Source organism: Vibrio sp. Vb1980, from assembly GCF_033338615.1.
Taxonomy (GTDB): domain Bacteria; phylum Pseudomonadota; class Gammaproteobacteria; order Enterobacterales; family Vibrionaceae; genus Vibrio; species Vibrio alginolyticus.
The window spans coordinates 173015-230685 of record NZ_JAWOSZ010000002.1 but is presented as its reverse complement, the minus strand read 5'-3'; the positions used below and the strand labels follow the sequence as shown (position 1 = coordinate 230685).

Annotated in this window: 59 protein-coding genes, 1 riboswitch and 1 other annotated feature (2 of these 61 running past the window's edge); of the genes, 21 read left to right on the top strand and 38 right to left on the bottom strand. The window is 44.4% G+C overall.

What is annotated here, in order from left to right:
* Both R7F64_RS04290 and R7F64_RS04285 read left to right on the top strand, forming a co-directional pair.
* A protein-coding gene (locus R7F64_RS04290; RefSeq protein ID WP_213970486.1) for an ABC transporter permease crosses the window boundary here: on the top strand, window positions 1-487 show its 3' portion. It extends 326 nt beyond the left edge of the window; the window shows 487 of its 813 coding nt (coding positions 327-813); the start codon falls outside the window, past its left edge; it ends in the stop codon at window positions 485-487.
* Window positions 488-841: 354 nt separating this feature from the next.
* Complete coding sequence (locus R7F64_RS04285; protein ID WP_005378145.1) at window positions 842-979, top strand: hypothetical protein; 138 nt, start codon at window positions 842-844, stop codon at window positions 977-979.
* A gap of 85 nt (window positions 980-1064) precedes the next feature.
* Here R7F64_RS04285 and focA read toward each other — a convergent pair whose 3' ends face one another.
* Window positions 1065-1925 carry a formate transporter FocA gene (gene focA, locus R7F64_RS04280; RefSeq protein WP_054577945.1) on the bottom strand — a complete coding sequence of 287 codons (861 nt, stop codon included), beginning with the start codon at window positions 1923-1925 and terminating at the stop codon, window positions 1065-1067.
* Between the two features lie 299 nt (window positions 1926-2224).
* Between focA and R7F64_RS04275 the strand changes: the two genes are divergently transcribed.
* Complete coding sequence (locus tag R7F64_RS04275) at window positions 2225-2458, top strand: TIGR02647 family protein (RefSeq protein ID WP_005378148.1); 234 nt, start codon at window positions 2225-2227, stop codon at window positions 2456-2458.
* Between the two features lie 43 nt (window positions 2459-2501).
* On the opposite strand, the gene R7F64_RS04270 is transcribed toward R7F64_RS04275, so the two are convergent.
* Complete coding sequence (locus tag R7F64_RS04270) at window positions 2502-2948, bottom strand: PACE efflux transporter (RefSeq protein ID WP_005378150.1); 447 nt, start codon at window positions 2946-2948, stop codon at window positions 2502-2504.
* 89 nt (window positions 2949-3037) lie between these two features.
* On the opposite strand from R7F64_RS04270, the gene R7F64_RS04265 reads away from it, so the two are divergent.
* From R7F64_RS04265 to R7F64_RS04255, 3 genes are read left to right on the top strand one after another with little or no spacing between them, the layout of a single operon-like run.
* Window positions 3038-3916, top strand: coding sequence for a LysR family transcriptional regulator (locus R7F64_RS04265; RefSeq protein ID WP_005378151.1), 879 nt, complete (start codon window positions 3038-3040; stop codon window positions 3914-3916).
* 18 nt (window positions 3917-3934) lie between these two features.
* Complete coding sequence (locus R7F64_RS04260) at window positions 3935-4762, top strand: NAD-dependent epimerase/dehydratase family protein (RefSeq protein ID WP_318071483.1); 828 nt, start codon at window positions 3935-3937, stop codon at window positions 4760-4762.
* Window positions 4759-5397: a YdcF family protein gene (locus R7F64_RS04255; protein WP_318071482.1), complete on the top strand. Its 639-nt coding sequence runs from the start codon at window positions 4759-4761 to the stop codon at window positions 5395-5397. Before R7F64_RS04260 ends, R7F64_RS04255 begins: the two co-directional genes overlap by 4 nt.
* A gap of 60 nt (window positions 5398-5457) precedes the next feature.
* Here R7F64_RS04255 and R7F64_RS04250 read toward each other — a convergent pair whose 3' ends face one another.
* Both R7F64_RS04250 and cysS read right to left on the bottom strand, forming a co-directional pair.
* The gene (locus R7F64_RS04250; RefSeq protein ID WP_005378154.1) at window positions 5458-6036 is read right to left on the bottom strand and encodes a thymidine kinase; all 579 of its coding nucleotides are present in this window, start codon (window positions 6034-6036) and stop codon (window positions 5458-5460) included.
* Window positions 6037-6123: 87 nt separating this feature from the next.
* Window positions 6124-7506, bottom strand: coding sequence for a cysteine--tRNA ligase (gene cysS / locus R7F64_RS04245; RefSeq protein WP_005378155.1), 1383 nt, complete (start codon window positions 7504-7506; stop codon window positions 6124-6126).
* 202 nt (window positions 7507-7708) lie between these two features.
* Between cysS and R7F64_RS04240 the strand changes: the two genes are divergently transcribed.
* The 4 genes from R7F64_RS04240 (at window position 7709) to R7F64_RS04225 (ending at window position 10910) form a co-directional block, all read left to right on the top strand.
* On the top strand, window positions 7709-8203 hold the full coding sequence (locus tag R7F64_RS04240) for a peptidylprolyl isomerase (protein ID WP_005378156.1): 495 nt from the start codon (window positions 7709-7711) through the stop codon (window positions 8201-8203).
* A gap of 60 nt (window positions 8204-8263) precedes the next feature.
* A complete protein-coding gene (gene lpxH / locus R7F64_RS04235; protein WP_005389817.1) occupies window positions 8264-9001 on the top strand; it encodes a UDP-2,3-diacylglucosamine diphosphatase in 738 nt (245 codons plus the stop codon).
* A gap of 98 nt (window positions 9002-9099) precedes the next feature.
* Window positions 9100-10314: an EAL and HDOD domain-containing protein gene (locus R7F64_RS04230; RefSeq protein WP_005378158.1), complete on the top strand. Its 1215-nt coding sequence runs from the start codon at window positions 9100-9102 to the stop codon at window positions 10312-10314.
* An 80-nt stretch (window positions 10315-10394) separates the two neighbouring features.
* On the top strand, window positions 10395-10910 hold the full coding sequence (locus tag R7F64_RS04225; protein WP_031812834.1) for a YchJ family protein: 516 nt from the start codon (window positions 10395-10397) through the stop codon (window positions 10908-10910).
* A 280-nt stretch (window positions 10911-11190) separates the two neighbouring features.
* On the opposite strand, the gene hisIE is transcribed toward R7F64_RS04225, so the two are convergent.
* The 9 genes from hisIE to tet(35) form a co-directional block, all read right to left on the bottom strand.
* Window positions 11191-11826 (bottom strand): bifunctional phosphoribosyl-AMP cyclohydrolase/phosphoribosyl-ATP diphosphatase HisIE, encoded by a 636-nt coding sequence (gene hisIE, locus R7F64_RS04220; protein ID WP_318071481.1) that lies wholly within the window; start codon window positions 11824-11826, stop codon window positions 11191-11193.
* Window positions 11823-12596, bottom strand: coding sequence for an imidazole glycerol phosphate synthase subunit HisF (gene hisF / locus R7F64_RS04215; protein WP_262606124.1), 774 nt, complete (start codon window positions 12594-12596; stop codon window positions 11823-11825). The genes hisIE and hisF overlap by 4 nt, the downstream gene beginning before the upstream one ends.
* Entirely contained in the window at window positions 12578-13315 is a 738-nt protein-coding gene (gene hisA / locus R7F64_RS04210) for a 1-(5-phosphoribosyl)-5-[(5-phosphoribosylamino)methylideneamino]imidazole-4-carboxamide isomerase (protein ID WP_053307442.1), read from the bottom strand. The genes hisF and hisA overlap by 19 nt, the downstream gene beginning before the upstream one ends.
* 12 nt (window positions 13316-13327) lie before the next feature.
* Window positions 13328-13942, bottom strand: coding sequence for an imidazole glycerol phosphate synthase subunit HisH (gene hisH / locus R7F64_RS04205; protein WP_017821716.1), 615 nt, complete (start codon window positions 13940-13942; stop codon window positions 13328-13330).
* Between the two features lie 26 nt (window positions 13943-13968).
* Entirely contained in the window at window positions 13969-15042 is a 1074-nt protein-coding gene (hisB, locus tag R7F64_RS04200; RefSeq protein ID WP_005389832.1) for a bifunctional histidinol-phosphatase/imidazoleglycerol-phosphate dehydratase HisB, read from the bottom strand.
* A 69-nt stretch (window positions 15043-15111) separates the two neighbouring features.
* Window positions 15112-16152, bottom strand: coding sequence for a histidinol-phosphate transaminase (gene hisC, locus R7F64_RS04195; protein WP_086046628.1), 1041 nt, complete (start codon window positions 16150-16152; stop codon window positions 15112-15114).
* An 18-nt stretch (window positions 16153-16170) separates the two neighbouring features.
* Entirely contained in the window at window positions 16171-17463 is a 1293-nt protein-coding gene (gene hisD / locus R7F64_RS04190; protein WP_054577956.1) for a histidinol dehydrogenase, read from the bottom strand.
* A 5-nt stretch (window positions 17464-17468) separates the two neighbouring features.
* Entirely contained in the window at window positions 17469-18365 is an 897-nt protein-coding gene (gene hisG, locus R7F64_RS04185) for an ATP phosphoribosyltransferase (RefSeq protein WP_005378180.1), read from the bottom strand.
* Between the two features lie 53 nt (window positions 18366-18418).
* Window positions 18419-18556, bottom strand: a sequence feature (His leader region).
* Window positions 18557-18736: 180 nt separating this feature from the next.
* Window positions 18737-20338 carry a tetracycline efflux Na+/H+ antiporter family transporter Tet(35) gene (tet(35), locus tag R7F64_RS04180; RefSeq protein ID WP_053307447.1) on the bottom strand — a complete coding sequence of 534 codons (1602 nt, stop codon included), beginning with the start codon at window positions 20336-20338 and terminating at the stop codon, window positions 18737-18739.
* Between the two features lie 109 nt (window positions 20339-20447).
* A riboswitch (Lysine riboswitch) is annotated at window positions 20448-20630 on the bottom strand.
* Between the two features lie 582 nt (window positions 20631-21212).
* Here tet(35) and R7F64_RS04175 point away from each other — a divergent pair.
* On the top strand, window positions 21213-21620 hold the full coding sequence (locus R7F64_RS04175) for an H-NS family nucleoid-associated regulatory protein (RefSeq protein ID WP_318071480.1): 408 nt from the start codon (window positions 21213-21215) through the stop codon (window positions 21618-21620).
* Between the two features lie 127 nt (window positions 21621-21747).
* Here R7F64_RS04175 and R7F64_RS04170 read toward each other — a convergent pair whose 3' ends face one another.
* Together R7F64_RS04170 and R7F64_RS04165 are read right to left on the bottom strand one after the other, a co-directional pair.
* Window positions 21748-23052 carry an inosine/guanosine kinase gene (locus R7F64_RS04170; protein ID WP_005378187.1) on the bottom strand — a complete coding sequence of 435 codons (1305 nt, stop codon included), beginning with the start codon at window positions 23050-23052 and terminating at the stop codon, window positions 21748-21750.
* 117 nt (window positions 23053-23169) lie between these two features.
* Complete coding sequence (locus R7F64_RS04165; RefSeq protein ID WP_005378190.1) at window positions 23170-23439, bottom strand: hypothetical protein; 270 nt, start codon at window positions 23437-23439, stop codon at window positions 23170-23172.
* Window positions 23440-23627: 188 nt separating this feature from the next.
* On the opposite strand from R7F64_RS04165, the gene mnmA reads away from it, so the two are divergent.
* The 3 genes from mnmA to purB all read left to right on the top strand — a co-directional run bounded on the left by mnmA (window position 23628) and on the right by purB (window position 26903).
* Window positions 23628-24752, top strand: coding sequence for a tRNA 2-thiouridine(34) synthase MnmA (gene mnmA, locus R7F64_RS04160; RefSeq protein ID WP_005378192.1), 1125 nt, complete (start codon window positions 23628-23630; stop codon window positions 24750-24752).
* A gap of 10 nt (window positions 24753-24762) precedes the next feature.
* On the top strand, window positions 24763-25380 hold the full coding sequence (hflD, locus tag R7F64_RS04155; protein WP_005378194.1) for a high frequency lysogenization protein HflD: 618 nt from the start codon (window positions 24763-24765) through the stop codon (window positions 25378-25380).
* Window positions 25381-25532: 152 nt separating this feature from the next.
* Window positions 25533-26903, top strand: coding sequence for an adenylosuccinate lyase (purB, locus tag R7F64_RS04150; RefSeq protein WP_005378198.1), 1371 nt, complete (start codon window positions 25533-25535; stop codon window positions 26901-26903).
* A gap of 133 nt (window positions 26904-27036) precedes the next feature.
* Here the strand turns inward: purB and R7F64_RS04145 are convergent, their stop codons facing one another.
* The 9 genes from R7F64_RS04145 to htpX form a co-directional block, all read right to left on the bottom strand.
* Window positions 27037-27570, bottom strand: coding sequence for a DUF3833 domain-containing protein (locus tag R7F64_RS04145; protein ID WP_137281853.1), 534 nt, complete (start codon window positions 27568-27570; stop codon window positions 27037-27039).
* Window positions 27570-28163, bottom strand: coding sequence for a chalcone isomerase family protein (locus tag R7F64_RS04140; protein WP_158173783.1), 594 nt, complete (start codon window positions 28161-28163; stop codon window positions 27570-27572). Before R7F64_RS04140 ends, R7F64_RS04145 begins: the two co-directional genes overlap by 1 nt.
* Window positions 28123-28635 (bottom strand): DUF2878 domain-containing protein, encoded by a 513-nt coding sequence (locus tag R7F64_RS04135; protein WP_158173782.1) that lies wholly within the window; start codon window positions 28633-28635, stop codon window positions 28123-28125. Before R7F64_RS04135 ends, R7F64_RS04140 begins: the two co-directional genes overlap by 41 nt.
* A gap of 6 nt (window positions 28636-28641) precedes the next feature.
* Entirely contained in the window at window positions 28642-29898 is a 1257-nt protein-coding gene (locus tag R7F64_RS04130; protein ID WP_017821710.1) for an SAM-dependent methyltransferase, read from the bottom strand.
* A complete protein-coding gene (locus tag R7F64_RS04125; RefSeq protein WP_213891610.1) occupies window positions 29892-30707 on the bottom strand; it encodes a DUF1365 domain-containing protein in 816 nt (271 codons plus the stop codon). The genes R7F64_RS04130 and R7F64_RS04125 overlap by 7 nt, the downstream gene beginning before the upstream one ends.
* A 1-nt stretch (window position 30708) precedes the next feature.
* Window positions 30709-32019 (bottom strand): NAD(P)/FAD-dependent oxidoreductase, encoded by a 1311-nt coding sequence (locus tag R7F64_RS04120; RefSeq protein WP_318071479.1) that lies wholly within the window; start codon window positions 32017-32019, stop codon window positions 30709-30711.
* Window positions 32020-32031: 12 nt separating this feature from the next.
* Window positions 32032-32757 carry an SDR family oxidoreductase gene (locus R7F64_RS04115; RefSeq protein WP_167415121.1) on the bottom strand — a complete coding sequence of 242 codons (726 nt, stop codon included), beginning with the start codon at window positions 32755-32757 and terminating at the stop codon, window positions 32032-32034.
* Window positions 32754-33173, bottom strand: coding sequence for a nuclear transport factor 2 family protein (locus tag R7F64_RS04110; protein ID WP_005378211.1), 420 nt, complete (start codon window positions 33171-33173; stop codon window positions 32754-32756). The genes R7F64_RS04115 and R7F64_RS04110 overlap by 4 nt, the downstream gene beginning before the upstream one ends.
* Before the next feature lie 209 nt (window positions 33174-33382).
* The gene (gene htpX / locus R7F64_RS04105; RefSeq protein WP_005388085.1) at window positions 33383-34252 is read right to left on the bottom strand and encodes a protease HtpX; all 870 of its coding nucleotides are present in this window, start codon (window positions 34250-34252) and stop codon (window positions 33383-33385) included.
* Window positions 34253-34761: 509 nt separating this feature from the next.
* On the opposite strand from htpX, the gene R7F64_RS04100 reads away from it, so the two are divergent.
* A complete protein-coding gene (locus tag R7F64_RS04100) occupies window positions 34762-34929 on the top strand; it encodes a hypothetical protein (RefSeq protein ID WP_005378215.1) in 168 nt (55 codons plus the stop codon).
* An 82-nt stretch (window positions 34930-35011) separates the two neighbouring features.
* On the opposite strand, the gene bioD is transcribed toward R7F64_RS04100, so the two are convergent.
* The 4 genes from bioD to bioB are packed head-to-tail and all read right to left on the bottom strand — an operon-like array spanning window position 35012 to window position 38706.
* On the bottom strand, window positions 35012-35698 hold the full coding sequence (gene bioD, locus R7F64_RS04095; protein ID WP_171344577.1) for a dethiobiotin synthase: 687 nt from the start codon (window positions 35696-35698) through the stop codon (window positions 35012-35014).
* Complete coding sequence (gene bioC, locus R7F64_RS04090) at window positions 35695-36516, bottom strand: malonyl-ACP O-methyltransferase BioC (RefSeq protein WP_258457648.1); 822 nt, start codon at window positions 36514-36516, stop codon at window positions 35695-35697. The genes bioD and bioC overlap by 4 nt, the downstream gene beginning before the upstream one ends.
* Window positions 36516-37667, bottom strand: a complete 1152-nt coding sequence (gene bioF / locus R7F64_RS04085) for an 8-amino-7-oxononanoate synthase (protein ID WP_318071478.1) — start codon at window positions 37665-37667, stop codon at window positions 36516-36518. Before bioF ends, bioC begins: the two co-directional genes overlap by 1 nt.
* Entirely contained in the window at window positions 37654-38706 is a 1053-nt protein-coding gene (gene bioB / locus R7F64_RS04080) for a biotin synthase BioB (RefSeq protein ID WP_005378222.1), read from the bottom strand. The genes bioF and bioB overlap by 14 nt, the downstream gene beginning before the upstream one ends.
* Before the next feature lie 130 nt (window positions 38707-38836).
* On the opposite strand from bioB, the gene bioA reads away from it, so the two are divergent.
* The gene (bioA, locus tag R7F64_RS04075) at window positions 38837-40117 is read left to right on the top strand and encodes an adenosylmethionine--8-amino-7-oxononanoate transaminase (protein WP_258457650.1); all 1281 of its coding nucleotides are present in this window, start codon (window positions 38837-38839) and stop codon (window positions 40115-40117) included.
* A gap of 69 nt (window positions 40118-40186) precedes the next feature.
* Here the strand turns inward: bioA and R7F64_RS04070 are convergent, their stop codons facing one another.
* The 6 genes from R7F64_RS04070 to lrp form a co-directional block, all read right to left on the bottom strand.
* Window positions 40187-40453 carry a DksA/TraR family C4-type zinc finger protein gene (locus R7F64_RS04070; RefSeq protein ID WP_005437185.1) on the bottom strand — a complete coding sequence of 89 codons (267 nt, stop codon included), beginning with the start codon at window positions 40451-40453 and terminating at the stop codon, window positions 40187-40189.
* Window positions 40454-40649: 196 nt separating this feature from the next.
* Window positions 40650-41957 (bottom strand): serine--tRNA ligase, encoded by a 1308-nt coding sequence (gene serS / locus R7F64_RS04065; RefSeq protein ID WP_005437179.1) that lies wholly within the window; start codon window positions 41955-41957, stop codon window positions 40650-40652.
* Window positions 41958-42048: 91 nt separating this feature from the next.
* Window positions 42049-43404 carry a replication-associated recombination protein A gene (locus R7F64_RS04060; RefSeq protein ID WP_038889531.1) on the bottom strand — a complete coding sequence of 452 codons (1356 nt, stop codon included), beginning with the start codon at window positions 43402-43404 and terminating at the stop codon, window positions 42049-42051.
* On the bottom strand, window positions 43405-44031 hold the full coding sequence (gene lolA, locus R7F64_RS04055; protein ID WP_258623611.1) for an outer membrane lipoprotein chaperone LolA: 627 nt from the start codon (window positions 44029-44031) through the stop codon (window positions 43405-43407). It lies immediately after the preceding gene.
* A gap of 61 nt (window positions 44032-44092) precedes the next feature.
* Complete coding sequence (locus tag R7F64_RS04050) at window positions 44093-47140, bottom strand: DNA translocase FtsK 4TM domain-containing protein (RefSeq protein ID WP_213961811.1); 3048 nt, start codon at window positions 47138-47140, stop codon at window positions 44093-44095.
* Between the two features lie 152 nt (window positions 47141-47292).
* The gene (gene lrp, locus R7F64_RS04045) at window positions 47293-47787 is read right to left on the bottom strand and encodes a leucine-responsive transcriptional regulator Lrp (RefSeq protein ID WP_005378234.1); all 495 of its coding nucleotides are present in this window, start codon (window positions 47785-47787) and stop codon (window positions 47293-47295) included.
* A gap of 156 nt (window positions 47788-47943) precedes the next feature.
* On the opposite strand from lrp, the gene ald reads away from it, so the two are divergent.
* Window positions 47944-49068, top strand: coding sequence for an alanine dehydrogenase (gene ald, locus R7F64_RS04040; RefSeq protein ID WP_005378241.1), 1125 nt, complete (start codon window positions 47944-47946; stop codon window positions 49066-49068).
* 93 nt (window positions 49069-49161) lie between these two features.
* Here the strand turns inward: ald and R7F64_RS04035 are convergent, their stop codons facing one another.
* A complete protein-coding gene (locus R7F64_RS04035) occupies window positions 49162-50358 on the bottom strand; it encodes a methyltransferase (RefSeq protein WP_258623615.1) in 1197 nt (398 codons plus the stop codon).
* A 53-nt stretch (window positions 50359-50411) separates the two neighbouring features.
* Complete coding sequence (gene cysB, locus R7F64_RS04030; protein ID WP_005378244.1) at window positions 50412-51386, bottom strand: HTH-type transcriptional regulator CysB; 975 nt, start codon at window positions 51384-51386, stop codon at window positions 50412-50414.
* A gap of 313 nt (window positions 51387-51699) precedes the next feature.
* Between cysB and R7F64_RS04025 the strand changes: the two genes are divergently transcribed.
* Complete coding sequence (locus R7F64_RS04025; protein WP_005378247.1) at window positions 51700-52464, top strand: hypothetical protein; 765 nt, start codon at window positions 51700-51702, stop codon at window positions 52462-52464.
* A 97-nt stretch (window positions 52465-52561) separates the two neighbouring features.
* Window positions 52562-53332 (top strand): tRNA isopentenyl-2-thiomethyl-A-37 hydroxylase MiaE, encoded by a 771-nt coding sequence (gene miaE / locus R7F64_RS04020; protein WP_047100806.1) that lies wholly within the window; start codon window positions 52562-52564, stop codon window positions 53330-53332.
* A 125-nt stretch (window positions 53333-53457) separates the two neighbouring features.
* Here the strand turns inward: miaE and R7F64_RS04015 are convergent, their stop codons facing one another.
* Both R7F64_RS04015 and R7F64_RS04010 read right to left on the bottom strand, forming a co-directional pair.
* Window positions 53458-55086: a methyl-accepting chemotaxis protein gene (locus R7F64_RS04015; RefSeq protein WP_213901066.1), complete on the bottom strand. Its 1629-nt coding sequence runs from the start codon at window positions 55084-55086 to the stop codon at window positions 53458-53460.
* Window positions 55087-55240: 154 nt separating this feature from the next.
* Window positions 55241-55507 carry a hypothetical protein gene (locus R7F64_RS04010; protein ID WP_005388970.1) on the bottom strand — a complete coding sequence of 89 codons (267 nt, stop codon included), beginning with the start codon at window positions 55505-55507 and terminating at the stop codon, window positions 55241-55243.
* A gap of 291 nt (window positions 55508-55798) precedes the next feature.
* On the opposite strand from R7F64_RS04010, the gene R7F64_RS04005 reads away from it, so the two are divergent.
* Both R7F64_RS04005 and R7F64_RS04000 read left to right on the top strand, forming a co-directional pair.
* Window positions 55799-57127: a sphingomyelin phosphodiesterase gene (locus R7F64_RS04005; RefSeq protein ID WP_258623627.1), complete on the top strand. Its 1329-nt coding sequence runs from the start codon at window positions 55799-55801 to the stop codon at window positions 57125-57127.
* A protein-coding gene (locus R7F64_RS04000; RefSeq protein WP_136976037.1) for an ATP-dependent dsDNA exonuclease crosses the window boundary here: on the top strand, window positions 57124-57671 show its 5' portion. Its footprint extends 409 nt past the window's final position; 548 of the gene's 957 nt are visible here — the first part of the coding sequence; the start codon lies at window positions 57124-57126; its stop codon lies off the right edge, out of view. Before R7F64_RS04005 ends, R7F64_RS04000 begins: the two co-directional genes overlap by 4 nt.

Below are 57671 nucleotides of genomic sequence, written 5' to 3'. Positions count from 1 at the left end.
GATAGCAATTACAGCAGGCTTAGTGCAACCATCCCCTATTTACAATGCGCAGTACATGATCCCACTTGCTGGTATGTTATTGGGTAACAGCTTGAGTAGTAATATCATCGCTCTTCAGAATTTGTTTACGGCTTTTGAGCAGAGACAAGCAGAATATGAGGCTGCAATCTCACTTGGAGCCTCTCCTCGCTACGCATCCTTCCCCTTCATTCAGGAGGCTCTTAGAAAGTCCCTTGCCCCGACTTTAGCTTCTATGGCCACTACAGGACTGGTTACCTTACCGGGTATGATGACCGGTCAAATTCTAGGTGGCGCGAGCCCGATGGTTGCGATTAAATACCAGTTAGTAATTATGCTGGCTATTTTCGTTATGTTGAGTGCCTCCGTAACCATAACGTTAGAAATGACATTGCGCTGGGTACAAACCAAAGAAGGCCGAATCAAGATAAAAATCGAGCAACCCGAATCGACCAAAACTCACGGTTAGTTGGCGCTTGTGGGTAAAGCCCGTTAAACAACTTATGTTGCCAAGTCGAACGTACTTATAACTGAATAACTCAACTATTCTTCGAGCACTCATCAAGACGCTTTCAGATGAAAAGTCAGGCAGAATTCTTTTTGATATAAGCCTCTAATTTTATGAAATTTTCTTTGCAAGTTTAGATACGCACGATCTTTGATACAGGTTATCCACAGAAAATGTGGATAAGCCCCCAAAACCCATACGCAACCAGAAACATAGCAACATAAGTGATCAATCGAATCTTCATGCATTGATCACGTGACTGACATGTTCTAATTTTAAAGTAAAGGCAGTGACCACAAACTTGGAGAGACGTACATGGATGTCTTAATGATCAAAGAAAATTACGATGAACTCCTGTCCGATGCACCTCTGGATTGGCTCGTTCAAGAACCAAAGGAAGTAACTTCTCATTGGCTCCCAACCGATTTTGGCATCAACGAAGAGTTGATTTAGCATGACTCGACTTATTTGACATTTGCAGAGACAAATAAAAAGAAAGGCGAACCATCTGGTTCGCCTTTCTTGTGATCTTCTAAACTTATCGCAAATGGTTATCTTCATCGCGTAGATAAATCATCCAATACCACATGCCAACAAATACGCCACCACCAATAATGTTTCCTATCGTAACAGGAATTAGGTTGTTTACGATGAACCCCATCATGTTTAAGTCCGCGTAGTTTGCAATATCTACCCCTGTCATTTGCCAAAACGCTTCTGGCGCAAAGTACTTAATACCAATCGCCATAGGTACTTGGAACATGTTCGCAATACAGTGCTCAAAACCTGCCGACACGAACATAGCCACAGGCAAAATCATGACCGCTATTTTATCTGTCAATGTTCGCCCACTAAACGTCATCCAAACTGCAATACAAACTAATACGTTACACATGATGCCAAGCGCAACAGCAGCAAAGAAACCATGATGTAATTTGTGTTGGGAGATCGCCATCGCGTTAAGACCAACTTGGCCATGATCAAACATATATTGCTTGGTAACTAGCATACAGGCCACGAGCAAAATGGCCCCAACCATATTGCCAAAGTAAACCACCAACCAGTTTTTGATAAGTGCTTGCCAAGAGATTTTTCCACTCGCACGCGCAACTAGTGTCAGTACAGAGCTAGTGAAAAGCTCGCCGCCAGTAACCACCACCAAAATCAAACCAAGGCTAAATGCCAGACCACCAATGAGTCGTGTAATGCCCCAAGGCAGCTCGCCTGCGCCTGTCGTTACTGTGGTATAGAAGATGAAAGCAATACCAATATGAAGCCCCGCAGAAATGGCGAGCAGAAAAGATTTGATTGGAGCTTTCGTTGCTTTGCCTACCCCCACTTCAGCTGCGCGTTCCGCAGCTTGTGGCGGTAATAGTGAGTCAAACTGATTAAAGTTCATTCTGGTGTAACATTTAGAAACATTTAAAGAGGCGCGGATAATCGCTCTATTTCCCTATTTTTTCAAGTGCTATTTGGCGTGTTTACTAAAATCGTTGTTATTGGGAGATCAAGCAATAAATAGCGCCTATCATTCGCTACCGTAAGTATCATTGATACTTAACAAGTATTCGGCCTTTCGAACAAAGATCCTGCGTTATATCAGCCTGATAGCGCCATACTTAACACTTCTTGTCGTTGAATGTTGCCCAACGCTACTTTTCAGACTAGCTTGGTAAAAAAAGCGCAAAGGAATCATTTATGAAATATTCAGCTGAACATATCGCCGAATTGAATCTACTTCTTCAGTTCGACCTAAGTAGTGCTGCAACTGGTATTAAAGTTCATACAGACGCGTCAGAAGAAATGCAGGCAGCCGTTGCTCGTCTATATGAGAAGCAACTTTGTACACAGCCTGACGGTGGCTATCTAACAGACGAAGGCATTGAAGTTGCAGAACATGCAGATAAGATTTTAAGAGTTTTGTCTGTGTAATTTGAACAAAAAACGCCACCGAACTCGGTGGCGTTTTTTAGTCCTATATTTTTCCTGTCGATGCCTGCGGCAATAATCGCTTTTTCATTTTGCTAAATGGTTGAACCTTGTCATACAACCAGTTAAAACCAGTAGCATAAAATAGGAAGAAAACGAGGAAGCCGGCTTCCAGCATCAGAGCTTGAAGAAGCGTAATTTCTAAGAACCAGGCAATCACAGGTAGAGAGATAAAGATCAATCCTCCCTCGAAACCAACAGTGTGTCCAAGCCGCATCGCTAAACTTCGCTCAGCTCGATTGCCACCAAACCACTTATCAAAGTACAAGTTGTAGATGTAGTTCCATATCACGGTATACATGCTCAACCCGACCCCAACCAACGCAAGATCACTAGAGCCCTTTCCAGTGATCAATGAAGCCGCTGGTACAATAATCGCGAGTGCGATTAACTCAAAAAGTACTGCATGAAAAATTCGTTCGTTACGAGTCATATTTCTCTGTCCAAATAGTTCTACTCAATGCTTAGAATTTTATCTATTATTTAGATAACCAAAAGTTAGATACCATCGGTTTAAGCGATATGTTTACCATCGAACAACTGCAAGCTTTTATTGCTACATCAGAAGCAGGATCATTTTCAGGAGCAGCTAGAAAACTGGGGCGAGCTCAATCTGTAGTGAGCCAGCACATCATGAATATGGAGATCGACTGTGGCGTTGAGCTTTTTGATCGATCAGGCAGGTACCCTAAATTAACTGAGAATGGCCTCGCGCTCGTACCTTATGCACAAGCAACAATCAGCCAACTCGACCGCCTAAACAATAGGGCATCGCAGCTCTTTTCCACGCCAACGAACAAATTAGTCTTAGCTATTGATGAAGGGATTCCTCTGACTCGCTTGCCGGATGTGCTAAAGAAGTTAGAGCAACGCTTTCCACACTTACAAGTTGAATGCTTAACGGCATCAAGCCCTGATATCATTGAATTGGTTAAGTCGGAACGCGCCACGACTGGGATTATTTTGAGTGATTTACAAATGCCAAGGCACATCGATTTCACCAATCTTGGCAATATTGCATTTGATGTCTATGTCTCTTCAACACATCCTTTAGCAAAGCAGCAAATCACTCACATTGATCAACTAAAACAACATCGTCAATTGGTCATACGATCCAAAAGTGCAGAGCCATGTGGTCTCAATCAAGCATTTAGCCCAGATATCTGGTACGCTGATAACTACTATATTTTGTTGGAATTGGCGAATAAAGGGTTTGGTTGGTGCTTTCTACCACAGCATTTAGTCGCGTATTCACCTAATACATTAAAAAAAGTTGGGGATGATTTCACAAAACTGGCTTGGCAAGTCAATGTTGACCTTATTCAGCACCAGAAATGGCATTCAGATCCCCTCCATCAACAAGCCAAAGCAGAACTGCTCAACCTATTCGGGCAGACATAAGTAAGTAGGAAGACCCAAATGGCAAATACATTGATCGTAGGTGCAGGCTGGCTCGGAACTCCGCTAGCAGAAACATTGATGAAAGATGGACACTATGTTGTTGTCACTCGTCGTAGCCAAACTCGATTAAAAGAGTTACCCACCTCATTAACTCACTCCGCATTGTTCGATTTCAATCAATTGAACGCCACAGCACGGCTAGATGAGCTGCTCAAACAGCATCAAATTACGCACGTTATCGGTGCTTTTCCTCCAGGATTTCGTAAAGGACGCTGTCAAGAATATGCACAGCAATGGCAAATACTTGCCAACGCAGCTAAGCAAAACAACGTTGAAAAACTTCTCATGATCAGCTCTACAACGGTTTACCCTAACCTTGCTTCCGATATGGAAGAAGCTGACGCGTCAATCTCTTTAGCAGCCGAAAGCCCTTATTTCTCTGACAATGCACGTATTATGCTTCAAGCAGAGCAGCATGTTATCGACTCGAATATTAGCTTTGTTATTCTACGTTGTAGCGGATTAATCGGGCCAGATAGACACCCATCTCGCTTTGCAGCAAGGCTTCAACAAGTTAGTCGTAAAGCACCAGCTAATATGCTTCATCAAGATGATGCTGTCTCGGCTGCGAAATTTGCCTTAGGCAATTTAAGCAACCAAGTCATTAATGTTACGACACCTCATACTGTCAGCAAGGCTGAGTTCTACCAAGCTGCCATAAACAAAATCGGAAGTGAGATACCTCTTCCACCCGTCACAGAGCAAGCTGACAAGCGTATTCTTGCTGACAAACTACTCTCACTTGGTTATCGATTTCACTTCAATTCAACTTTGGATGCGCTATGAGACTCTATAGACATATAGAAACGCTTTGGGATTACATGCAACTTAAACATGAACTGAAGCCTGCGGACTGTTTGTTTGTGATGTGCAGTAATGATGTGCGTGTAGCGGAGCACGCTGCCAAGCTCTACCACCAAAAGTTGGCACCTTTGATTGTATTTTCAGGGGGTGAAGGTCGCTTCACAGATGGACTGTTTGAAAAAAGCGAAGCAGAAACCTTTGCCGAGATTGCAAAGTTGTCGGGCGTTCCAAGCAAAGCAATTTTGCTCGAGACTAAATCCACAAACAGCGGAGAAAACGTCCGCTTTACTGAGCAACGATTAAAAGAGGAAGGAAAACAATGTTCCTCGTTTATTCTGGTACAAAAACCGTTTATGGAGCGTAGAGCAATCGCGACATTTGAAAAACAGTGGCAGTCACCCTACACTCAGCTCCAAGTAAGCTCTGCGACTCTTCCATTTTTTGAATACATTAATGAAGACATGCCATTAATGATGGTGCTAGAAGCACTAATGGAAGATTTCTCTCGCGTAAAAAGCTATCCAGAGAAAGGATTTCAAACCGAGCAGAACATCCCTCAGCAAGTCGAATCTTCTTACCAGGTTTTACTCGAGCGGTTTGGTTTTGACTTAGTCTAACTTTTTCTAACCGACAACAAAAAGCCACCAAGTTCGGTGGCTTTTCTGTATCAATACGGCTTATTTACCGAGCGCTTCTTTGTAATGTTGGCGGCATACGGAGACATACTTATCGTTACCGCCGATCGCAACTTGATCGCCTTCTTTAATTGCCACGCCGTGTTCATCGGTACGAATAACCATATTCGCTTTGCGGCCGCAATGGCAGATTGTTTTGAGCTCAACCAGCTTGTCTGCCCAAGATAATAGATACTTACTGCCTTCAAAAAGTTCGCCTAGAAAATCGGTGCGAAGGCCGTAACACAATACTGGAATATGCAACTTATCAACGACTTCAGTAAGTTGATAAACTTGTTCTTTCGACAAGAACTGACACTCATCAACAAGAATACAGTGACGTTTTTCAACCTCATTCAGAGCTGCGATCTCCTGATACAAATTGGTATCCTGACGAAATAAATGTGCGTCAGATTGAAGACCAATACGAGAGCTCACTTTACCGACACCAAAACGATCATCTAGCGCAGCCGTAAAAATAACTGGCGTCATGCCGCGTTCTTGATAGTTGAAAGAGGATTGAAGAAGTGTTGTTGATTTACCCGCATTCATTGCTGAGTAATAGAAATACATCTGAGCCACAGAGCATTACCTAAAGTTAAAGTTTTAATTTATGGAAATGGAAAATAAAAGGGCTGAATTATCAGCCCTTTAAAAATGAAAATTCAATTACTTACGACGCCACGTTGTACCTTCTGGACCATCTTCCAGAACAATGCCCATTTCGGTCAGCTTGTCACGAGCCATATCTGCATTCGCCCAATCTTTCGCAGCACGAGAGTCGTTACGCAGCTTGATCAGAGCTTCGATTTCAGCCACTTCATCATCGTTACCTGCATCACCTTTTAGGAAGGCTTCTGGATCTTGGTGAAGAATACCGATCACATCTGCTAGTTCACGCATTAGCGCACCTAGCTCGCTCGCTTTCTCTAGGTTTTCTGTCTTCAGACGGTTAACTTCGCGCGCCATGTCGAACAGAACTGAGTACGCTTCTGGTGTATTGAAGTCATCGTTCATCGCTGCTGTAAAGCGAGATACGTACTCTTCACCACCAGCAGGCGCAGCGTTTAGGTCTAAACCACGTAGAGATGTGTACAGGCGCTCAAGCGAAGCACGTGCTTGGTTTAGGTTATCTTCGCTGTAGTTTAACTGGCTACGGTAGTGACCAGACATTAGGAAGTAACGCACTGTTTCAGCATCGTAGTGACCAAGAACGTCACGGATAGTAAAGAAGTTACCTAGAGATTTAGACATCTTCTCACGGTCTACCATTACCATGCCGCTGTGCATCCATGTGTTCACGTATTGTGTATCGTGTGCACAGCATGATTGCGCGATTTCATTTTCATGGTGTGGGAACTGAAGGTCAGAACCGCCGCCGTGAATGTCGAAGTGGTTACCTAGGATTGAAGAGTTCATTGCTGAACACTCAATGTGCCAACCTGGACGACCAGGACCCCATGGTGACTCCCACGTTGGTTCACCCGGCTTAGACATCTTCCAAAGTACAAAGTCTAGAGGGCTGCGTTTTGCTGTTTCGATATCAACGCGCGCGCCAGCTTGAAGCTGATCAAGGTCTTGCTTAGACAGCTTACCGTATTCGTTGAACTTGCCCACTTCAAACATTACGTCACCGTTATCTGCAACGTATGCAAAACCGCGCTCGATTAGCTTCTCAACCAATTCGATGATTTCAGCAATAAACTGTGTCGCACGAGGTTCAACGTCCGGACGTTTCATGTTCAGCGCATCAAAATCAGCGTGCATTTCACCAATCAAACGCTCAGTCAATGAATCGCAAGACTCACCATTTTCTGCGGCACGTTTGATGATCTTATCGTCGATATCTGTGATGTTACGTACAAACGTCAGATCGTAGCCCAAGTAGCGAAGGTAACGTGATACAACGTCAAAAGAGACGAAAGTACGACCGTGACCAATGTGACAGAGATCGTAGATGGTAACTCCACAGACATACATACCGACTTTGCCAGCTGTAATTGGTTTGAATTCCTCTTTCTGTCTTGTGAGTGTGTTATATATCTTTAACATGATCTCTATCTATGATTGTGAATGAATAAAAGAAGATGAGTATATCAACTCCAACCTAGTTAGGTAATAGCAATTAACCGATAAAACGATAATCGGCTAAACTTCAAGCACAAAACGAAGAATTTCCTCTTCCTGAGTTTTTAAAGCACTAGAACTTAGGCTAGAATCTCGGGCTCAACACAACACAGTAAAGGAAAGTAGCATGATCACCCTTCACACTAATTTTGGTGACATCAAGATTCAACTAAACGAAGAGAAAGCGCCAGAGACAAGCGCAAACTTCCTTCAGTACTGCCGCGACGGTTTCTACGACAACACGCTTTTCCACCGTGTTATTGACGGCTTCATGATCCAAGGTGGTGGTATGGAGTCTGGTCTACGTGAAAAAGCGACTCGTGCACCTATCAAGAACGAAGCAAACAACGGCCTTAGCAACAAAGTGGGTACACTTGCTATGGCACGTACTATGGAGCCGCATTCAGCAAGCTCTCAGTTCTTCATCAACGTAAACAACAACACGTTCCTAGACTTCCGTAGCGAAAGCTTAGACGGTTGGGGTTACTGTGTGTTCGGTGAAGTAATTGAAGGCATGGACATCGTAAATAAGATCAAAGGCGTTAGCACTGGTTCTTACGGCATGCACCAAGACGTACCTCTAGAAGACGTAGTAATCACTGGTACAACAATTGAAGAGTAATTCTTAGGAATTATTTTTAAAAGATAAGTTAATGGGGAGGCATAGCTTCCCCTTATTTCTATGACGACATTATTTATTTCCGATCTTCACCTTACCCCATCACGTCCTGATATCACGGAATGTTTTGTGACGTTCATGCGAACAGAAGCAACAAAAGCTGATGCACTTTATGTACTCGGCGATCTGTTTGAGTTCTGGATTGGTGACGATGACAACACCCCTTTTGCAGACCAAATCCGTGCAGAATTTAAAGCACTGACGGATGCGGGTGTGCCAACTTTTTTCATCCAAGGCAATCGAGATTTTTTACTCGGCAAACGCTTTTGCAAAGAAACCGGTATGACATTACTCGACGATGTCTGCACGATTGATCTTTATGGTCAAAAAGCCGTAATCCTACATGGCGATACGCTCTGCATTGACGATGTGAAATACCAAGAGTTTAGAAAAACCGTTCACAAGCCATGGCTACAATGGTTGTTTAACCGTATTCCTTGGTTCATTAAGAAGAAAATTGTCTCAAAAGTTCAATCCGATATTCGTGATGATAAAATGAGCAAGTCATTAGATATCATGGACGTCAACCAAAATGAGGTCGAGAAAGTGATGTCTCAGAACTGCGTCAACTTAATGATTCATGGTCACACACATCGCCCGAACACACATTTTTTTGACGTCGATGGAGTTAAAAAGACCCGAATTGTTTTAGGGGATTGGTATACGCAAGGCTCAGTTTTAAAAGTAAATTCTGATAGTTTTGACCTACAAACGAGACCGTTCATACAGAATTTGCGTTAAGCATGTAGAGCGTGTAGAAGATTCACGCTCAAGTCGTAGATATTTTGTAGAAAATCGCTATTATCATAATACTAAGTTAAACAGAACGAAGTACCTAATTGAAGTATTCTTACGTAGCTCGCCAACCGATTCTGGATAGAGAAAAACGAACCATAGGTTACGAACTCCTCTTTCGAGACGGCCCTAAAAATACCTTCCCTGAAGTAGAACCAGAGCTGGCTACTAGTCGACTGCTATCCGATCATTTTTTGTCGACGCATTACAACACATTAGGAAACAAACTTGGCTTTGTTAACTTTCCGCATCAAAGCTTGGTGAACTTGGTCCCAACTTTGTTTCCTAAAGAATCTCTCGTCATTGAAGTCCTTGAAGACTGCGAACCGACAGAAGAACTGTTAGAAGCCATCAAGCACCTTCATGAGTGCGGATACAAAATTGCTCTGGATGATTTTGTTCCGACGAAAGCTTGGAAGCGTTTTCTTCCATACGTTTCCATGATCAAGTTTGATATTAGACTTGTGCCGATCAAGAAAGCTGCCATTTTTATTCAGGCGTTGAGCCCATTTAAAATCGACTTTCTTGCGGAAAAGGTAGAGACCTATGAAGAGTTCGAGCAAGCTCTAGAAGCCGGTTTTAACTATTTTCAAGGGTATTTTTTTAGCAAACCTGAGATGATCCAGAAAAAACGGTTGAACCCCGCGTTTCTTACCGTCATCCAGCTTTGTAAAGAGATTGCAGATAAGCCCATCGACTTCAATGAGGTTGAACGTCTGTTTTCGATTGATGTGACGCTGTCATACAAGCTGCTTACTTACGTAAATTCAGGCTATACATTAACGACTAAGATCAAATCGTTCAGACAGGCGCTTATTTATCTGGGTGAAGAGCGACTACGACGCTTTATTTCCTTAGTTGCAATTGCCTCCGTTCAAGAAGATAAACCTGACTCTCTTTACTCTTTAGCGATTCAGCGTGCACGAATGTGTGAACTGCTACTTAGTCAAATGAACACTAGGTATGACCCTGGGCAGGCTTTTTTGACAGGCATGTTTTCTTTACTCGGATCTTTGCTCGATCAACCGCTCTCGGATGTCATTGAAGATATCCCCGTTGACGAAGATATAAAACTCGCATTAACCAGTCGAAAAGGCGTACTTGGTCACTTACTTTCGATGACGATCGCCTATGAACAAGCGGACTGGGAGTTAGCCGAGCGATATTGCACCGTTCTTAAATTAACCGAACCTCAATTAGCGGACGCTTTTAATCAATCGACGGAATGGGCTCAAGAACTGCTGTCTCAAACGCCCTAAATCGCTATAATGCCTCACCTCCAGCCTCGCAATTGTGAGGTTGTTTGTTTTTACCGCTTAATTAATCGAGATTTCATTTTATGGCTTCTTCTTGCCCTTGCGGATCTAACCGCACCTACCAACAGTGTTGTGAAATTGCCCACAACAACCATGCTGACGTCACCACTCCAGAGCAGTTAATGCGCTCTCGTTACAGTGCGCATGTGTTAGGTCTAGTCGATTACGTGGTGAACACGTACCACCCAAGCTGTAATGCAGAAGAGCAACGTGAAGGCATTGCCCAATCTATCGACAGCGATTGGTGCAAACTTGAAGTTGTAAAAACAGAAGCTGGCAGTAATGACAATGAAGGCTTTGTCGAATTTAGCGCTTATTTTGATGAAGACGGCAAGCGCTACTGTATGACAGAGCGTTCTCGCTTTGTAAAAGAAAATGGGCTTTGGTACTACATTGACGGCACGTTTCCAGAAGAAGAGCTAGAAGAAGAACCAGAACAAGATCCTCGCCTAAACCAACCAGTGAGTAGCCTAAAAGTAGGTCGTAACGACCCGTGTATCTGTGGAAGCGGTAAGAAATTTAAGAAGTGTTGTGGGTAAGATCATCCACTCCTAGCTTATTGAGCTCTCTTTAATGAAATTCCTGATCTCGCCTAGGCTCGTTGGAGTGACGTGAATATATGTACCTGTTTGAAGTAAATAACTCTACTGCAAGCACCATTAGAAAATATACCGTCATTCTGAACAGCGAGGAACGAGTGTGATTCAGAATCTAATCGCTACTAGCACTGTTGCCGGTTTTTACCCCGAATCAAGAACACTAAATTAAAAAAGCCCCTAGGCTCGAGAGCATAGGGGCTTTCACTTATCTATAGCAAGCTTACTTATGACGCTCTTTCAGTTTGTTCACTACGTCATTCATCGATAAGCCTTGGTCTTGAAGCAATACCATTAAGTGGTAAATCAAATCCGCAGATTCACACACTAACTCCGCCTTATCGCCCGACGTCGCCGCAAGCGCGACTTCAACGCCTTCTTCGCCCACTTTTTGCGAAATACGCTTGGTGCCACGGGTATAAAGACTGGCAGTATAAGAGGAATCTGGGTCGGCACTCTTGCGGGCAGCCAATAGCTGCTCAAGTTGATGAAGCCACACCATTTGTGACTCCTCTTGAGGGTCCACATCCCAGCAAGTTGTGTTACCCAAGTGACACGTAGGACCAATGGGATTCACTTTCACCAGTAGCGTATCGTTGTCGCAATCGAGCTGCATGTTCACTAGTTGCAATACGTTGCCAGAAGTCTCACCTTTCGTCCAAAGACGTTGCTTGGTACGAGAGAAAAACGTCACTTGACCCGTTTCTCCCGTTTTTGCCAACGCATCTTGGTTCATGTAACCCATCATCAGCACTTGGCTTGATTGGAAATCTTGTACGATAGCAGGTACCAGACCATCCACCTTTTCCCAGTTGATTCGCTCAACTAGCGAACTTACTTCGGCGGCTTTCACACTCATAGTCGTACCTCAATGCCTTGTTGTTTCAAATACTGCTTTAGTTCACCAATATTGATGACTTGTTTGTGGAATACCGATGCGGCAAGCGCGCCATCCACATTTGCTTTTTGGTAGGCTTCTGCGAAATGCTCCATAGCACCTGCCCCACCCGATGCAATCAATGGCACGTTACACACTTCACGCACCATGTTAAGTTGTTCAATATCGTAACCGTTACGTACGCCGTCTTGGTTCATCATGTTCAGTACGATTTCACCAGCGCCACGCTTTTGTACTTCTTGCACCCAATCACGCGTTTCCCATTGGGTCGCTTTGGTGCGTTCTTCATCACCAGTAAACTGGTAAACCTGATACTTGCCCGTCTCTTTGTCGTAGTATGAATCGATACCAACGACGATACATTGCACACCAAACTTATCAGCAAGGTTGGTAATCAGTTGCGGGTTCGCCAATGCAGGTGAGTTGATAGACACTTTGTCTGCACCAAACTCAAGAATGCGCGCTGCGTCTTCCGCTGATTTAATGCCACCAGCCACACAGAAAGGAATATCAATCACTTCAGCAACGCGAGCGACCCAACTTTTATCGACGACACGACCGTCACTTGAAGCGGTAATATCGTAGAACACAAGCTCGTCAGCACCTTCTTCAGCATAACGCTGCGCCAGAGGAACGATGTCGCCAATGATCTCGTGGTTACGGAACTGAACACCCTTGACCACTTGTCCATCACGAACATCAAGACATGGAATTATTCGCTTTGCCAGCATGCAAATGCCTCCTCTGCTGTGAACTTACCATCTAACAATGCACGACCAACAATCACACCAGCCACACCGCTGCCTTTTAGCGCTTCGATATCTGCTAATGAGCCAATGCCACCTGAAGATTGAAACTGCACTTGTGGGTACTGTTTACATAGGTCGACATAAAGCTCTACGTTTGAGCCTTCTAGCGTACCGTCACGAGAAATGTCCGTACAAAGCACGTGCTGCAAACCTACCGTCAGGTAATCGTTGATCAGAGCTTCGATAGTCACGCCTGAATCTTCTTGCCAACCAGAAATCGCTACTTTACGTGTGCCGTCTTGATCGATGTTGATGTCTAGCGCGAGAACGATTTTCTCTGCACCGTATTTTTCCATCCAACCTTTCACAAGCTCTGGCTGTTTTACTGCTGTTGAGCCAACGACAACACGCTGAGCCCCCGCTTCTAGCAGCTCAATCACGTCTTGCTCTGTGCGCACTCCGCCACCGATTTGGATGTTCGCTGGCGTGCTTGCTAGTAGCTTTGCAATTAAATCAAGTTGACGTGCTGTCGTGTCTTTCGCGCCAGTTAAATCCACCAAGTGCAGCCAGTTAGCACCAGCTTGGTGGTACAAGTTGAACTGCTCTGCTGGGTCGACTTTGTACTCAGTTACTTGGCCGTAATCACCTTGATAAAGGCGAACCACCTGTCCTTCAATTAAATCAAGAGCTGGAATAATCACACTAAATCCCTTTTATAATTCTAAGAAGTTTTGAATAAGCTTCGCGCCCGCTTTTGAAGAACGCTCAGGGTGGAATTGCACGCCGTAATAGTTACCGCTTTGTACTGCTGCTGTGAACGGGTTGCCGTATTCACATTCCGCAATCGTGTAATCCCCAACAGGCATCGCAAAGCTGTGCACGAAGTAGAAATACTCTCCTTCTTCAATATCTTTGAAAAGTGGATTACCTGCTTTTGCAGAGACCGTGTTCCACCCCATATGCGGCAACGGCAAATCGCCAGTTTGTAGTAGCTTCACTTCGCCATCACAAAGTCCAAGACACTCAACTAACTCGTCGGCTTTCTGCCCTTTCTCTTGAGACACTTTGCCCAACAGTTGCATGCCTAAACAGATACCTAGTAATGGCTTTTCTACCTGTTTTACCAAGCTGATCAGATCGCGCTCTTCTAGGTTCTTCATCGCTTCGCTGGCGGTTCCCACACCCGGTAGGAATAGCTTATCTGCGGATAATACGACTTGCGGATCTTTTGAAATCGTTACGTCATAGCCTAGGCGTTCAATGGCAAACTTCACCGAAGAAACGTTGGCACAGCCAGTATCGATAATGACAACTTTCTGTTCTGTCACTGTTTTTCTCCTTGCTAACGTTAGCCTTAAAGCACGCCTTTACTACTTGGTAGCTCAGTGCCTTCTACTTTGATTGCTTGGCGTAACGTACGACCAAACGCTTTAAATAGACTTTCAATGATGTGGTGATCATTGTTGCCCGCAGAAGAAAGGTGCAACGTACACGCTAATGTGTCAGTCAGAGAGCGGAAGAAGTGAACCACCATCTCTGTTGAAAGATCACCCACTTGCTCACGACTAAACTGCGCGTCGAACTTAAGGTAAGGACGACCTGATAGGTCTAGTGCGCATTGCGCCAAACACTCATCCATTGGCAAGCTAAAGCCAAAGCGACCAATACCACGCTTGTCACCCAGTGCTTCTTTCAACGCTTGACCCAACGCAAGAGCGGTATCTTCTACTGTGTGGTGATCATCAATGTGCAGGTCACCTTCCACTTTGCACACCATTTGGAATCCACCGTGCGTCGCAATTTGATCCAGCATGTGGTCAAAAAAGCCAAGACCTGTAGAAATATCGTTACCGCCTTGCTCGTCAAGATTAACGAATACTTTAATGTCTGTTTCTTTTGTGGTGCGAACCACTTCAGCAACGCGAGCCTTCACCGTGAGATCTTTTAGGATCTGTTTCCAACCCATGGTTTCTGGGTTGTATTGAATGCCACGAATTGCCATGTTTTCTGCAAGTTGAAGATCGGTTTGACGATCGCCAATCACAACAGAGTTTTGAAAATCCACTTTGCCACCTTGAAGGTACTCTTTTACCAAGCCCAATTTAGGCTTACGGCAAGAGCAGTTATCTTCATCGAAGTGAGGACAAATCAGCACATCATCAAACTTCACACCTTGAGATTCAAAGATCTCCATCATCATGTTGTGTGGTGCATCAAAATCAGCTTGTGGGTAGCTGTCGGTACCCAAACCATCTTGGTTCGTGACCATCACTAGACGGTATCCTGCATCCTGCAACGACAGCAGGCTTGGGATAACAAATGGTTCTAGTTTTAGCTTATCTAAACGGTCTACTTGAAAATCAATCGGCGGCTCAACAATTAAGGTGCCATCACGGTCGATAAAAAGGATTTTTTGTTGTTTGCTCACTCGAACTTCCTTATTGCTATTCTTTTGGCGCTCCCGCTATTTAGCGAGAGCGATAAATTCTGTCTCTATTTATGCGTAGTAGTTTCTGATAAATCCAAGCGTTTTTTCGCACTCGTCACGGTTACCCACACTGATACGCACACAGTTTTCAATTGGCGAGTTACGCAAAATAATGCCCGTATCCCAAGCCGCTTTGAAAAGGTCATCGCCATCTGGGAATTTCACCAATAGGTAGTTCCCCCACCCTTCAAACACTTCCAAGCCCGGAATCATTGAAAGGCCAACTTGCAAGTAAGCACGGTTTGCATTCAAATCGAGAACTTGAAACTTCGCTCGCGCTAAACCAGCTTCCGAAAGCGCCTGAGTCGCAATTTCTGCCACTGGAACTGGGACTGGGTAAGGTGCGATAACTTTAAGAAGTACATTAATCAGCTCTTCGTTCGCAAGCGTAAATCCACAACGTAGACCTGCAAGCGCAAAAGCTTTCGACAGAGTACGCAGAATTGCAAGGTTCGGGTATTGCGCCAGTAGGTCTACCGTTGACGCTTCTGGACAAAAATCGATGTACGCTTCATCCATCACCACGATTGCACGGTCTTTTGTCATCTCAAGCAGAGACACAATGTCCTCACGCTTAACCAAGTTACCTGTTGGGTTGTTTGGCGAACATACAAAAACCAGTTTCACGTTATCCAGATTAGCTTCGATGCCTGCAAGGTCTAGTTGCCAATCTGACGTTAGCGGCACGGTTTTGCACTCTACACCGATGGTTTCTGCACTGATGGCGTACATACCGTAAGTCGGTGGGCAGTAAAGAATCGCATCTTCACCCGGCTCACAGAATGCACGAATCAGTAGTTCAATACCTTCATCCGCACCACGAGATGTTAATGTTTGCTCTGGTTTCACACCCGCATAGGCTGCGTAAGCAGAAATCAGTTCTTTAGGCTGACATTCGCTGTAACGATTAAGACGAGCAAAGTCTGTTTTGTATTCATTGTTAAATGGTGATTCGTTGGCATTTAGCCATACGTCACCCGTACCACCGATTCGGCGAGCCGACATATAAGGGGTAAGCTGTTGGACTTGTTTACGCGCTAGCTTTTCCATCTCATTACTCTCTTATTCTTACTTACTTGCTAATTTTTCTACGCGGATAGTAACAGCACGTTTGTGAGCGTCCAGACCTTCTGCTTCAGCCATCGTGACTACCGTTGGTGCAAGGTTCTTTAAACCATCAGCAGAAAGCTCCTGAACCGTCATTCGTTTAGAGAAATCCGCCAAACCTAAGCTTGAATAAGTACGTGTGTAACCGTAAGTAGGAAGGACGTGGTTAGTCCCCGATGCGTAATCTCCCGCAGATTCAGGAGACCAATCCCCAAGGAAGATAGAACCTGCGTTATCTAATAGAGGTAGAAGCTCACGAGGGTTCTTAGTCTGAACAATCAAGTGCTCAGGACCGTAGTAATTGGAAATAGAAACTGACTGCGTCATCGACTCGGAAATAATGATCAAGCTTGATGCCAGAGCCTTTTCTGCGATGTCTGCACGAGATAGCTCCTTAAGCTGACGTTGAACCGCATCCGTCACTTGATCAGCAATCACAGGAGAAGGAGTCACCAATACCACTTGAGAATCAGGACCGTGTTCCGCTTGGCTCAAAAGATCCGCAGCGATAAAGTCTGCATCTGCGGTTTCATCTGCAATCACTAGCACTTCTGATGGCCCTGCTGGCATATCAATCGCAGCACCGCGGAAATCATTGCTAACCTGTCGTTTTGCTTCGGTCACGTAAGCGTTGCCCGGACCAAAGATCTTATCTACTTTCGATACAGTCTCGGTGCCATAAGCCATTGCAGCAACTGCTTGGCCACCACCGACGTTGTACACTTCATCAATGCCACACAGCTTCGCGACATAAAGGATCTCATCAGCGATTGGCGGTGGAGAACAAAGAACGACTTTACGACAACCTGCAATTTTTGCAGGAACGCCGAGCATCAAAACAGTCGATGGCAAAGGCGCACTGCCACCAGGAATGTACAAACCCACTTTTTGAATTGGACGTGTTACTTGTTCACAAAGAACACCTGGCTGCGTTTCCACCTTGAGCGGTTGCGGCTTTTGCGCTTTGTGGAACTTAGAAATATTGGCGTAAGCTTGCTCTAGTGCGCTCTTCATTGACTCTGACAAACGCTCTGACGCTGCCTTAATTTCCTGAGAAGAAACACGAATGGATTCAGGCTTAACACGGTCAAACTTTTCTGTCAGCTCAATAAGAGCAGAGTCACCTTCTTCTCGAACTTTAGCAATAACTTCGGCCACAGCAGTGGTGATATTGGCACCTTCTGCAATAGCAGGGCGCTCCAAAATAGAGTCTTGCTGATTCTCACTTAATGATTGCCAAACGACTGTTCTCATGATGCTTACTCCATCATTTTTTCAATTGGTAGAACGAGAATTGAACTTGCGCCCAACTCTTTCAGCTGTTCCATTGTTTCCCAGAATAGGTTTTCAGAACTCACTAAGTGAACAGCCATTTTCTGCTTATCTGCAGAAAGAGGAAGAACAGTTGGGTCTTCAGCACCTGGCAGTAGTGCTTTAATTTGATCTAACTTCTCTGCTGGGGCGTGAAGCATAATGTACTTAGATTCTTTCGCTTGCTGCACGCCTTGCATGCGAGTTAACAGCTTTTCGATTAGCGCCACTTTGTCTGCGTCGAACTCACCTGTGCGTTGAATCAATGTCGCTTTTGATTTAAAGATAATTTCAGCTTCTTTAAGGCCGTTCGCTTCCAGTGTTGCACCTGTAGAAACCAAATCAGCGATAGCATCAGCGAGACCCGCGCGAGGGGCAACTTCTACAGAGCCTGTCAGCATACATGTAGAGAATGGAACGCCGGCTTCATCCATGTACGCTTTTAGAAGTTGAGGATACGTTGTAGCAATACGCTTGCCAGCTAAGTCTTGTGGACCGTTGTACTCTTCGTCCTTGTCGATTGCGATAGATAAACGACAGCCACCAAAATCAAGTCGACGAAGCTGAACAAACTCGCAGGGTTCACCTAATGCTTTGCGGTCAAGGCGAACTTCTTCTAGTTCATTTTCGCCAATAAAGCCAAGGTCAACCACGCCATCCATAATTAAACCTGGGATGTCGTCGTCACGAACCAAGAGTAAATCAATTGGCATATTTTCAGAATGGACAACTAAACGCTCGCCCATTACGTTGAACTTTACGCCGCACTGTTTTAGTAGAGCTTGACTCTCTTTGCTAAGACGACCTTTTTTCTGAATTGCGATTCTTAAACGTTGTGTTTGCATTGCTTTGTCCCTATGCAAGATTTTGATATCTAAGTATTTTTCAAACTAATAAAACTAAAAAACCCTCGGGAGATTGAAGTCTCCCGAGGGTTTAAAATCTGCTTTTACTTTGATTTTACCTCCGGGAGTTTCCTGCCTCCCGGGTATGCGTACATCGCCCGAAAGACTAGATTGGGTGATGATGGTGATGAATGTTCATTACAAAATTACGCATACTTATTTCAAGGCTCTTCTCATTTGCTTTGTTACCAACCACACTAACCAAGCTGATTACTTTTTTCAACCCTTAATTTTAAAAAAATTCGAATTGTATAATACAAATAAAAAAGGAGGCCGAAGCCTCCTACAATTTCACCTTTTAAATCAGTGAATTACGCACTCTGGCAAGATGCCATTTTTGACTTTGAAAGCCATGACAAAATCGCGCAAACGATAACGAATGTAATCGACGCTGCGATGAAAGAGAACGCAATTGAAGCTGTCATACCAAGAGCAATAAAGCCCACGCATGAAACAAGCGCGACTGATAATGCATAAGGTAACTGTGTTGATACGTGATCGATATGGTTACAACGTGCACCCGTCGATGACAAGATCGTCGTATCTGAGATTGGCGAACAGTGGTCACCGAATACAGCACCAGCAAGAACCGCACTTAGCATCGGTAGCATTAGCGCTACATCTGTTGCGCCAGCCATATCACCCGCGATTGGTAGCATGATGCCGAACGTACCCCATGAAGTACCTGTTGAGAACGCCATCAGGCCAGACAACAAGAATAGGATAACTGGTAGCCAGTGCGGGTTAATGTTGCCCTGCGCCATTGTCGAAAGGTAAGTACCAGTCTTCATATCACCGATAACAGAACCAATGGTCCAGGCAAATACTAAGATTAGAATCGCACCAAACATAGACTTAGCACCAATCCAAAGTGTACGTGCGATCTCAGCCATTGGTAGACCTTGCTTCACAACAGTAAACAGTGCAACTGCTAAGCCAAGCAAGCTACCGTAGATTAGTGATGTACCTACATCTGTATTTTCAAAAGCACCAAGAAGCGCAAACTCCTTACCATCAGCAGCCAATGCTTGGCCACCCGTGTAAAGCATTGAAGCGATAGTCGCGATAATCAGCGTCACGATAGGAAGTATCAAATCTGACACTTTACCCTTTTCACTTTCACGGATATCTAGCTCTTCGTTTAGGTCATGCGCTTCTTGCGAGTCATTTTCTTTGTCTTTATCAAAGCCACGACCTTGCGATGCAGAGATCTCATGCTCACGCATTTTACCAATATCAAGACCAAACCACGCAACAGCGAACACCATTAGCAGCGCAAAAACGGCGTAGAAGTTCATTGGAATAAGACGAACATATGCGCCAAGAGCCGAATACTCTGTGATCCCATGTGAGACTAAGATCCCGCCAATAATAGTAATAATGTAAGCACCCCAGCTAGAAGCAGGCATAATTACACACATTGGAGCAGCGGTTGAGTCTAGAATGTACGCAAGCTTAGCGCGAGACACATAAAAGCGATCGGTTACTGGGCGAGAGATCGCACCAACAGCAAGGCTATTAAAGTAATCATCGACAAAAATGAATACGCCTAAAAAGGCGGCAAGAAGTTTGGAGCCGCGTTTACTCTTCACTCGAGATTGTGCCCATTCAGCAAAAGCACGAGTACCGCCAGATAGCGTTAATAAAGCTGTTGTCATACCTAATAAGATTAGGAAACCAACAATGCTCATGTTCCAAGTGTTAATTCCGCCATCTTCAATAAAGACAGAAGAAACTTGAGAACTGACGTAACCTGCGGTGTCGCTGATAGACCAGCTATTAAGTAGCACCGCACCTAGCACGATACCTACACCCAAGGAAACTAATACACGTCGAGTCAAAATCGCCAAAGTCAAAGCGACAATAGGTGGCAATAATGAAACAGGAGAACTAGAAAAATCTATTAAATTCATGATCTTCAAAAACCAAAGTTTGGCTAGAGATCTACTGCAGACAAGTCACGTAGCATACGATACGTGCTCATGTTGAACTTAGCGACAGGGAAGCGAACACTCCACCCAACCCTACAGTAGCGCTCCATAGTTTAATGTGAATATATACTATGGCAGTGTTGTTCCTTTCAGATACAACCCCAGCAAGTAACTTTGATGAGTTACTTACTTCGGCAATCTTCGCCTTCCACTATTATTCATTGGCATCACCCCAATAATAGCTACTCTTCGAGACCGCGCCTCTACGGCAACAACAAACAATTAACCACTAACTGTACAAATTAACAACAAATTGTCTGCAATATTGCATCAGGTGGCAGCCATTGTACTTATGATGAGAGTCAATGCAACACATCAAACTAAATTAAACAAATAAATAATGACTGAGATAATTTATAAACCTTGCCTACTTCCATAAGTTTTGTGCAACTGAAATCACATCAATCATGTTATTTATGAAACATTATTACTACCTTAGAAATATCATGGTTTATCTTATATCAATAAATTAAGGATATATGACACACCATTAAAGATGGATGCTTCATATTTTTAAGTAATAACTCAAATTTTTTTATAAAAAACCAAGCTGTCACTCTCTCTATACAATAATGATTGTTGATTTTAGTTCTCATCTAATAATGATTTATTTCGAGTGTAATAATATTAATGGCTTTAAAAAATAGTCAAATTTAAACAAAATCTTGATTTAGCATTTGCACATAAGGAAAAGATAAAGTTAAATATAAGGACTCTTTGTTTATTTATAGATTGGCATTATTTAATCGTAACGATAAAAAGTGCCCAACACATTAACCTTTTAATAGGAATCGTTATGTCAGAGCTGACTAAAACCCTTCTAAATATCCGTAGCCTTCGTGCATTTTCTCGTGAGCTGACTCTAGAACAATTGGAAGAAGCTCTAGATAAACTCACTACTGTCGTAGATGAGCGTCGTGAAGCAGAAGAAGCAGAACGCGCAGCACAAGCAGAGCAAGAAGCTAAGCTTGCAGAGATTGCTGAGAAAATCGCTCAAGACGGTATTGACATAGAAGCACTTATTACTGCGCTATCTGGCGAAACTAAGACGAAAGGCAAAGCGAAGCGCGCACCTCGCCCTGCTAAATACAAATACACAGATTCAAACGGTAATGAGAAAACTTGGACTGGCCAAGGTCGTACACCTTCGGCGATTCAAGAGCAACTTGATGCAGGTAAATCTCTGGATGAGTTCCTAATCTAGATCCGTGCTATTTTTAAAAGGCTCCCATAGGGAGCCTTTTTTATTTAAACCATTACAAATAAAAAAGGCACATTTCTTAATGTGCCTTTTACTTTAGTTACAGAATAGTTAATTAAACCGCTTCGTATTAACGTTCCCAGTATGCTTCTTCTAGGCTATCTTCTCGCTCAGGAAGTCCGCGCGACAATCGTGGTGAATGTTGCACGAGAACTTCGTAGCTAGCACGGTTTGCGTATTTGCAGACTTGAGAAAAAGAAGAGTAAGTTAAATACTCGTTACTGTGCTTGCTTGAATTAGGCACATTTTCTTTATGGTATTTATTTGCTGCCATATCATGAAGAACAGCAGATAACGCAGCATCACCTGCGCCATTTGTATTCTTAATTTTTTCTGGGCCACCCATATATGGCGAGATATGCGAGTACACTTTTATTGGCGTCTCGCATGAGTCTTTTTTCGCCGGACGACTGAATTCATAACGATTAAATTCAGCAATTGACCCTGGAAGTAATGGCAAAGAAGTTTCGCGCTTCGCGCTATCCTCCGTATACCCAGCCATAAATAGACCTACAGGACCCGCCGTGCACAATACTAGATCAGCCCACTCCAATGTTTTATCAGACGCAGCAAGTGGATCAGATTCCCCCGTCAGTGCTTCTGCTTCATCTTCATTCATCGCAACGACTGAAACGTTATCTCGAATGAATTCTTGCCAATATTTAGGGTCATCTTGAATAACAAACTTTGTGCCTAAAGTCAGAACAACAGGCACATCATTCTTTTTCGCGTACTCAATTGCTTTCATTGTTGCTTCCGGCATTGGGTCGCCGTCTTTGCAACGTACTAGATATGACGTCAGTACAAGTGCTGATGCATTTTTAAAGATTTTCTCTGGAATGCTATCAGGATGGAGTTGGTTCATTTGCCCTTCGCTGATAGCAAAAGTACGTTCACCGTCTTCTGTGATAAGAGCAAAACAACGGCCAATTGCACCATCTACACCTTGTAGGTAGTTCAAGTCCATGCGGCTTGATGTATTACAAAGATAACGGTAACCGTAGCTGCCAATCTTAATATCCTGGCTCATCACTCCAAGTAGTGTGGAGCGGTCATCCGCTAGCACGGAGTAGTTATGTAGCGTGTTACCAATTGTACCGCCCGCATACTCATTGGTAATCAAGTTCTCTTCTTTCAGTTGCTGGTATAACTCTTCTGCTCTTTCGTCATCGATAACCAGAGAGTGACCTTTACTCAGACCGTACTTTTCAATCACATCCGTTGTAACTTTTGCTTCAATATCAACCAAGGTTTGGTCAATACCAATGATGTGAGTGCGCGTCATCTTCTTGCTTTCTTGTGCTTGGCTCACCAGCGGGTCACGAGCATGAACAGGAAAATAGTGCTTCGATTTGCGTTGTCCAGGAAATTTCATATTGTCAGTCTGAGTAAGGGGATGAAAAGGAGAGCGGATTCTATACCGCTAATAATAAAGCAGCAATAAAAGCGATTATAGCAAACGTTTGCTGACAGCTTTTTTCTTTTAGGTGGCTTATTCACCTTCCATAAAGCTGAGATCTGGTAGTTGCTCAAGGTGCTCGCTATAACGCTTTAGGTTGAACTCACCTTCATTCTTCATTACATCAAAAATCTCAATTGACATCGCACATGCCATCATCGCAACCGCATCTTCACGTGGTGTGCCAGTCATCATTAAACGCATAAGGGTTTCTTTTACTTTAAGCGGGTTGCCATCTTCGAGCTGATTTTCAACAATTTCAATCAACTCACTTTCTTGCATAAATTGGTTTTCTTCTGTCATTTGGTGTTTCCTCTTGGATTTTGGCCAACTATGCCATATATACCTCTTCTATACTTGCGAAATTACTCGTTCGAATCTTTGTTGAAGAAAAATCCAGCGAAACGAATTGTGATTTCGATCTCGGATCTGTCACCGGTCTGTGGATTCTGATAGAATCTGCATCCCGTTTATTTAAGTGGTGTTTAGTAATGTCTGATAACAGCCAAAAGAAAGTCATCGTCGGTATGTCCGGCGGCGTTGATTCATCTGTTTCCGCGTATCTTCTAAAGCAGCAAGGCTACCAAGTAGAAGGCCTTTTCATGAAGAACTGGGAAGAAGATGACAACGAAGAATATTGTACAGCGGCAGAAGATCTTGCTGACGCTCAGGCAGTATGTGACAAGCTAGGCATCCACCTACACACTATCAACTTTGCTGCCGAATACTGGGATAACGTATTTGAGTACTTCCTTGCTGAATACAAAGCTGGCCGTACTCCGAACCCTGACATTCTTTGTAACAAAGAAATCAAGTTCAAAGCATTCCTAGAATTCGCTGATGAAGTACTTGATGCTGATTACATTGCAATGGGCCACTATGTGCGTCGCTCTTTCCCAGAAAACGGTGAAAAACCACAAATGTTACGTGGTCTAGATGGCAACAAAGATCAAAGCTACTTCCTGTACACATTAAGCAACGAGCAAATCGCACGTAGCCTATTCCCTGTTGGTGACCTAGAGAAACCAGAAGTACGCCGCATTGCGGAAGAGCAAGACCTAATTACTGCTAAGAAGAAAGATTCAACTGGTATTTGTTTCATCGGTGAACGCAAGTTTACGGAATTCCTAGGTCGCTACCTTCCAGCTCAGCCTGGTAATATCGAGACTCCAGAAGGCGAAGTGATTGGTCAACACCAAGGCCTGATGTACCACACACTTGGTCAGCGTAAAGGTCTACACATCGGTGGCCGTAAAGGCGGCGGTGGTAACGAGGACCCATGGTTCGTTGGTGAGAAAGATCTAGAACGTAACGTTTTGATTGCTGTTCAAGGTAAAGACCATCCAATGTTGAAATCAGAAGGTCTACTTGCATCACAACTTCACTGGGTAGATCGTGAGCCAATTCGCGATGTTATGAAGTGCACAGTGAAAACTCGTTACCGTCAGGAAGATATTCCTTGTACAATCATCCCTATCGATGATGAAAACATTAAAGTTATCTTTGACGAGCCACAAATTGCTGTAACTCCAGGTCAATCAGCAGTGTTCTACAAAGGTGACGTGTGCCTAGGTGGCGGCATCATCGAGCAACGCATTAAATATTCTCAAGCTTAGGAGTCGTTACGTGGCGAATACACTTTATGACCGTACTATCGCTTTCGCTGGGATTTGCCAAGCTGTTGCTTTAGTTCAACAGGTAGCGAGAAACGGACATTGTGATCAAGATGCTTTTGAAACATCAATCAACGCTATTTTGAGCACGAACCCTGCTAACACAGTTGGCGTATTCGGTCGCGAAGCCGATCTAAAGCTCGGCCTAGAATGCTTGGTTAAAGGGATTGATAGCACACCATCAGGCAGTGAAATTACTCGTTACATTATTAGTTTAATGGCGTTAGAGCGTAAGTTAAGCTCTCGTAACGATGCTATGTCTCAGCTTGGTGATCGTATTCAAATGGCCAAGCGTCAGTCAGAGCACTTTGAGCTACTAGACGATCAAATGATCAGCAATTTAGCGAGCATCTATCTGGATGTCGTTAGCCCTATTGGCCCACGCATTCAAGTAACGGGCACGCCATCTGTACTGCAGCAGACGGCAAGCCAACACAAAGTTCGTGCGCTGTTGTTATCTGGCATTCGTAGTGCAGTTCTTTGGCGTCAAGTTGGTGGTAAGCGTCGCCACCTAATCTTCGGGCGCAAGAAGATGGTAGAGCAAGCACAAATCCTTCTTGCTCGTCTGTAGTAAAATATCAAATAAGCAGCTCGCGTTTATCGCGAGCTCATTTTTTCGACTAAAACAAATATCGCGCAAACGTTTGCGCGATATTCGTGACAATTGCCACAGTTATTGGTATAAAGCTCACGAAATTTAGAAACCCAATTCAGGAGAACATCATGGAACTGTCAGCATTGACTGCTGTTTCACCAGTAGACGGCCGTTACGGAAGCAAGACAATTGCGTTACGCGAAATTTTCAGTGAATACGGTCTACTAAAGTACCGTACTATCGTTGAAATCCGCTGGCTACAAAAGCTTGCTGCTACTGCTGAAATTGCAGAAGTGCCAGCGTTTAGCGCAGAAGCAAACCAATTCCTAGACGACCTTGCTGCAAACTTCTCTGAAGAAGATGCACGCCGTATCAAAGAGATCGAGCGTACAACTAACCACGACGTAAAAGCGGTTGAGTACTTCCTAAAAGAGAAAGTAGCAGACGTTCCTGAACTGCACGCAGTAAACGAGTTCTTCCACTTCGCATGTACTTCTGAAGACATCAACAACACATCACACGCTCTAATGCTTAAAGAAGCTCGTGAGAACGTGATTCTTCCAGAAATCCGTAACCTAATCGACGCTATCAAAGCACTAGCAGTGGAATACCGCGACATTCCTCTTCTATCTCGTACACACGGTCAGCCTGCTTCTCCATCTACTATGGGTAAAGAAATGGCAAACGTGGCGTACCGTATGGAGCGTCAATTCAAGCAAATCGAAAACGTTGAGATCCTAGCGAAAATCAACGGTGCAGTAGGTAACTACAATGCACACCTTTCTGCTTACCCAGAGCTAGATTGGCACAAGTTCTCTGAAGAGTTCATCACAGAGTCTCTAGGCGTAACTTGGAACCCTTACACAACTCAAATCGAACCGCACGATTACATCGCTGAGCTGTTCGACGCTATCGCTCGTTTCAACACTATCCTGATTGACTTCGACCGTGACGTTTGGGGTTACATTGCACTAGGCCACTTCAAGCAAAAAACTATTGCTGGTGAGATCGGTTCTTCAACAATGCCTCACAAAGTTAACCCAATCGACTTTGAAAACTCAGAAGGTAACCTAGGTCTTGCGAACGCTGTATTCGGCCACCTAGCACAGAAACTGCCTATCTCTCGTTGGCAACGTGACCTAACTGACTCAACGGTTCTACGTAACCTTGGTGTTGGTGTTGGCTACGCTATCATCGCTTACACTTCTACGCTTAAAGGCATCAGCAAGCTAGAAGTAAACCGTGAAGCGCTTCTTGCTGAATTAGACAAGAACTGGGAAGTACTAGCTGAGCCAGTACAAACCGTTATGCGTCGTTACGGCATCGAGAAGCCATACGAGAAGCTGAAAGAGCTAACTCGTGGTAAGCGTGTAGACGGCGAAGCAATGCGTAACTTCATCGACGGTCTTGAGCTTCCTGAGCACGAGAAAGCACGTCTGAAAGAGATGACGCCAGCGAACTATATCGGTCAAGCAATCGAGCTGACAGATAAGCTGTAATCCTCCTGTAACGACCAGATACCTAAAAGGTTGACGCGAAAGCGTCAACCTTTTTTAGTTAGGAGAGTTAGGTCGGGAGAAAATAATTTTAGTTATATGGAATGGATTATTAATTGAAGATCAGCCCCATTTGTTATGGCTGCTTTTGGAAGAACAAGGTTATTGTTCCTACTTCCACACCAAACTTTTTTATTTTCGTTAGATTGAAAACGTGTCTGTCATCCTGACGATAAAGCCAATCATCAAAAGCAACTGTCACTGATGAATCCTCCATTTGTAGCTCAAAGTCATATTGCCACTGTAGCGCATTGCCCTGCTCTTCCCCTGTTGCTACACCTATAATATCGTCTGCCTTACCTTCATAACGACCGTCTTCTAATCTAGTGATAACCCAAATTCGCTGGTCCACCTCTCCGTCATCAAACACGAAGTCTTCCACCAGCGTCAGCGTATCACCCGCTACAGTACCCACTATATCGACCTCAAAGCGACGCGTTTGCTGTCCGGTATAATCTTGCACCATCCCCCACGCCTTTATGTCGCCTTCGAAATAACCGAATACGTCAAAAGTCGGTGTAGAAGAGCGGTAATTATCAATGTCTGCGGAACATGCCGAAAGAAAAACAGCTGCCACTAAAGTCGCTGCTTTAAAAATTCGTTTAAACACTATCTAACCTGCCCTATCAATTGTTTTCGGAGTTTCGGGAATTCTGTGTTGGGTGATAACCATATAGCCAAAAATGCATCGTTCATTCGTTCGTCTTCAATGATGCCAACGTTCTTTACTTGCACGTCCCCAACCTGCTTATAAAACAGCTGACCAGATTTTCCATCTGTTAGATAAGTAAGCTCGTCACCTTTTTGAATATCAGGAAACATACGATCGAGCTCGCTGATCCAAGCTTTTCGATATGAGTCCGTAAAACCCAATTTCGCCCACTGCTCATCCGTCACATCAAGCAGCTGTTGCTTACTGATGTCTCTCTTGTAATTAATTTCCAACGCAAGGGGATGTGGCGATACGTCATCGCTTACGATGAACTTTCCATCAGGCGCTTTTAATCTTGAGTGATAAATATCGAAGATGAACCAAGTAAGTTGGGCTTCTCCAACAGTTTTCCATCCCTTCCAATTCGCAATGTTGCTGGCAGCTTCGCTATTTCCAACAGGTTGAGCTTGCAGAGCAAAAGAGCCAGTTACTATTACCAACGCAAGCAGCCTAGTCAGTCTCTGAGTTAAGTCTCTCTTCAAGCTTTCCATTTCCGTACACCTTGAGTATCAAGAGCATCATGACGCACCATTCGACAAACAACATTGCCAGTGTAGCGCCAGTGCTAAATCCAAATTCAACGGCTTGGAGCTTATAGCCAGCAAAGTAGCTCGCTGTTCCTCCGATACCGCCTACTATTGATACGTAGGTTTTTGGGAAACGGTACAAAATTGACTTGAGTTGATAGGCATACCAGGCGAACAGAATCCAAAGGCACAAAAGCCAAAGGGGTAACCATTGAGTGGCAAACATGAAAATTGAAAATTGCTGATTTAATGTATCAAGCACGAGACCAATCGTGGCGATAACACCAATACTTTTGAGCGAAGATGCGTCAGTTTTCAAACAATATAGTAGGGTTGCCAAAGTAAGGAATAACGTCACCCATTGCCATTGATAGGTTCCAAGCACCGCTGCAAACCAGCAGAGTTGGAACCATGTCGAAGCAAGAAACACCTTCATAACGAACTACGGGCGTTGAAACGTCATGTGAACGGCACTGATCGTGCGAGCCAAAAAGCCACCTTCACAGTAGCTCAAATAGTAGCGCCACATACGCACAAAGCGGTCGTCGTAGCCAAACGAGCGCACTTCATTCTCTGCTCGATTAAAACGTAAGTGCCATTCGTTCAGCGTCTTGGCGTAGTCCAAACCAATATCGAACAAGTCTCGCGTCACTAAGTCACTGTATTTTGTTGTGGCTTGGGTTAGTGAGGTTACCGACGGTAAAAAACCACCCGGGAAAATGTACTTTTGGATAAAGTCGACGTTGTTACTGTAGTAATCGTAACGCTGATCGGCAATCGTAATCGCTTGAATCGCCATCAAGCCACCGGACTTTAATAAAGACTCACAGACCTTAATGTACGAAGGCAGGAATTGTTTGCCCACAGCTTCAATCATTTCAATAGAAACGAGCTTGTCATAAGTTCCGGTTAGGTTTCGGTAATCTTCTTTGAGTAGAGTGATTTTGTCTTCTAAGCCACGCTCTTTGATTTTTTGCTCCGCGTACGCGTGTTGCTCTTCAGATATCGTTGTTGTGGTGACCTGACAACCGTATTGTTCTGCCATGTAAATCGCCATAGCGCCCCACCCAGTGCCAATTTCAACAACATGATCAGTGGGCTTCAGCTCAAGTTGCTGACATAGACGATCCATTTTGTTGATTTGAGCCTGCTCTAGAGAGTCATCCGCATGATTGTAAAGCGCCGACGAGTACAGCATATTGGTGTCAAGGAACGCTTCGTATAGGTTGTTACCCAAGTCGTAATGCGCATGGATATTTTTACGTGAGTTCTCTTCAGAGTTTCTGTTTGACCAATGACTGAACTTGTACAGTATTTTAGTCAACCAACTGCCTTGCTCTTCGAGTTTATCTAGAGCACGCATGTTAAGGGCCATCAGTTTCATTAATGAGGTTAAATCGGGGCTATCCCACCACCCATCCATATAAGCCTCACCAGCAGCAATACTGCCGCCCTGCAAGATCCGTGAATAAAAGCCTGGATGTTTTACCTCTATAGTAGCGACAACAGGTTGACCACTGTACTCCCCATTTGGCGCACTAAAACGCTCGCTTCGCTCTGTCGTTTCCGTCTTAAAACTTTCAATAACGGTTAAGCAGCCGATTTCCATTTTTTGCAGACATTGAAAAATAACTCCGCGAGCCGCTTTTTGCGTTGTCGTCAATTTACGCGGCAATGTCATAGAACTAGTATTTAACATGCAGAATTCTCCTTGTGCTTTTTATTTTTTTTGTCTGTTTTTTCAATATCGGCTTCTATTTCTTCATGCGTTGAATATTTAGGATGAGAATAAAAAGGTGCGCCTTTCACCCAAAGTTTTAATGCGTGCCAATAAATACCAACCATTACTTTTACCGTTTGTATTGGTGTAACGATCAAACACCTCAATAAGGTTTTGCTTGAAAGTGGCTTAGCTTTCATAACCATGGTGGCATCAAAGTGTTTCTCTCCTTTGTGACATTCAAGATGAATATTCAACTTGTCTGTCAAAGGCTTAATTCTCCAGCGGTAGAGTTGGTCAATCGGGTTGAATGGTGAAACATGGAATGCTTTATCTTGTTCCCAACCAAACTTTTCTTCTTTATCTGCTGACACCACGTAGTAATGTCGTTCATTCCAAGGAGTGTTACTCACCTCTGCGAGGAGATACTTCCATTCTCCTTCCGTGTTATAAACGTAGTAGAAATTAACGGGACTGAAATAAAGTCCTAGATAACGCAAGTGACAGACTGCGATTACCTTGCCGGTACAGCGAACACCTGTCAGTTCTTCAATTTTGCTGTGCACTGCCGCCTTGACGCTACCTTCACCAATGTAATCACTGCGCTTGAAGCGAGCCCAATGCCACCAACGCGAACCAAAACCCCATACTTTTTTCTCTAAAGCATCGAGCTCGTCTACATCGATGGCGGGCATAAATAAAGAGTAGTTCAACTCATGATTCACAGGCGTGAATCGACGGTGACGAACGTTGCCTATAAACAATCGGCTGTTCATTTGGCTATCCATATCACGCTGCGCCTTTTTCGAAAGGAACCACATTTTGTTCGCGGTACTTTTCTTCTAGTTCTTTCACAACATCAAGCGCGCTACGCACGCCATCTTCATGAAAACCGTTGTACCAATAAGCGCCGCAGAACCAGGTACTTTGTTTGCCCTGTATCTCATCTTTGCGCTGCTGCGCTGCAATAGACTCAGTGGTGAATACTGGATGATGATAAGTGAACGAACGCAAGACTTTATTTGAGTTAATTTGCTCAGTACTGTTCAACGTTACACAAAACGTATGTTCTGATTGAATATGCTGAAGAATGTTCATGTTATAAGTGAGCGAAGGGAGGCGTTGCTGTTCCTCTTCACTGCCTTCCAATAGGTAGTTCCATGATGCCCATGCTGCCTTACGTTTTGGTAATACGGCAGAGTCGGTATGAAGAACAACTTCATTTGCTTGGTATGTCATATCCCCCAAGATTTCCTGCTCAATTGAGCTGATATCCTCTAGCATTCTCATTGCTTGCTCACTGTGACAAGCAAAGATAACGTCATCAAACCAATGCGTTTCTCCGCGAACTTGAACGCCAACCCCTTTTTCGTTGCGAACCACTTTTTCGACAGGACTATTAAGACGAATATTCTCGGCAAAGCCTTTGGTCAATGGTGGAATGTATGAACGTGAACCACCTTTAATCACATACCATTGCGGTCGGTTAGTCACATCTAGCAGACCGTGGTTGAGGAAGAAACGTAAGAAGAACATAAGAGGGAATGCGCGCATGTCAGCTAAAGTCGACGACCAAATCGCAGCACCCATCGGTAAAATGTAGTTATCGGTAAAGAAAGCACTGAATTTGTGTTCGTCAAGGAACTCACCTAACGTCTGAGAGTGCGAAGATTGCTCGCTAGCGAAGCGCTTGGCAAGTTTATTGAAACGAAGTATCTCGAAGATAAATCGATAAAATTTAGGGTTTGCCCAGTTACGTTTTTGAGCAAACAATGTCGACACTGTGTGGCCGTTGTACTCTAGTCCGTTCCCATCGTTTCTGACACTGAAGCTCATTTGAGTCGGCAGACCTTCAACGCCAATCTCGCTCATCATTTTAATGAAATTAGGGTACGTACGATCGTTATAGACGATGAACCCAGTGTCTATCGCGTATTCTCTACCATCAAGGCTCACATCAACGGTTGCAGTATGGCCACCGATGTAATCGTTCGCTTCAAACAGCGTTACATCATGTTCTTTATGCAAGTAATAACCGCAAGTAAGGCCAGAGATTCCCGTTCCCACAATCGCTACCTTCTTTCTTCCTGCTGTTTTCATTTTTATTCCTTCTTATGATACGAGTTTAGCAGTTAGGCGAGCTTGCCAACTGTATGGAAGTAACGAGATAAAACGTAAAATACTGGTAAATCTCGCTGGGAAATAGATATAGGTCTTGTTGGCGGCTAACTGCTTCCTGATAGAGTCCGACGCTTGCTGAGTAGAAATGATCATTGGCATTTCGAAGTCGTTTTTGTCAGTCAACGGCGTTTCAACAAAACCAGGAAACACCGTTACCACTTTGATCCCTTTCTTTTTCAAGTCGACGGCGAGCGTGCGTGCAAAATAACTGACTGCCGCTTTGGATGCGCCGTAAGCTTCAGCACGAGGCAGTGCCACTTCTGATGCGATAGAGCCAACAATAACAATGCGGTGCCCTCTCTCTAAATGCACTTGGCAGCCTTCGACGCAGTTAGCAACACCGACAACATTTACGCTCATCACACGCGCCATGAGTTTCGCGTCGACCACTCCCTCATCCATGTACTCACAATCGCCTGCGTTAAAAACCCATGTGTTTGGCGTAAAGGGCAAATTAGAGAGCGCCTGCTGAGTTTCCTCATAATTTGTCACATCAAACTGCAATGTATGAATTTTGGAGGAAACTGCCTCCAATTCTGCAAGAACATCTTGATTCCGACCACAAGCAATCACATTCCATTCTGAGTTCGCATAATCTAGGGCAAGCTGTCTTCCTATTCCGGAGGTGGCGCCTGTGATTAAGATGGTGTTGTTCATTGTCCTAACCTCTGCTTGATGGTTTTAACGACTGAACCAAGTAACGGTAAATGCTCATAGAGCATCTCTCCGAGATCAAAATAGTCTCGGTGATAAATGACCTGACCTTCGCTAAATTTGAGGTGCGAAACACCATTGACGAGAATAGGCGCACCCTTCTGAAGTTTGGGATGCTGAAGGTCCATTGTCCAAGTTAGGAAGCCTGTATCTCCGACTTGTTGATGCTCATGGATTACAAAATCACAACTGATGACGTTGGCATATAATGAGGTGAAATAATCCGAAAGTGCTGGCCATCCTTCTAAACGATGCGCTGCGTCCTCAAATACTACATCCTGGTGATATATATCCTTAAGCAGATGTAAGTTCGCTTTGTTGAGCTTTTGATAGATATTGCCAACAGACTGTATGTCCATTTTTTACTCCTACACGCCCATTAAGTTGTACAAAATTATTATATGTACAAGATAGTTCATTCCACCAAAGTTGTACAAAAATAATTTTGTATAACTTTATTTCTGTAAGTAGTACGTGATGAAGTTCGCACGCGATCAATCGGCGAAAAAAAAGGCTTGGTCAAAACCAAGCCTTTTCAGCAAATTAACAATTATTTAAGTAGACACAGTTAGTATTGCTGGCCTCGCAACGCTGCAATACGTTTATCTAGCGGAGGGTGGCTCATTAGTAGCTCAGTCAGCGACTGCTTGCCGTTGATACCAAATGCCATCATGGTGCCATCCAGTTGAGATTCATGACTCACCTTCAAACGCTCTAGAGCCGCAATCATTTTTTCTTTGCCAACGAGGCGCGCAGCACCTGCGTCCGCGTGGAATTCGCGATGACGGCTGTACCACATAGTCAAGAAGCTAGCTAGGAAACCAAATACCAGTTCAAGCACCATGGATACGCCAAAGTAAACCATCATATTTGTACCTTGGCCTTCTTCATCATCGTTCGATGCCACGATATTGGCAATAAAGCGTGATAGGAAGATAACAAACGTGTTCACGACACCTTGCATCAACGTCATTGTGACCATATCACCATTTGCAATATGGCTCACTTCGTGTGCAAGTACTGCCTCTGCCTCATCACGAGTCATATTGTGTAAAAGACCAGTAGAAACTGCGACAAGAGAGTCATCTCGTTTTGCACCTGTCGCAAATGCATTGATATCTGGTGAATCATAAATAGCCACCGTTGGCATACCAATACCCACTTGTTGGGCTTGACGACCCACAGTTTCGACTAACCAATGCTCCGTTTCGTTGCGCGGGCTTTCAATGACCATACCACCAACCGAGCGTAGCGCCATACCCTTTGACATCATCAACGAAATAAATGCGCCACCAAAACCAAATACAGCAGCCATTACAAGTAAACCTGACAGACTGCCTGGTTGCATTCCAGTTACAGCGTAAACAATATTCAGAACAACACTAAGCACTAGCACGACAGCTAGGTTAGTTGCTAGGAATAACATAATTCGCTTCATTACTTTTCTCCGAGGAAGCTTATCGTTTTTTTAAAACGGATTGTTATAAGGAACAAATGGTAATCGCTATAAAAGCCAATTCCGTTGATTTTCATGTTCCGTGCGTTATAGATATAGTCTATCCGCGATAAAAACAAGGTTAAGCAATAAATTGCAACATTTGTTTTCGGGACTGAAATATTTGATTCAAGCGATTTCAAAACATGCTTTGGTAGGAGCTGGAACCTCCGTTCATATACATTTATCAAAATGATAAAATAAGCTCTGAGCTACTCATCATCTATTGATAGATGATCTTGGTGTTAAATCTATCACCTCTTAGCAACTTAGCTAGAAATTTTTTAATAGACCAAAAACAGTACGTTAGCTCTGCTATAGACTTTGGTCTTATTGTGCGGCTACATGGACATGCTAAATTCAAATGAGATGAACAAAACAGAGCCACTCTAAGTACATTGCAAAAAGTGCATTGGGTGAGCTCAAAAACTCCATGTATTGAGGGAAAAACCATGGTAGAAACTAACGACTATCAAATGGCTATTGATTTACTACGTTGTCACCTAGGCATCTCAGAGGACGAGGCAAAGCAACAACTTGGTATTTCAACCGATCATCATATGTCTCAGCGTGTTGCAGAAACACAACAAGCATTGATGGGGCTCAGCCAAGATAAGTAATCTGACTTTTTAGGTTACACCAACAAGAAAGGGCTGCATTGCGCAGCCCTTTGGGTTTTTTAGTCTTTTATCCTAAACACCATTAGTCAGTGTTTAGCAACGGCTCTACATTAATGTACTTGCCTAGCTCTTTGCGTTTAGCACTTGGAATATATGGAATTTCCCCAAGCTTAGGTGCATCGATACGTGCTTCTAGCATCTCGATAATTTCAGCGTAGTGCTCTGTGCCTGGGTTGACGCGGTTTGCCACCCAGCCAACAAGATTCAAACCATCCGCTTTAATACTCTCCGCTGTGAGTAAAGCGTGGCTCAAACAGCCTAATTTAATGCCAACCACCAGTACAACAGGTAACTGCTCTTCTTTTACCCATGTAGATAAACAGTCCGTATCGGATACTGGCACACGCCAGCCTCCAGCACCTTCAACGAGAACAACATCGGCTTGCTGCTTATGTTGAGCCAGTTTTTGACTCAGAACATCGTAACTTATTTCGACATGTTCATGCTTCGCTGCAATGTGGGGAGAAGCAGGCAACTCTAAAGCGTATGGGTTCACATCATCATAGGCCACATCGAGTGTTGCGGCGTCTTGTAAGTGTAAAGCATCAGAGTTGCGCCATCCCGCTTCAGTCTTGTCACTCCCTGCTGCCACTGGCTTATAACCAATAGTGTTTAGTCCTTTTGCAGCGATCGCTTGCAAAATGGCTTTAGACGCTACCGTCTTTCCAACATCAGTATCCGTACCAGCAATAAAAAAAGCATCAATCATAGATGTATTACTCCAAAACAAACCTGATAACTTGCAGGTAGAAGACCTTGATCGTTTTTAAACGCTTGGTACGCATGCTCAACTTTTAACAAAGTCTCGCGACTAGTTAAACCGTGTGAGCGCCCGCTTACGTGATTTGCACCTATACCTTTGAGGTCACGCATAACTGAAAATGCAGAGTCATACCAAACTGTGATGGTGGTCAAGTCTAGTTGATGGCTGTCACATCGAGATTGCGCTAACGCAATTTTTACCTGATTGAGCGTTAGAAAGTTATTGACGTGTTGATATGCATCAATTTTTTCCCATGATGCACGCAGCTCATACAGTGATCCATCAACCAGTGTAGAGAACCACGCTTTCCCACCATTTTTTAGCACGCGGCGCACTTCTTTTAGTGGGTAACTTAAATCTGTACACCATTGCAGCGCTAAACTTGAAAACACGTAATCGAAGCTATCATCGTCAAATGGTAAGTTTTCAGCATCAGCAACTTGGTAGTGCATTCGTACTGCACCACAACGCTGCTCTGCTTTATCTAACATGGCTTGAGAGATATCGCCGCAGACTACTTCCGCACCGCGTTGTTGAAGTAGTTGGGAGAAATAACCCGTGCCACAACCTAAATCCAATACACGTTTTCCCGTCAAGTTTTCAGGAAGTTTATCAAGCAGCTGATTCCCGACATCACGTTGAAAAGCCGCATGTTTATCGTATGTTTCTGCTGCTTTACCAAACGAAGAGGCAATCGCGTCTTTATCTTGATGGAAACTCTCTAACGCGAGCGTTTGCGCTAATGCGGTAGTTGCATTATCCATTACAGCGCTCCTAATGCTTGCTTCAATGCCATTGAAAGCGTTTTAACTTGTTCGTTGGTGTGATTGGCAGTGAGTGTGATTCGAAGACGAGACGTCCCTTTAGGCACCGTCGGTGGTCGAATAGCGGTAACCCAAATACCGTTTTGGCGACAAGCACCTGCTACTCGCAAAGCCAATTCAGATTCACCAATCAAAAAGGGCTTAATCGAAGTTTGAGTCTCAACAAACCCCTCAAGGTCGCTAAGACTATCTCGATACACTTCACTAAGCTCAGAGAGCTTTTCACGTCGCCAAGACTGCTCTTGAACCATCGAGACTGCATGAGTCAACGCATACGCTTGTGCTGGTGGTATCGCCGTGGAATACACATGGTGACGAGCAAACTGAGTCAAAAAGTCTCCCGTTGCGTGGTCACATAAAATAGCCGCGCCAGACATACCAAACGCTTTGCCGAAAGTAACGATCAGTATCTCAGGTTTAACCTTTGCCAACTCGCAAGAACCACCACCGGATTGACCAAGAACGCCAATACCATGAGCATCATCGACAGCAAACCAAGCATCATTACTGCGAGTGACTTCAGCTATATCGGTGAGCGGCGCACAGTCGCCGTCCATGCTGAATACCCCTTCAGTCACAACTAGATGGTTGTCTTCGCTATTAATCAACGACTTTAGGTGCTCGATGTCATTGTGTTTGAAGCGCTTCATCTTAGCTGGTGACAACGCCCCCGCTTCCATCAGTGAGGCATGGTTCAAACGGTCTTGGATCAATACGTCTGATTTTTCCAACAAGGTGAACAACAAGGCTTGATTAGCACTGAATCCAGAACCAAACAGAATTGCTCTGTTGTAACCCAACCATTCGGTCAGTGCGGCTTCTAAATTGCTGTGCGCGGCACTAAAGCCAGTCACCATCGGTGATGCTCCACTGCCACTACCATATACGCTTAAACCTTGCTGCCAAGCCCGAACAAGCGCTTGGTCATTAGCCAATCCTAAATAATCATTACTTGAGAAATTAATGTAGCGTCTACCTTCGTGTTCCAAAACGGACTGATTACCGGCAAACACCACATTCATAGAACGATTCAGCCCTTGCGTTTTACGCTCAGCAAGGGCGGAGTCGATTCGAGATTTAAACGCTGGCATCGTAGAAAAGGTCGTCTTTTGTCGGACGAGCAGCAACGCGCTCTACGACGCGATCTAGTAGCTCGTTTTCTTCGATTTCATCAGGTTTTTGAGACACCTCTTGGCTGTTAATGCCGAGCTTATTGAACAACATCATGTCTTTGTCTTCAGAAGGGTTTGGTGTGGTCAGCAGTTTGCAGCCATAGAAGACGGAGTTTGCACCCGCCATAAAACACAGCGCTTGCATTTGTTCGTTCATGTTTTCACGGCCAGCGGATAAACGAACGGCTGATTGAGGCATCATGATTCGTGCAATCGCAATCAGGCGAATGAAATCGAATGGCTCAACATCATCCACTTCTTCCAGTGGTGTGCCCTTTACCTTCACGAGCATGTTGATTGGAACGCTTTCAGGATGTACCGGTAAGTTCGCCAATTCAACCAACAAGCCCGCTCGGTCATTGGCACTTTCACCCATGCCGATGATGCCACCGGAACAGATCTTCATGCCAGCATCACGAACGTGAGACAAAGTATCTAAACGATCTTGGTAAGTACGTGTGGTAATGATGTTGCCGTAAAATTCAGGAGAGGTATCTAGGTTGTGGTTGTAGTAATCCAGACCTGCGGTTGCCAATTGTTTTGCTTGATCTGGCGTCAACATGCCTAATGTCATACACGTTTCTAAACCCATGCCTTTCACGCCTTTGATCATGTCGGTCAAATGTGGCATGTCACGCTCTTTCGGGTTTTTCCATGCTGCGCCCATACAGAATCGAGTAGAACCAGCATTTTTGGCTTTTTGCGCAGCATCGAGTACGCGTTCTACTTCCATCAGACGCTCTTTTTCGATGTCTGTGGTGTAACGAGCACTCTGAGGACAGTACTTACAATCTTCTGGACAAGCACCTGTCTTAATCGACAGAAGCGTGCTTACTTGAACATGGTTGGTTTGTTGATATTGACGATGTACAAGCTGCGCTTCGAATAGGAGATCCATGAATGGTTTTTCCATGAGATCGCGCACTTCAGCATGCGTCCAGTTATGACGAACTTCCACGTGTATTCCTTTAGTCACTTTTGTTGTTGTGTTGACAGTCTACTGAGTCTCGATAAACTGTCAACACAACGCAAAAGAACAAAGTTTACATCTGTCTATTTTTTAATCTCAATTATTATTGGAATCTCACATGGATCTCGCCTTCGACCGCCAGCATATCTGGCATCCTTACACTTCGACATTGACACCTCTGACCTGCTACCCAGTGGCATCGGCAAATGGTGTTCACATTAAACTGGAAGATGGCACTGAGCTTGTCGATGGCATGTCTTCTTGGTGGTCGACGATCCACGGCTATAACCATCCGCACTTAAATCAAGCCGCTCACCAGCAAATCGATCAAGTCTCTCACGTGATGTTTGGCGGGATTACCCACCAGCCAGCAATCAGTTTGTGTAAGAAGCTACTGTCCCTAGCTCCAAGTAATCTTGAACATGTATTCCTTGCCGATTCAGGCTCCGTTGCCGTAGAAGTCAGCTTAAAAATGGCACTGCAATATTGGCATGCAAAAGGTGAACGCCGACCGAAGTTTCTTACTTTGCGACACGGTTATCACGGCGATACGTTTGCGGCGATGTCGGTTACCGATCCTGATAACTCAATGCACTCTCTTTACAAAGGCTTTTTGCCTGAGCATATCTTTGCGGCGTCACCAACTTGTGGTTATTGGGATGAATGGAAGCCAGAAGACCTTACCAACTTCGAGCACAAGATTGAGACTCACCATCAAGAACTTGCTGCAGTGATCCTTGAGCCTATCGTTCAAGGCGCAGGCGGCATGCGTATCTACCATCCAGAATTTCTCAAAGGCGTGCGTAGGCTTTGCGACAAATACGGTTTGTTATTGATTGCAGATGAGATCGCAACCGGATTTGGGCGTACTGGTAAGTTGTTTGCTTGCGAACATGCAGATATTCAGCCAGACATTCTGTGTGTTGGGAAAGCACTCACTGGCGGCTACATGACTCTCTCTGCGACCCTGGCGAGCAAACACGTTGCGGATACCGTTTGTGGTGGTGATGCTGGGTGTTTTATGCACGGTCCAACCTTTATGGGTAACCCACTTGCCTGCGCTGTTGCCACTGCAAGTTTGGAATTGATTGAACAAGGTAACTGGCAACAGCAAACCCAACAAATCGAAGCGTTGTTTTCTGAGTTGCTGCCAAAACTTGAAGAACACGAATTGGTAAAAAACACCCGTTGGTTAGGTGCCATTGGCGTCGTGGAGACGTATCGCCCTGTGAATATGGAAACCATCCAAGCCTTGTTTGTTGAACACGGAGTGTGGATTCGTCCATTTGGCAAACTGATTTATATGATGCCGCCGTTCATCAGCAAGCCAGAAGATATTGAAAAGTTAGTGAATGCGATTGATGCTGCGTTACAACGTAAAGACTGCTTCGCTTCATAGTTCAATTCAACATGAAAACGGTTTGAGTATGAGACTCAAACCGTCTCGTTATTTATCAGAGCAGTAAAGCTATCGAAGTTGACTGTCTTTACTTGCTCGTCGATTGAACAATGCTTGGCGTTGAGACACCAATTCGATTGTTGACTGACATTCGATACACAAACGAACGCCTTTCATTGCAAGGCGACGCGCTTCTGGAATCTCATCACCACACTCATCGCAATAATGGGCGCTCTCACCCTTTGTGATACTGCCACGAACACGGGAAATTTCGTCGTCTATTGTGTTTTGAATTTGTTGGCTGACGCTATCGTCATTGGCCCACCCTACGGCCATAAGCCCTCCTCGTTACTTGAATGAGAAAATCTACTTACCGTGGTAAGGTGGATGATTATATCGATTACAAATAACAAGATAATTAGGGTAAATTCGAAAACACTATTGCAGCTTAGTAATAATCAATTTTCACTCGACGCAGATAACAAAAAACCCAGCACTAAGGCTGGGTTTTGGTGTTCTAGTGGTTAATGAATTAACCGATGTGCGTTGCGCCCGCCATGTACTTCTGAAGTACTGTAGGGATTGCAATACGGCCGTCTGCTTCTTGGTTGTTTTCTAGGATAGCAACCATTGTACGACCTACAGCTAGACCAGAACCGTTTAGCGTGTGTACAAGCTCAGGTTTCTTCTCGCCTTTACGACGGAAACGCGCTTGCATACGACGAGCTTGGAAGTCCCACATGTTAGAACATGAAGAGATTTCACGGTAAGTTTCTTGAGCAGGAACCCAAACTTCTAGGTCGTAAGTCTTACGAGCGCCGAAGCCCATGTCACCTGTACATAGAACCACTTTACGGTAAGGAAGCTCAAGAAGTTGTAGAACTTTCTCAGCGTGACCTGTTAGCTCTTCTAGTGCGTTCATTGAATCTTCTGGCTTAGTGATTTGTACTAGCTCAACTTTGTCGAACTGGTGCATACGAATCAGACCACGAGTGTCACGACCGTAAGAACCTGCTTCTGAGCGGAAACATGGCGTGTGCGCTGTCATCTTAATTGGTAGATCCGCTTCGTCAGAAATCGTGTCACGAACTAGGTTCGTTACAGGTACTTCTGCAGTAGGGATTAGAGACAGTTTACGTGGCTCTTCGTCGTTTACTTTTTCTACTAGCGGCTCAGTGTGGAAAAGATCTTTACCAAACTTAGGAAGCTGACCAGTACCGAATAGGCTGTCAGAGTTTACTAGGTAAGGTACGTACATTTCTGTGTAGCCGTGCTCTTCAGTGTGAAGATCCAGCATAAACTGAGCGATTGCACGGTGTAGACGAGCGAATTGGCCTTTCATCACGATGAAACGTGCGCCAGTGATCTTAACTGCACTTGCGAAGTCTAGACCGTCGCCCATTTCGCCTAGGTCAACGTGATCTTTCAGTTCGAAGTCGTAAGACTTTGGCTCACCCCAACGAGAGATTTCAACGTTGTCGTTTTCATCTTTGCCATCTGGCACTTCATCTGCTGGGATGTTTGGTACAGAAAGCGTGAATTCGTCTAGTTGAGCCATTACTTGCTCAAGTTCAACTTTCTTCGCATCAAGATCGCTACCTAGCGTACCGATTTGTTTCTTGATCTCTTCTGCGCCTTCTTTGTCGCCAGCCGCCATTTTTTGGCCGATTTGCTTGGAGATGGAGTTACGCGTGGATTGTAAATTTTCTACTTCTACTTGAATGGACTTACGTTGTTCTTCAAGTTTACGAATAGTATCTACGTCTAGCTTAAAGCCACGACGCGCCAGTTTAGCAGCTGTTTCATCCAGCTCTGTACGAAGTAATTTAGAATCCAGCATTGTTAATCCTATGCTTTTTGTTGTGAAATCACGCGCACTTTCCAAGCGTACGCGTTAAAAAAATTTACTAAACAAATGTATCCAAAAACGCCTACTTTTCATAGCGCTTTTGTGGGCTATTTGCGTCTAAAGTAGCCAAGTAATCTAACTTTTCGCCGATTTTGGTCTCCAGACCACGATTTGTCGGCTGATAGTACCTACGATCGCCCATTTCAGGCGGCAAATATTGCTCACCTGCTGCGTAAGCACCAGGCTCATCGTGAGCATAACGATACTCTGCACCGTAACCCATGTCTTTCATCAAACTGGTTGGTGCATTTCGAAGGTGATGCGGCACTTCATATTCAGGTAAGTTATGAGCGTCCGTGAGCGCTTGTTTCCACGCCACGTATACCGCATTACTTTTTGGCGCACACGCTAAGTACACGATCGCCTGTGCAATCGCACGTTCACCTTCTGCTGGACCAACGCGCGTAAAACAGTCCCACGCGGAGAGTGCCACTTGCATGGCTCTAGGGTCCGCATTGCCGACATCTTCCGATGCTATCGCAAGTAATCGACGGGCAATGTAAAGAGGATCACATCCCGCTGCAATCATACGTGCAGCCCAGTAAAGCGCCGCATCCGGGTTTGAACCACGAATGGATTTGTGGACCGCAGAGATTAAGTCGTACCAGATATCACCTTTGTTATCAAAGCGAGAGACTTTCTCCCCTGCTACTTCCGCAAGCAACTTAAGCGTGATCTCTTTTTCACCTTGCGCATTGTCTTCTGCCATGTCGTAGAGCAGCTCAAGATAATTGAGAGACATGCGAGCATCACCGTTGACCAGTTCTGCTAGGCGGTCTAATACGTTATCAGCGAAATGTGCGGGTGTATTGCCCAAGCCACGCTCTTTGTCACTGATCGCTTGATTCAGCGCCAGTGAGATTTCATCTTTATCGAGAGACGTTAGCTTGTAGACACGTGCACGTGACAGCAATGCGTTGTTTAACTCAAACGATGGGTTTTCTGTCGTCGCACCAATAAAGGTAACCGTGCCATCTTCGATATGCGGTAAAAACGCATCTTGTTGAGATTTGTTGAAGCGATGCACCTCATCCACAAATAAGATGGTGCGGCGGCCCGCCATTTTGTTCTCACGTGCTTTCTCGATTGCAGCACGAATTTCTTTCACACCAGACGTCACGGCAGACACGCGCTCTACTTCAGCATTGGCATAGTTTGCAGCCACTTCCGCTAATGTCGTTTTGCCTGTGCCTGGTGGTCCCCAAAGGATCATAGAGTGAATGTGACCCGCCTCTAGCGCACGGCGCAGTGGCTTACCAGGGCCTAAAATGTGCTGCTGTCCAATGTATTGCTCGATTGTTTCCGGTCTCATACGAGCAGCAAGGGGACGAAAATCTTCGTCCCCCGAGAAATCTAATGTGTAATTACTCACTACCAATTAATTCCTTTGGTCATCCACTTCCACACCTTTTGGAATTGTGAATGTGAATCTGTCTGCTTTTGGTTTACCCAGCTTCACGTTGTTAAAGGTGAACAAACCTTTTTGGCCGTCTTGCTCAACCACGTTGAAGCCTTTCACGACACCTTTGGCATCAATATTAATCTGGAATTGACCTTGTGTGGAGTCTACTGCGGTAGGAATGAGAGTAAACTGGTCACCTTTTTGAAATATTTTGTAGTTATTCCAATCACTTGCTCGGTTACGCGTTAGCAAAACAAATGGCGTTTGCTCTGTTGCTTGCTCTTGCCAGTAGATGCTCACTTGCTCGATGAATGGGCTGTAGTACCACAATGTCTTACCGTCAGAGACCAATAGGTTCTCATCAGGGAATGTTGTACTCCAACGGAACAGGCTTGGGCGGGCAATTTCAACCGTACCTTCTCCTTCCATAACCGTTTCGCCTTCAGGGCTGATAACCTGCTGAGAGAAATCTGCACTAAAGCCATCATTCATAGAAAGACGTTTGTTTAATTCATCTTTAGGAGATGCTGCGTGTGCGGTAGAAAAGAGGGAAAAGCTTAAAACAAGCGCAGAGAAAAGTTTCGCTGAAAATAGTTTTTTCATTCAGATACCTATTATTAGAACCACTCACCTCAGTTGGACTGAGGTGAGTAAAACAAGTTCATTAATCTTTTGGTGGCGCAGGTGCCAGTACTTCACGGTTACCGTTATGACCCGGAGCACTTACGATGCCCTGCGCTTCAAGCTGCTCTACAATACGGGCGGCACGGTTGTAACCTATCTTAAATCGGCGCTGAACACCGGAAACCGAACCTCGACGTGATTGAACCACGTGCTCAACAACTTGATCGAAGAGCGGGTCTACATCTTCATCCGCTTCCATTTGCTCACCAGGCAATAGACTTTCTGGAGTTTGATCTCCACTGATGATCTCTTCAATGTAGTTCGGTTTACCACGCGCTTTCCAGTTGTTTACAACAGCATGAACATCATCATCTGATGCAAATGCACCGTGAACACGAGTTGTATGACTTGATCCCGGCGGTAGATACAACATATCACCCATACCAAGTAGTGATTCTGCGCCGCCTTGATCTAGGATTGTACGAGAGTCCGTTTTAGTCGATACCGTAAACGCAACACGAGTTGGAATGTTCGCTTTAATTAGACCGGTAATAACGTCAACCGATGGACGCTGAGTCGCAAGAATTAAGTGAATACCTGCCGCACGCGCTTTTTGCGCCAAGCGAGCAATCAGTTCTTCAACTTTCTTACCTACCACCATCATCAGGTCAGCAAATTCGTCAACAACAACGACGATGTAAGGCAGCTTTTCTAGCAATGGCGGTTCAGTATCCATGCTGTCGCCTTCTTGCCAGAACGGGTCATGGATTGGGTGGCCCGCTTCTGCTGCCATCTTCAATTTTTCGTTGAAGCCCTTCACATTACGTACACCTAATGCCGACATCAATTTGTAACGACGTTCCATCTCGCCCACACACCAACGCAGAGCATTTGATGCGTCTTTCATATCAGTCACAACTTCAGAAAGAAGATGAGGGATACCTTCATAAATAGAAAGCTCTAGCATTTTCGGGTCAATCATGATGAAGCGTACATCTTCTGGACCTGCTTTATACAGCATGCTCAAAATCATCACGTTCACACCCACCGACTTACCAGAACCTGTTGTACCTGCTACTAACACGTGAGGCATCTTCGCAAGATCTGCCACCACAGCTTCGCCCGCAATGTCTTGACCTAGCACAACCGTTGTTGGTGACGTTGCTTGCTCAAACTGAGGGCTACTGATGACATCAGATAAATAGACCGTCTGACGACTCATGTTTGGCAGTTCCAAACCGATGTAAGGCTTGCCAGGGATTACTTCCACAACACGTACCGCCATCGCAGACAATGCACGCGCTAAGTCAGTTGAAAGACCAGAAATACGACTTACTTTCACCCCTGGCGCCAAATCAAGCTCAAAACGAGTGATCACTGGACCAGGATAAATACCAACCACATCGGCTTTGATTTTGTAGTCAGCGAGTTTGCTCTCTACCAATCGAGCGACCTGCTCTAGCGCATCACGGTCGATAAAGTTTTCACGTTTTTCTGGATGATAAAGCAACTCGAGCGTTGGGAGTGGCTCTTCCGGAACTGGCAAGTTTTCTTCTTTCTGTACCAAAAATGGGTTCTGTGTTGCAGCGACTTTGGCTTGCGCATTGGAAACCATATCTTGGAATGCGGTAACATCTTGGTCGTTGTCTTGGACCTCTTCCACCTCCACTTTTTGAGGTGCAGGTTCAAATGTTGTTGAAGGTGTTGCAACTTGCTGATGAGGCGTTGTTGGCTGTGCTTGCTGTGCAGGCTGAGATTCCACTTCGTCTTCATCATCTAACACATCAAAGTCAGAGATCGTAGGCTCAATATGTTGGCTCGACTCTGTTTGCGCCGTGATGCTATCTAATACAGCAGAATCAATTGCAGGCTCTTCATGTACAGGATGCTCAATACTTGGCGGCTGTACTTGCTCTGCTTCAAATTGTTCGTACTCCGCATAATCTGGTTCAACACTGATCGGTTCTTCTGTAGCTGTATGTTGCTCGACATAGGAAGAATAAGTGTCTGCAAATGATGGGGTAGCCTGTTCTTCAGTTCCCCAGTCATCTGCTTGTTGCGCCGCTGCTTCAAGCTCTTCTATCGTAACATTCAGTTGCTTGGTGCGTTCCAAGAGCGGATCAACGTTATCCGTGTTAACCGTATGGATAGGTTGTATTTGAGGCTCAGGTTCAGAATAGACTGGCGCAGCATTAACCGTAGCCTTGCGTTGTGGTGGCGTCGGTTCTACCATCGCCTGTTCTGCAGGCTTATCAGGTTTAGCTTGCGGCATATAAATAGGGTACTCATGCGCTGGCGCCGACTCTTTCGGTTCATCGACATCGTACGCCGTTAAATGAGGAAGCGGCTCATCATCAATTTCATGGTCTACATTATGTTTAGGCGTAGAGACTTTGTCTTCTACAAACTCATCAAGCTGAGGTTCTAAAACTTCCTGCTCTGAACCTCTTGCCTTATTTGCAAGCGCGGCAATTAGTGCTAACGCACGATCACCAAGCCATTCCACGATGTTAAGCCATGAGATGCCAGTGAAGAGCGTAAAGCCCGCTCCCCACAAGAACAGCAATACCAATGTGGTACCGAGTACATTCAATGTAGGTAAAGCGAGGCTAGACAACACATCCCCGACCACACCTCCGGATGAAAAATACCAAATGTCATCAAAATTAATATCGGCAAGACCGCAACTGGTCATAATAAGGACGACCAGACCGAGCAGCCTTGTACCCCATAGCATGAAATCAATTGGCTCATCTTCTCCTCGTTTACGGCAAATCACCCATGCAGCCGCCGCTAGCAAGAAAGGGATTGGGTAAGCGAGAGAGCCAAATGTGAAGAATAGAGTATCGGCTAGCCAAGCGCCGAAAAGGCCACCAGCATTATCGATATCCCCTCCCCATGCGGTTTGGGACCAAGAAGGATCGGCCGGACTGAAGGTAAATAGTGCAACCGCAAGCAATACCGAGCTAAGAACGCCAACGATAAAGCAGCACTCTTTTAAGCGTTGGAAGCCATTTAAGCGTGAAGACTGGGGCTCTTCACTGGTTTTGATAATGGTTTCGACTTTCTTTGCGTTCTCTTTGAACATAAATCAACTTGAATATGGAAATGAAATAGGAAATTGCAAAACATTCCGAGCGGCATCAAGCCGCTCGGTAAATTGATTTAACCATATCAAGGAGAAAAACCCAATTACTCTCTGGCGAAAGCGGAAGCATATACCGCTTTCTTTGCAAGAAATTAACGAGTTTTGATCACAAGCTGGTTAGATTGTTTCACTTCTTCCATAACAACGTATGTGCGAGTGTCATTTACGCCAGGTAGACGTAGTAACGTATCGCCCAATAGTCGGCGGTAAGCACCCATATCTGATACACGGGTTTTAAGAAGATAGTCAAAGTCACCTGAAACAAGATGACACTCTTGTATGTCGTCTAGCTTTTGAACAGCTGAGTTAAACTGCTCAAACACATCCGGCGCACCACGGTTTAGCGTAATCTCAACGAATACTAATAGTGATGCATCCAGGAACTGCGGATTCAATAATGCAGTATACCCTGTGATATAACCCTGACGCTCTAAGCGACGTACACGCTCCAAACATGGCGTTGGAGAAAGTCCCACACGTTTTGAAAGCTCAACGTTTGAAATACGACCGTCTTTCTGCAGCTCATTAAGAATGTTGCGGTCGATACGGTCTAGTTCCTTGGACGGCTTTTTATAGTTGTCTGCCATTTTTTATTCCACCTTATTACTTCCTTGCAAAAAAATATACTACAACTTTTTAATATTTGGTGCCAAATTTTACAAATCTATAACTATACTAGTTATTAATTCGACAATAACACCCTACTAACAGTTAATACAACCATTATAGAAAGAGGATACAGGATGATCATTGGCGTACCTAAGGAAATCAAGAATCACGAATATCGTGTTGGTATGATCCCAGCTAGCGTGAGAGAACTCATCTCACATGGTCACCAAGTTTTAGTTGAGACCAATGCAGGTGCCGGCATTGGTTTTTCAGACGATGATTACATCGCTGTCGGCGCATCCATTCTCCCTCATGCTGCTGACGTATTTGCGCAAGCAGACATGATTGTAAAAGTAAAAGAACCCCAAGCAGTAGAGAGAGCAATGCTCCGCGAAGGGCAAATTTTATTTACTTATTTACACCTAGCACCAGATTTTCCACAAACTGATGAGCTAATCAAGAGCAAAGCTGTCTGTATAGCCTATGAGACTGTAACAGATAATATGGGTCGTTTGCCACTGTTAGCACCAATGTCAGAAGTGGCAGGTCGGATGTCTATCCAAGCTGGCGCGCAAACGTTGGAAAAATCGCACGGCGGTCGTGGTCTACTCCTAGGCGGCGTACCTGGTGTTGAACCTGCAAAAGTCGTTATCGTTGGTGGTGGCGTTGTTGGTGCAAACGCTGCTCGTATGGCGGTTGGCCTTCGCGCTGACGTCACTATTCTAGACCGTAACGTAGACACACTTCGTAAGCTTGACGAAGAATTCCAAGGTCGCGCAAAAGTGGTTTATTCTACTGAAGACGCTATCGAGAAGCATGTTCTAGAAGCGGACCTGGTTATCGGTGCCGTTCTAATTCCTGGCGCAGCAGCACCTAAACTGGTCACTAAAGAGCACATTGCTAAGATGAAGCCTGGTGCAGCAGTGGTTGACGTGGCAATTGACCAAGGCGGTTGTTTCGAAACTTCACACGCGACAACTCACGCAGATCCAACTTACATCGTTGATGAAGTGGTTCACTACTGTGTAGCAAATATGCCTGGCGCAGTTGCTCGCACTTCAACATTTGCACTCAACAACGCTACACTTCCATACATCGTGAAGTTAGCAAATAAAGGCTACCGCGAAGCACTTCTAGAAGATAAAGGCTTCCTTGAAGGTCTAAACGTTATTCACGGAAAAGTAACGTGTAAAGAAGTAGCAGAAAGCTTTGACTTGGAATACGTTGAACCAACTCAAGCTATCGCTATGTTTAATTAATGACAAAATAAAACATAACTTGTCACGTTTTGTTTACAAAAGCCCACTCATAAGTGGGCTTTTTCATATAGAGCGTTTGGCTATAAAGAATAACTAAATCTTATATGCACAAATTAAAATATTTCTAGGCGTGACCGATTTAGGGCAAAACTCTGACAATCTAACACGGTAACCACGTTCTTCAAGATAAAGCACTTTGTCTAATGCGAGCCAGATCTCCAACGGACGTTGAAAAACAAGTTGCACTAAGCTCATTCTCTCCATTTGCCAGAAGCGTTGTTCGCTTAACTTTTCAAAATGAGAGAAATCGATTTCTTGAGGAAGAACAATGCCTTTTTGCTCCGCTGCCCAGCGACATAAGGCTTCAAAACCATCACTTAATTGCGACTTACGGATACTCGGCACAGGCTGATACTCTGCCATTCCCAAAGCTTGTCGCGTGATCAAATCAAACCCAAGACGAAACATCATTTCCTGCTGACGATGACGACGCACGCGCTCTCCTCCCGTCACCGTTTGTTGTAATGGGATACGCAGTTCTTGCTTAGACAATGAGAGAGAAGAAGCCCTGCCCGATTCCGACATCGGCTGGTATTGTTCCGACTGAATCAAGTGGTAACAACAAGGTGATATGGTCATCGCAGCAATCCCATTTTCACTGCCGTACTGCATTAGACGAACGTGAAGGTCACCGCATGCATGCAGTGCTACTGCGTGTTGCGTTGGCTTAAACACGGCTTTCGCTTTGCTATCAAACGCGTCGCCTTGAATAAACGTCATCTTCCAATGATGTTCATTGGCTGCTTGTTGCCCCGAATCGCACAGTGCTTGTTGGTATTCAAAGCTGGTTACAGGCTGATCGGTTTGCGTTGTCAGGATTCGCCCCAAGTAACCTTTACCTGAGCACCATTCTAGCCATTCTTCGCCACAGTGTTGTTGAATTGCAGCTTCACCCATCGAGCTAATTTGCTCCAACTTACGTCCCGGAATACCGTTATCTAAACCACGAGCGAGTTCCAAGCCGTTTAACGACAAAAGCTCTAAATGAGTCGGTTCTGCGAGTTGTTCAAGCTCAGGCAAAAACGGACTAAGTGCTTTTAACGCGAGTTCTGGTGCTGCTTTGTATTCTTCGATTTGAGAGGGAGTAAGAGACGCTAGCCATTGGCACAGTCGAGGATGTTGCTCCTGCCAAGGTAATGATGTGTGAATGCTGCTTTTAAAAGGCTCGAATCGCCACAAAGATTGGTTTTCGATTAAGCAGTCATTAATAAATTGAAATTGCGTTTTCATAGCTCCCCCTACAACGAGCGCATTGTAGAGGGAATCGAAACATCAATGAAGTGTTATCTGACCGGAAGATCGATGTCTTTAAACATCTCTTCGATTTCTGCATTAGACTTCAACGAAATCGCCTGCTCAACCACTGGACGCGTCAAGTGCGGTGCAAAACGCTCCATAAAATCGAACATGTAAGAGCGTAAGAATGTACCACGGCGGAAGCCGATGCTCGTGGTGCTCGCGCCAAACAAATGGCTCGCATCTATTGCAATCAAGTCACCGTCCTGCTCTTCATCCACAGCCATGCTTGCAATCACACCCACACCAATACCCATACGAACGTAAGTTTTAATGACGTCTGCATCAGTTGCAGTGAACACCACTCGCGGGGTTAAACCTTCGCGGTTGAATGCTGTATCCAGCTCTGAACGGCCAGTAAAACCGAACACGTAAGTGACTAATGGGTAAGCGGCAAGATCACTGATCGTTACTTTGTCTTTCTTCGCTAGTGGGTGGTCTTTAGGCACAACTATTGAACGATTCCAGTGATAACAAGGCAACATGATGGCATCTTGATATAAGTGAAGCGCTTCTGTCGCAATCGCAAAATTCGCTGTGCCTTTAGCTATCGCCTCAGACATTTGTGACGGTGTACCTTGGTGCATGTGTAACGACACTTTTGGATAACGAGAAGTAAAACCTTTGATGACATCTGGCAGTGCATAACGAGCCTGCGTATGTGTCGTGGTGATATTCAGCGTCCCCATTTCTGGATGGGTGTGCTCTCCAGCCACCGCTTTGATACTTTCTACACGAGCGAGAATTTCTTGAGAGATACGTACAATTTCTTCTCCAGCTGGCGTCACTTGCGTTAAGTGCTTACCGCTACGTTCAAAAATCTGAATGCCTAACTCGTCTTCCAGCAACCGAACCTGTTTACTGATACCTGGCTGAGAGGTATATAAGCTTTCCGCCGTTGCAGATACATTCAGATTATGGTTTACAACCTCAACAATATACTTCAGCTGCTGCAGTTTCATCGTAATCCCTTACTTATTCATGAGAGAGTTTATTGGCCACTCAAGCGAGCGATATAATAATTAGTTATAACGCGTTCAAATCGAAATGAACAGCAATTTCTAACTTATACCTCAATCACATACTAATAATCTTCAAGCAAGAAACAATATGCACAAAGTTGAGCCAATAAATGACCGAAGTTCTATGATGTGACTTCTATCAGTAACTAAAACGTGGGAGAGACAAAATAATCAAACAAATAAGGTGCCGAGTAAGATAAGATTCATGTATTCTTTAACGCTAGCCGCAGAAAAGTAAAGCAGACGCAAAGATATGAATATTGGTTTAATAATCGCTTTGGTAGCCATCCTACTGGTGTTAATCCTAGGCTATAACATTATGTTGCAATATAAGGTTAAAGTTGAAACCGCAAAAAGGCAGGAATCAGCGCGATATGTAGCCTTGATAGATGGTACTGAAGAGTTGATTGGTCATGCGCACCATATCCCTTTTAGTAAAGAGCTGTTGCTGTGTCTAAACAATCGTATTCTTGACGCGCTAGAGAGCATGCATGAGCTGGACCCGAAGAACAAGCAACTTGCTCAACGTATCGAAAATATGAAGCAGCAGATTACGCAGCTAAAAGAGAATGGCCCTACTGGCGAGAGTACCACTTTCAAGATGCCGAGTAGTGATAAACAAGCTATCGTCATGCTTAAGCTGGTTAAACGACTTCGCGACACTATCCGTAACGAGCACAACAAAGGCCGATTGGATACCCAGACTTACGTCACCGAAAATGCGCGCTTGGAAACGATGCAAATTCGCATCAACATTGAAAATGTCATCAAAAGAGCAAACGACTCTATCGCTCGTGGCCAACCAGGCACCGCGCTTCAACTGCTGCGTAAAGGTATCGATGCTTTGAGCACTAAGAGCGATCCTTATTCTATTCAAGCGAAACAAAAGCTTGAAGAGATGTTGGGTGACTTAGATAAAAAGCGCCAAGATAAAAGCGATGCCGAAATGCAGCAGATTGCTGACAAAGAGCGTGACAATGACATGGAAGCACTCTTCGGCGAGAAGAAAAAGTGGTAACATTCACTTCAGGTCAAGAAAGGCTGCAATTGCAGCCTTTTTTCTATCCGCAAGACAACGGATATGCCCAATAAAAATGTGAAGTACTAAAACTAAAATGATGAATCTAGACGCCTATCAAGATCTTCTTGCTCCCATTAACCAATTTCTGCAATGCAGTACACCTGATGAATGGGTAGAGGAAGCAAAGAAACCAGAGAACCTTCAAACCATTTTGTTAGACCACCTACTGTGCGAACTAAAAGCTGGCCAATCTGCCATGTTTTTAATTCGTAAGTATGCCGTTGACCAATCCAGTTCACATGCTCTACTTGACTGGTTTAAGCCCTACGAAGATTTTGCTTACCGTAACGTAGGCTCATTGGAAACTTTAAAAGGCAAGAGCAATATTTCCAAGGCAATCATGGCTAAGTCCGACTCACCATACAGCCAAGATTTGATCGATAAGATGGTGCTTTTGATAAAAGAGGAGTTACACCACTTTTATCAAGTTTTAGAGATCATGGAAAGTCGTGGAATTGAGTATAAAAATATTCCAGCAAGTCGCTATGCTAAAGGACTGATTTCGCATATGAAGACTCATGAGCCGGAAACGCTGATCGATAAACTCATCATTGGTGCGTACATCGAAGCCCGATCTTGTGAGCGTTTTGCCAAACTAGCACCACATATGGATGACGATATCGCAAAGTTCTACATTTCTTTATTACGTTCAGAAGCACGCCATTACCAGGATTATCTTGTATTAGCGGAGCAAATCGCAGGCAAAGATATCAGCGAGCGCATCGCCTACTTTGGACGTATCGAGGCAGATTTAATTTCTACGCCAGATACAGATTTTAAGTTTCACAGTGGTATTCCAGCCTAGCGAGCATATTCTCCCAAGGTTGAGCATACTCTGAACTTATATAGACAGAGAATAAATAAGCCGGACACTCCGTCCGGCTTATTTATTGTAGCAATGAGGTTAGGAATAAAGCTGAAACACAACAACTAGAGCTGGAATGAACCCATTCGAGTTTTCAAGTTGTGCGCTAGGCTACTGATCTGCTGACAAGCCACAGCCGTTTGTGAAGCTCCCTCAGCCATCTCTGTTGAAGCACTATTAATATGCTCCACACTGCGATTCAGCTCTTCGGATACAGAATTCTGCTCACTGCACGCCGTTGCGATTTGTGTGCTCATTTGCGCTATGTTATCGACAGAATGTTCAATTTCTTTTATCTGGCTATCAGCGTCATTAACTTGCTCAACACACTGAGAAATACCCTCCTGACAATCACGGCTTGAATGCCCTATTTTACTGCTGCTCTCTTGTAGTTGATTAACAATTTCCACAATTTGTGAAGTGGAGTCTTGAGTGCGTTGCGCCAGAGAACGAACCTCATCTGCCACAACAGCAAACCCACGTCCTTGTTCACCTGCCCGAGCGGCTTCAATTGCGGCGTTCAGTGCTAACAAGTTTGTTTGCTCCGCAATCCCGCGGATCACATCGACGACCACATTGATATTGTTTGAGCTCGATTCAAGCTCACGTGCCAGTTCATCTGACTCTTGGATCGTATGTGATACACGCTCAATTACTGCGATAGTTTGTTTTAACGTCGCCGTTCCTTGCTTTGCCACTTCCGCAGCCGAATAAGCAGAGGTTGCGCCAACTTCGGTATTTTGTGCCACTTCACTTACAGCAGCTTGCATTTCTGTCATCGCAGAAGCCACCGAGCTAAGTTCAATTTGTTGATTTTGCATACCAGAGGCGGTCTGAGAAGAAATAGCACTCACTTCCTCTACTGCTGCCGTTAGCTGAATCGTTGAGTCATTAATCTCAGAAACCAACGAATGTAAGTTTGTTTGCATACCGACAAGCTCTTTGAGCAGCATTCCTAACTCGTCTTTGCTCAATTCGCTTTCGTCGATTTGATTATTCAATTGACCCTTGGCGATTTTGGAAGCGAATTCCAGTGCTCGATCAACAGGCCCGCAAATGACTCGAGAAAGCAACATGGCAGACATTACCATGACCAATGCGACGACGAGCGCACCAACAGCAGCGCTGTATTGTGTAAATGCCGCTTCACTTTGTACTTCTTCACCAATCAAATTCACCAACTCATCGTTCAACGCGAGGGTATCATCCAAGCTGCTCAACGCTTTTGAGTAGGTATCGAAACTCGATAAAATCACATCATTTGCACTTTCAGCATCACCTTGGCTTAGCAGTGCGTTGTAAGTCTTCGTTTCTTTGATGTATTGATTCCAAGTTTCTTTAAAAACGCTAAAAGACTGCGTTTCACGCTTATTAAGGTCGAGCTTTTCGTATTCTGCAATACCAGCCTGCACATCAGAACGCCATTGGTCGAGGCCTTTTAACCACTCACCAATTTTGGGGTGATTTGCGTTTGGCAATAAAGAGAACTCATCTTTACGCACTTTAGTAATATCAACTTGGATACCTTTCAAAATCGCAACAGAAGGTAAACTTTTATCTGTTAACACTGAGATGTCTTTATTCAGTGTTAACAAACCTTGCACCAACATTACTGACACTAAACCAAACACGGCAAAAACGGTTAAATAACTAACCGATATTTTCTTTACGACACTTAAGTCTTTAATACGCATGCACTTTCTCCCCGCAGCCTTTCCAAACCTCTCACTTAAGTGAAAGCTTAACCTCTAAAACACACTGTTTTTGCGCTCGATATCATTGAACGCTCTTATATACATCGGCTTGAGAGATCAAATCTTGACCAGTAATTGATAGTTTTATCACATGCTATTTTAGAGATAGGCTCGTATGCTCCGTATTGTGTCTACATCTTTTCATGAGCGCTTCTCGGCGCAGATCCAAGATCTCATCGATGAGCTTTTCTTTCGCGTTTATCCCAAAATGCTGGGCATAATTTTTTACTTTTGCTATCTCATTAGGCTGCAAGCGGTACACCTCTTTCTTTAAACGCGCTTCTGCTTCACTTCTAATCAGACCTTGCTCTTGTAACAATTTAATGATGGTTTCATCGGTTGGATTTACTGCTCTAGCCATGGTGCTCCATCTATCAATTTGAGTTCTAGCCATATGGCTAGATGAATGACGCCGCACAACTTATAGAGCAAAGATGACAGCTTGATTGCAGTGAATGCAATTCGTTGACTGTTGGTATTATTTTCCACCGCTTCAACGGCAACACACTCAATACCTCCACCCTCACCATTGAATAAAGATCACATTCTGATAACAATTTTCAGCACTGACTTAGATGTCATCCATATTTAACGTGCAAGTAACATTTATAAACAAGAATGATTGCTCTAGTTCAAATGATGGAAAAATAAGATGAAATTTTCGCAGTGGAGCCTTTTAGTAAGTAGCTTGATAGCGTTACCCAGCATTGCAGATACCGACGTTTACCTAACGAATAACTCTGATCAACCGTTAACTATTCAAGTAAAACATGAAGGCAGTGATTTGCTTCAATACGGAGAAGAGTGGCAACAACATGTGCAGGTACTTGGTCCGTGGGAAACTAAATCTGTATTAAGCTTCAACCGCTGGGAGGGCGTGAAATCAAATCAAACTTACCGTTTTGAAACTGTGGTTTCTAGCCCCGAAGGTGAAAGCATAACACTCAATCAAATAATGGAAGGCCATTGGTACAATTCGACCATTGAATACGGCTTATCCGCAGCCGATGTCGAGTTATCTCTCAAAGATGATCGTAACATTCATCGTGCCAACACTAACGCTTTTGGTACGAGAGAAACCGAACTGGCATTTAAGTCAGACAGTACCGCTCGATATGATGATCTTTACTACACCATCACGCCAAGCAAGGTAGCGGAGTCTGTCGACAACGAAGAACAAAACCTTAAGTTGATGACTTATAACATCTGGGCGTTGACGGCTATTGCATCGCACATTGGAGATCGTTACGAACTGATTCCTCAACATGTAAAAGGTTACGATGTTTTGGCGCTGCAAGAGGTGTTTGCCAGCGGCCGTGAAGCATTCTTACGTGAGTTAGCCAAGGAATATCCTTACCAAACAAAGATGTTAGATAAAGAAGGCGTTAATATTCATGATGGTGGCGTAATCATAGTTAGTCGCTACCCTATCGTGAACGAAGCGCAATATGTCTTTCCCGATTGCTCTGGTACAGACTGCTTTGCCGATAAAGGCGTAAATTATGCGGAAATAATTAAAGGTGGTCAGGCTTACCATGTGTTTGCTACCCATACCGCATCTTTCGATACAGACACCGCCCGTGAGTATCGTCAGCGCCAGTTCAAACAAATCCGCACACTCGCCCAATCTCTTGACATTCCTTCGAGCGAAACTGTGGTATACAGCGGCGACTTTAACGTAAACAAAAGAAAGTTCCCTGGTGACTACCAACAAATGATCGCTAACTTAAGTGCCATAGAGCCTCACTACTCTGGTTACACGGAGTCAACCTTTGATCCCCGTATCAATAACTTCGCAGGTGAAGCGTTATCAGGTGGCGAAAACGTGGAATACCTTGACTATGTTATGGTGAGTAGTGAATACGGGGTGAAATCATTCAATGACAACCGTGTAGACGTGCCGCGCACAACCGCAGAGAGTTTATGGAAACACTATAACCTTTCTGACCATTTCCCAGTAAGCGCAACAATCAAGCCATGAAGAAAATCGCTTTGATAATCATGTCCGCCATTATGGCGGGCATGATATTTTTAACTTTCAGTCACGATGTTCAAAAAGAAGAGCTCGCTTCCTCTCCTTTCCCTAAGACAAAAAATCAGAGTGTCTCCAGTACATCACCACAAACAAGCAGCATCGTGCCCGATACAGATACTTCACCACAAACAACTAAGCTCCCTTCCACAGTTCAAATAACGACTGAGCGATTAACTCAACTCAAAGGCAGGAAACTTGTCGCTGAACTTGAGACGTTTTGGCATGAGTGTATGTTGAACCGTAGTTGTGAAGAGCAGATCGCCTTGTTTGAGGCTCATTTATCTTCAGCTCGATTCCAGCTTTTGGCGAACTACCCTCAGCTCAGCAGCCAATGGCAAGAGAGTGTAGGAAATTTGTTATTTGATGAGCAACAATCACTGGCGTCGCGTGTTGCACAGCTGAAGAACGAAGCAAGAAGCATCTGGGGGGAATTGGCTGATGTTGTTTTTGCGGATGAGTTCGCGCTGTACGATTTCAACTTAGAAGCCCA

Coding starts and splice junctions, on each gene's coding strand:
- purB (WP_005378198.1), top strand. CDS start 25,533: ATGGAACTGTCAGCATTGACTGCTGTTTCACCAGTAGACGGCCGTTAC.
- R7F64_RS04120 (WP_318071479.1), bottom strand. CDS start 32,019: ATGAAAACAGCAGGAAGAAAGAAGGTAGCGATTGTGGGAACGGGAATC.
- R7F64_RS04255 (WP_318071482.1), top strand. CDS start 4,759: ATGAGACTCTATAGACATATAGAAACGCTTTGGGATTACATGCAACTT.
- hisC (WP_086046628.1), bottom strand. CDS start 16,152: ATGGAAAAGCTAGCGCGTAAACAAGTCCAACAGCTTACCCCTTATATG.
- ald (WP_005378241.1), top strand. CDS start 47,944: ATGATCATTGGCGTACCTAAGGAAATCAAGAATCACGAATATCGTGTT.
- bioC (WP_258457648.1), bottom strand. CDS start 36,516: ATGGATAATGCAACTACCGCATTAGCGCAAACGCTCGCGTTAGAGAGT.
- bioF (WP_318071478.1), bottom strand. CDS start 37,667: ATGCCAGCGTTTAAATCTCGAATCGACTCCGCCCTTGCTGAGCGTAAA.
- R7F64_RS04110 (WP_005378211.1), bottom strand. CDS start 33,173: ATGGACATACAGTCTGTTGGCAATATCTATCAAAAGCTCAACAAAGCG.
- hisD (WP_054577956.1), bottom strand. CDS start 17,463: ATGAGAACAGTCGTTTGGCAATCATTAAGTGAGAATCAGCAAGACTCT.
- R7F64_RS04165 (WP_005378190.1), bottom strand. CDS start 23,439: ATGACAGAAGAAAACCAATTTATGCAAGAAAGTGAGTTGATTGAAATT.
- bioD (WP_171344577.1), bottom strand. CDS start 35,698: ATGATTGATGCTTTTTTTATTGCTGGTACGGATACTGATGTTGGAAAG.
- R7F64_RS04275 (WP_005378148.1), top strand. CDS start 2,225: ATGAAATATTCAGCTGAACATATCGCCGAATTGAATCTACTTCTTCAG.
- cysS (WP_005378155.1), bottom strand. CDS start 7,506: ATGTTAAAGATATATAACACACTCACAAGACAGAAAGAGGAATTCAAA.
- R7F64_RS04015 (WP_213901066.1), bottom strand. CDS start 55,086: ATGCGTATTAAAGACTTAAGTGTCGTAAAGAAAATATCGGTTAGTTAT.
- R7F64_RS04285 (WP_005378145.1), top strand. CDS start 842: ATGGATGTCTTAATGATCAAAGAAAATTACGATGAACTCCTGTCCGAT.
- R7F64_RS04125 (WP_213891610.1), bottom strand. CDS start 30,707: ATGGATAGCCAAATGAACAGCCGATTGTTTATAGGCAACGTTCGTCAC.
- R7F64_RS04130 (WP_017821710.1), bottom strand. CDS start 29,898: ATGTTAAATACTAGTTCTATGACATTGCCGCGTAAATTGACGACAACG.
- R7F64_RS04140 (WP_158173783.1), bottom strand. CDS start 28,163: ATGGAAAGCTTGAAGAGAGACTTAACTCAGAGACTGACTAGGCTGCTT.
- R7F64_RS04270 (WP_005378150.1), bottom strand. CDS start 2,948: ATGACTCGTAACGAACGAATTTTTCATGCAGTACTTTTTGAGTTAATC.
- R7F64_RS04005 (WP_258623627.1), top strand. CDS start 55,799: ATGAAATTTTCGCAGTGGAGCCTTTTAGTAAGTAGCTTGATAGCGTTA.
- mnmA (WP_005378192.1), top strand. CDS start 23,628: ATGTCTGATAACAGCCAAAAGAAAGTCATCGTCGGTATGTCCGGCGGC.
- R7F64_RS04135 (WP_158173782.1), bottom strand. CDS start 28,635: ATGAAGGTGTTTCTTGCTTCGACATGGTTCCAACTCTGCTGGTTTGCA.
- R7F64_RS04175 (WP_318071480.1), top strand. CDS start 21,213: ATGTCAGAGCTGACTAAAACCCTTCTAAATATCCGTAGCCTTCGTGCA.
- R7F64_RS04260 (WP_318071483.1), top strand. CDS start 3,935: ATGGCAAATACATTGATCGTAGGTGCAGGCTGGCTCGGAACTCCGCTA.
- hisF (WP_262606124.1), bottom strand. CDS start 12,596: ATGCTGGCAAAGCGAATAATTCCATGTCTTGATGTTCGTGATGGACAA.
- R7F64_RS04115 (WP_167415121.1), bottom strand. CDS start 32,757: ATGAACAACACCATCTTAATCACAGGCGCCACCTCCGGAATAGGAAGA.
- serS (WP_005437179.1), bottom strand. CDS start 41,957: ATGCTGGATTCTAAATTACTTCGTACAGAGCTGGATGAAACAGCTGCT.
- htpX (WP_005388085.1), bottom strand. CDS start 34,252: ATGAAGCGAATTATGTTATTCCTAGCAACTAACCTAGCTGTCGTGCTA.
- hisIE (WP_318071481.1), bottom strand. CDS start 11,826: ATGAGTGTGAAAGCCGCCGAAGTAAGTTCGCTAGTTGAGCGAATCAAC.
- lpxH (WP_005389817.1), top strand. CDS start 8,264: ATGACGACATTATTTATTTCCGATCTTCACCTTACCCCATCACGTCCT.
- focA (WP_054577945.1), bottom strand. CDS start 1,925: ATGAACTTTAATCAGTTTGACTCACTATTACCGCCACAAGCTGCGGAA.
- R7F64_RS04035 (WP_258623615.1), bottom strand. CDS start 50,358: ATGAAAACGCAATTTCAATTTATTAATGACTGCTTAATCGAAAACCAA.
- R7F64_RS04225 (WP_031812834.1), top strand. CDS start 10,395: ATGGCTTCTTCTTGCCCTTGCGGATCTAACCGCACCTACCAACAGTGT.
- R7F64_RS04170 (WP_005378187.1), bottom strand. CDS start 23,052: ATGAAATTTCCTGGACAACGCAAATCGAAGCACTATTTTCCTGTTCAT.
- R7F64_RS04050 (WP_213961811.1), bottom strand. CDS start 47,140: ATGTTCAAAGAGAACGCAAAGAAAGTCGAAACCATTATCAAAACCAGT.
- R7F64_RS04265 (WP_005378151.1), top strand. CDS start 3,038: ATGTTTACCATCGAACAACTGCAAGCTTTTATTGCTACATCAGAAGCA.
- R7F64_RS04100 (WP_005378215.1), top strand. CDS start 34,762: ATGGTAGAAACTAACGACTATCAAATGGCTATTGATTTACTACGTTGT.
- R7F64_RS04025 (WP_005378247.1), top strand. CDS start 51,700: ATGAATATTGGTTTAATAATCGCTTTGGTAGCCATCCTACTGGTGTTA.
- miaE (WP_047100806.1), top strand. CDS start 52,562: ATGATGAATCTAGACGCCTATCAAGATCTTCTTGCTCCCATTAACCAA.
- lolA (WP_258623611.1), bottom strand. CDS start 44,031: ATGAAAAAACTATTTTCAGCGAAACTTTTCTCTGCGCTTGTTTTAAGC.
- cysB (WP_005378244.1), bottom strand. CDS start 51,386: ATGAAACTGCAGCAGCTGAAGTATATTGTTGAGGTTGTAAACCATAAT.
- lrp (WP_005378234.1), bottom strand. CDS start 47,787: ATGGCAGACAACTATAAAAAGCCGTCCAAGGAACTAGACCGTATCGAC.
- R7F64_RS04240 (WP_005378156.1), top strand. CDS start 7,709: ATGATCACCCTTCACACTAATTTTGGTGACATCAAGATTCAACTAAAC.
- R7F64_RS04010 (WP_005388970.1), bottom strand. CDS start 55,507: ATGGCTAGAGCAGTAAATCCAACCGATGAAACCATCATTAAATTGTTA.
- bioA (WP_258457650.1), top strand. CDS start 38,837: ATGGATCTCGCCTTCGACCGCCAGCATATCTGGCATCCTTACACTTCG.
- R7F64_RS04070 (WP_005437185.1), bottom strand. CDS start 40,453: ATGGCCGTAGGGTGGGCCAATGACGATAGCGTCAGCCAACAAATTCAA.
- hisG (WP_005378180.1), bottom strand. CDS start 18,365: ATGCAAACACAACGTTTAAGAATCGCAATTCAGAAAAAAGGTCGTCTT.